Here is a 57,321-nt window from a genome sequence, read left to right on the forward strand (position 1 = left end):
CGCACGTCGCGCGACCGCCCGCTCGACGCCGTCGACGGCACCGCGCGGGAGCGGCCGACCCAGAACCAGGTTGCCGAGATCATCGCGGAGCTGTCCGAGCGGCACCTCGGCGTGCGGCTCGGCAGCGCCGATCTGCAGCACCTCGCGACGCTGGTGCTCACGCGCGTCGTCGCGCCCGACGGGCACGAGGACGCGGCGTCCGCAGCCGTGCCGTCCTCCCTCGATCCCGAGATCGAGGCCGTGGTGCGCGAGGTCGTGACGGCGGCCGCCGACGAGTTCCTCGTCGACATCGCGCACGACGACTTCGTGGCGCGGCTCGCGCTGCACGTGCAGAATCTGCTGCACCGCGCCCGCGAGCAGGCGTGGTCGCGCAATCCGCTGACACGGTCGCTGAAGTCGACGTACCCGATGATCTTCGAGGTCGCGGTGTTCGTCGCGAGCAGGCTGCAGCAGCGGCTCGGCATTCCGCTGCCCGACGACGAGATCGCCTACATCGCGATGCATGTCGGCGGCCGGCTCGAGCGCAGCCGCCGCGCGGACCAGCTCCTCACCGCGACGATCGTGTGCCCCGGCTACTACGACCTGCACGAGCTGCTGCGCTCGAGCGTCGACCGCTCGCTCGGGCAGGCGATCGAGGTCGTGGGCGTCGAGACCCGCGTCGATCCCGACTGGGCCTCGATCGACACCGCCCTCGTCCTGACGACGATCGACCCGCCCACGACGAACGACCGGATCGTGCGCATCCAGCCGTTCCTCACCGACGCCGACGTCGAGCGTGTGCAGGCCGCAGCCGGGAGGATCCGCCGCTCGCGCCGCCTCGCGCGGCTGCGCGCCGAGCTGGAGCGCTACTTCGAGCCGTCCGCGTTCGTCCGCGGCCTCGACGAAGCCGCGGACGAAGAGGGCGTGATCCGAGGGCTGGGTGCCCTGCTCCAGTCCCGCGGGGTCATCGATGCCGAGTACGTCGAGCGCACCATCGAGCGCGAGCGTCTCTCATCGACCGCGTTCACCGACGCGCTGGCGGTGCCGCACGCGCTCGAGATGACGGCATCCCGCACCGCCATCGCCATCGGCATCGCCGACCCGTCGATCCCGTGGGGCGACGGCCGTGTGCAGGTCGTGGCGCTGGTGGCGTTCTCCGAGACCGACCGCGAGGCCTTCCAGACGGTGTTCGAGCAGTTCGTCGAGGTGTTCAGCGAGCGCGACAGCGTGCAGCGCCTCGTCCGCCGGGGCACCGACTTCAACGCCTTCCTCGACGAGCTCGTCGCCGTCATCGACGGCTGAGCCGCAGCATCCGTCTCCGGGCCCCATCGTCTTTCACCGGTTTGGGGCGCGCATCCTCCGTTGGGGCGCGGGTTCTGCGCCCCAACGGAGAATTCACGCCCCAAGGCCCTCATCCGTGGGTCATCGTGAAGGCCGGATGCCGAACGCCTCGAGACGTGCACCGAGCTCGGACGCAGTCGCCAGGTGCGGCCAGCCCCATCGTGCGTATCGGCGCTGGGTTGTGCCACGGATCCAATCCTCGCGTTGCTTCTCCGCGTCGAGCGCCTGAGAGGAGGTCCGGCCGTCGAGCAGCTTTCCATCGACGTACTTGATTGCTCCGTCGAACTCGCCGAAGGCGGCGATCTCCTCGAGTCCGAAGTCCACGTAATAGGGTCTTCCGCGCGGTCCAGCAACGGCCACCTGAAGCTCGAGGATGCGGAACCCGACCTCTCGCAGCCGGATCCGGCTGATGCTCTCACCAGGCAGTTGCGCTCGACCGTCGGCGAAGTCCAGGACTCGTCGTGCGCGCGTCTGACCGTGCGCAGATCGCCTGACGATCTCGGCGACTCTGTCGCGAAAGGCGTGGGCTCCATCCGCGTCGTACTCGCCTGGTCCCGCCACGAACTGTTTGCGCAGTGCCGCATCGGCGATCGTCACCGCCTGCTCGAACGTCGCGGTGCGCGCGACATCCGCGACCGTGCGCGCGAGCGAGGTGATCCGCAGGCCGTCGACTTCCACGACGTCCTCGTCGGACAGTTCACCACGATGACGGACGACGCCGAAGGCGGCGCCCGGGCGCTCCGCCGCCGCCGTGGACAACACGGCGGTGCGGCACGGTGTGGCCCGGCTGGGGAGGAACCGGCCGCCGATCCAACTCGTCAGCGGGACTCGGTCATCCCGCACGGGGTTTGGGGCGCAGCTTCTCCGTTGGGGCGGAGGATCTGCGCCCCAACGGAGAGATCGCGCCCCAAACCCGGAAGTGGGCTGGCTGCGGCGGGCGGGGCCGGCAAACGACGAGGGCGAACGGATGCTGCGCCCGCGGCGTCAGCCGCGGGCGAGGCGCTCGGTGAGGTCGAGGCGCACCGCGGGCCACTCGGTCGGGAGGATCGAGAACACCACGGTGTCGCGGAGGGTGCCGTCGGGGCCGAGGCGGTGGTTGCGCAGCACGCCGTCCTGTTTGGCGCCGAGGCGCGCGATGGCGGCGCGGGACTGGCGGTTGTGCCAGTGCGTGCGGAACTCCACCGCGATGGCGTCGCACCGATCGAACGCGTGGGCGAGCAGCAGCAGCTTCGAGGCGGTGTTCACGGCCGTGCGCTGCGCCTCGATTCCGATCCACGTGTGCCCGATCTCGACGTGCCGGTTGGCCTGGTCGATGCTGCAGAACGTGGTCGTGCCGATCACCCGGCCGGTGTCCAGCCGGCGCACCGCCCACGGGTTCATGTGACCCTGGTCGCGCCAGGCGAGTCGCTGCGCGATGTCGGCGGCGATGCCCTCCGGGCGCGGCACCGATGTGTACCAGGCGTGCTCCAGGCCCACGGCCGCGGCGGCCAGGTCGGCCTCGTGCTCCCCGGAGAGGGGTTCCAGGCGCACGTGCGCGTTCTCGAGGGTGACCGGCGAGGTGAGGAGCATGCTTCGAGCGTAGGCCGCAGGTACTGCGAACCCTGCCGGATGCGCAACGTGCGAAGCATCCCTCTCGCGTTGACGTCCACATGCGCGCCCGCACGTCGTCATACTTCGCAATTGTTCGCCACGGCCGGCCCTCGCCTCCGGAGCCCCGCCTAGGCTCGAACGGTGCGTCCATTCCGGCGCATGCACAGCGAAGAGGACTCGAAACAGATGAAGACGAAGAGGCGAGTGATCGCCCCCATCGCACTGGCACTGGCGGCGACCATCGGTCTGGCCGCCTGCGCGCAGGGCGATGCCGCACCCGAGACGTCCGGTGCCGAGGCCACCGGCCAGCTCACCTACGCGATCGCGAGCGACCCGTCGTCGCTCAACCCGATCAACGTCAGCGACCGCTGGGGCCTGACCGTCACGAACATCGTCTACTCGCCGCTCGCGCGCGTCGAGGGCGACGGCACCGTCGTCAACGAGCTGGCCGAGTCCATCGAGCCTGCCGACGACGGACTCTCGGTCACCGTCACGCTGAAGGACGGCCTGACCTGGTCCGACGGCGAGCCCCTCACGGCCGACGACGTCGTCTTCACCTACACGAACAAGGCCGTCCGCGAGAACGGCAACGCCGACCTGCTGTATGTGGGCGACCAGCCCATCACCGCCGAGGCGACCGACGAGCGCACCGTGGTCTTCCGCCTGCCGAGCGTGAGCGCCGCAGCCCTCAGCAACATCGCGACCGAGACGTACATCATCCCCGAGCACGTGTACGGCGACGTCACCGACTTCTCGGTGAGCGAGCTCGACCCGCTCGCGGTCGGATCGGGCCCGTACACGCTCACCGAGTACGAGCGCGGCCAGTACCTCACGTTCGAGGCGAACGAGAACTACTACGGCGAGGCGCCGAAGATCCCCGAGCTGACGCTGCGCATCGTGGCGGACCCGAACACGACCAAGACGGCGCTGCAGACGGGCGAGGTCGACGCATCGTTCGCCACGCCCGACGCGATCGCCGAGCTCGAGGGCGCGGGCCTGAACGTCTACCCGTACGCCGAGGGCCGCGTGGCCTACCTGGGCCTCAACGCCGCGAAGCTCACCGACCCGAAGGTCCGCCAGGCGATCTTCTTCGCCCTGAGCCGTGACGACATCAACACCGCCGCGTTCCTCAGTGACGACTACTACGAGAACGCCTACACGATCCTTCCGCCGAGCAACGCGTTCGCGACCGAGGACGTCGAGAAGTACGAGCAGGACTCGGATGCCTCGGCAGCCCTCCTCGAGGAGGCCGGCGTCTCCGACCTCTCGTTCACGCTCGCGTACGCCGGGGCCGACCCCGCGCAGAAGACCGAGGCGACCCTCATCCAGCAGCAGCTGAAGGACGCCGGCATCACGGTGGAGCTCGCGGGCATCGAGCCCGCCGCGGTCTTCGAGGAGATCCAGAAGGGCGCCGAATCGCAGTACGACGCGTTCCTCGGCGGCTACATCATGGGTCAAGACCCCGACGCGTACAGCCTGCTGTACCGCACGGGCGCCTCGGCGAACTACTTCTCGTACTCCAACCCGGCCACGGACGCGCTGTTCGACCAGGGAGCAGTCGAGCTCGACCCCGAGGCCCGCAAGGCGATCTACGCCGACCTGCAGGCGCAGATCGCCGAGGACGCGGTGGTCTTCCCGCTCGCCGACAACCTCAAGATCCTCGCCGTGAACCCGCGGATCGGCGGCGTCGAGGACGCCAAGCTGGTCCCGATCTACACGTTCGAGAACTTCGGGCTCCTCACCGAGCAGTGAGTCGCTGACGTCACGGGTGCTCGCAACCGGGTGCCCGTGACGTCGTCGTGTGTCCGGCGGGCGCTGCGTCGCAGCATCCCGCCGGACACAGCCGTGAAAGGAGAACGATGGCGGTCTACATCCTCCGCCGCCTGCTGCAGGTCGTGCCGATGCTGCTGCTCGTGACGTTCGTCGTCTTCGCGCTGCTGCACGCGGCGCCGTACGACGTGGTCGACACCATCACGACCCCGCAGATGTCGGAAGAGACCAAGGCCGCCATGCGCGAGCGGTACGGGCTCGACCAGCCCATCGTCGTGCAGTACGGCCTGTGGCTCGCCAACGTGCTGCAGGGCGACTTCGGCTACTCGCTCGCGAGCCGCCACTCGATCGCCGAGGAGCTGGCCGCGCGCATCCCCAACACGATCATGCTCGTGGCTCCCGCGTACCTCGCGGCGCTGCTGCTCGCGGTGGTGCTCGGCCTCATCGCCGGTTCGCGCCGCGGCACCGTTGTCGACAAGGCCATCGACTCTCTTGCGGGCATCGGCATCGCGACGCCGTCGTTCTGGTTCGCTTTGCTCGTGATCTACGTCTTCGGCTACCAGCTGCGGTGGTTCCCGATCATCGGCATGCACTCCGTCGGCAAACAGGGCGACCCCGTCGACTTCCTGATGCACTTCGTCATGCCGTTCCTGGTGCTCGTGGTCGCGTTCTTCCCCGAGCTCGCGCGGTACGTGCGCTCGGCGACGATCAGCCAGTTCTCGCAGGACTACGTGCTCGTGCAGCGCGGGTTCGGCGCCTCGCGGCGCCAGGTGCTCACACGTCACGTCGGTCGCAACGTGATGCTGCCGATCATCACGCAGCTCGGTCTCGCCCTGCCGATCCTCGTCACGGGGGCCATCGTGACCGAGTCGATCTTCGGCTGGCCGGGGATCGGCCCCTACTTCCTCACGGCGACCCGCAGCCTCGACTACCCGGTCGTGCTCGCGGTGCTGCTGCTGTCGGCGGTGCTCGTCATCGTCGGCAACCTCATCGCCGACGTGCTGTACGTCGTCGTCGACCCGCGCATCCGGATCGGAGCGGGATCATGACCACGACCACCACCCCCAACGTCGCGGCGGTCGTCGACGCGACCACGCTCGTGCACCGCACGCGCTCCTTCCGCTCGGTCTCGGCTTTGCTCGCGATCGCGTTCCTTGCCGTCGTGGGCCTGATCGCGCTCCTCGCGCCGCTCCTGCCCCTCGACCCGTCGACCACCGACCTCGCGATCCGCTGGCAGCCGCCGAGCGCCGCGCACTGGTTCGGCACCGACGAGCTCGGCCGCGACTACTTCTCGCGGGTCGTCTACGGCGCCCGGATCTCGCTGACCGTGGGCATCCTCGCGATGGCTGCCGCGACCGCCATCGGTGTCATGGTGGGGCTCATCGCCGGGTACGCCGGCGGGCGCGTCGACGACGCCCTCATGCGCTTCGTCGACTTCCTCTCGTCCATCCCGTGGATGGTGCTCGTCATCGTCGCGAGCGTCTTCCTCAAGCCGGGCCTGTGGACGATCATCTTCGTGATCGGCGTCTTCTCGTGGATGGCGACGGCCCGCCTCGTGCGGGCCGAGACCCTCACGCTGCGTGAGCGGGCATTCGTCCGCTACGCGCAGTACATCGGCGTGCGTCGCGAGCTCGTGATGTGGCGGCACGTCGTGCCCGACGCGGCGCCGACGATCATCGTCGCCGCCACGGCGAGCATCTCGACCGCGATCCTCACCGAGTCGGCGCTCAGCTTCCTCGGGCTGGGGATCCAGCCGCCGATGGCGTCGTGGGGGAGCCTGCTCGAGAGCGCACAGGGAAGCCTCCAGACCGCGCCGTACCTCGCGCTCATCCCCGGTGTGCTGATCCTGCTCACCGTGCTGTCGTTCAACGTGCTGGGTGACGCGCTGCGTCAGTCGGTCAGCGAAGGAGGGGCGTCATGACGTCGACGAGCGACGTGCTGCTCAGCGTCGACGGGCTCGACGTCGACCTGCCCGGGCGCACCGGCGGGCGCGTGACCGTGCTCGACGACGTCTCGTTCGACGTCCCCCGCGGGCGCGTGGTGGGCATCGTCGGCGAATCGGGCTCGGGCAAGACGATGCTGCTGCGGGCGCTCATGGGGATCCTCCCCGACGGCGCGAACCGCGAGTGGCGCCGCGTGCTCCTCGACGGAGCGGACGTCACGTCCTCGCGCCGGCGCCTGCCCGCGGCCATGGTCTTCCAGGATCCGATGACCTCGTTCAACCCGCTCGTGCGGATCGGCGCGCACCTCACCGAGGTGGCGCAGCGGTTCCAGAAGGTGGGCAGGCGCCAGGCGACCGCCCTCGCGCGCGAGGCGCTCGCCGCGGTGCGCATCCCCGAGCCCGATCGCGTGCTGTCGCGGTACCCGCACGAGCTCTCGGGCGGCATGCGGCAGCGGGCGATGATCGCGATGGCTCTGCTCGCGCAGCCCGAGCTGCTCCTCGCCGACGAGCCGACGACGGCGCTCGATGCCACGATCCAGGCGCAGATCCTCGCGCTCCTGCGCACCCTCCAGGCCGAGCGGTCGCTCACGGTGCTCATCGTGACGCACGACCTCGGCGTGGTCGCCGCGGTCTGCGACGACGTGCTCGTGATGAAGGACGGCCGCATCGTCGAGTCGGGCGAGGTGGATCGCGTCTTCCGCGAGCCGCAGCATCCGTACACGAAGGAGCTGTTGGATGCTGCGCCCGACGCCCCCGCAGAACGCGGCGCGGCGGCGACCGGCGACGAGAGAGGAGCGGACGCATGAGCGACCTGACCCCGACCCGCACCGCTGACCTCGTCGACGTGCGCGGGCTCGTCAAGACATTCCCGCAGCGCAACGCGTGGGGCAGGACGATCGGCACGACACGCGCTGTCGACGGGATCGACCTGACCATCCGCCGCGGTGAGACGCTGGCGCTCGTGGGGGAGTCCGGCAGCGGCAAGTCCACGCTCGGGCGCTGCATCCTGCAGATGGACGAGCCCACGAGCGGCACCGTCACGTACGAGGGCGTCGACCTCACGGCGCTTCCCCGCGCGAAGCGCGCCCCGTACCACCGCTCGATGCAGGTGATCTTCCAGGACCCGTTCTCGTCGCTCAACCCGCACCGGACCGCACTCCAGAACGTGATGGAGCCGCTGACCGTGCTCGCCCCCGACGCCGATCCGCGGTCCCGCGCCATCGAGGCGCTCGCCGCCGTGGGGATCGACGGGGACGCCGTCAACCGCCGCCCGCGCGCGTTCTCGGGCGGTCAGCGCCAGCGCATCGTGATCGCCCGCGCGATCGCCGTGCGGCCGGGCTTCGTCGTCTGCGACGAGCCGCTGTCGGCGCTCGACATGTCGATCCAGGCGCAGGTGACCGACCTCCTGCTGCGGCTGCAGCGCGAGCTCGAGCTCACCTACCTGTTCATCTCGCACGACCTGTCGGTCGTGCGGGAGATCGCGACGCGCACCGCGGTCATGAACCGCGGGCGCATCGTCGAGCTCGGCCCGACCGCGGAGGTCTTCGCGTCACCGCAGCACCCGTACACGCGGCACCTGCTCGACGCGGCGCTGTCGACCGACCCGGCGCAGGCCCGCCGCCGCCTCGAGCGCATCTCCACGCGCCCCGAGCCCGTCGGCCTCGAGCCCGACGGCACCGCGCTCGCCGAGGTCACGCCCGGCCACTTCGTGCTCCGCTGAGCGAGGAGGGGACGGATGCGGCGGCCCGCAGCATCCGTCTTCTTCCGTCGTCGTTGCTACCCGATGTCACCCCGGGTTCGGGGCGCAGATTCTCCGTCGGGGCGCAGAACGTGCGCCCCGACGGAGGAAATGCGCCCCGAACGCGAGGAGACGCGGACCGAGGTCAGCCGCCGTACTCGGCGAGCAGAGCGCGGGCGCCGTCGGCGAGGGCGGCGATGCGTGCGGCCGCGTCCTCGCGGGACTCGCCACGCACGTCGAGGTAGAGCTTGAGCTTGGGCTCGGTGCCGCTCGGGCGCACGATGACGCGCGAGCCGTCGGCGAGCCACAGACGCAGCACGTCGCCGGGCGGCAGATCGTCGACGCCGTCGAGCAGGTCGTCGATGCGGTCGACCGCGACGTCGCCGACCGACGACGGGTGCCGTTCCCGCAGCGCCGCCATGATCCGGGCGATCTGCGACACGTCCTCGACCCGGATCGAGACCTGGTCGCTCGCGAACGAACCGAACTGCTCATCGAACTCGGCCAGCAGATCGGCCAGCGTCGCGCCGCGACCGCGGGCCTCGGCCACCATGCCCAGCATCGCGACGGCGGCCGAGACGCCGTCCTTGTCGCGCACGGTCCCGGGGTTCACCAGGTAGCCGAGCGCCTCCTCGAAGCCGAAGACGATGCCCGGCGCGCGGGAGATCCACTTGAACCCGGTGAGCGTCGCGTGGAAGTCGAGACCGTAGTGCTGGGCCACCGCCTCGAGGCCGGGCGACGACACCAGCGAGCATGCGAGCGAGGCACCGGTGCCGTCCGCTGAGGCAGGGGCGGCTCCGTCGGCGGTCGCGAGCCGGCCGGCGCGCCAGCCGAGCAGCAGGCCGATCTCGTTGCCCGTGAGGCGGCGCCAGCCGCCCTCGGCGGACTCGTCGGGAAGCGCGACGGCCAGACGGTCGGCGTCGGGGTCGTTCGCGATGACGAGCTCGGCGCCCGCCTCGCGCGCGGCCTCGAACGCGAGGTCCATCGCGCCGGGCTCCTCGGGATTGGGGAACGCGACGGTGGGGAAGGCGCCGTCGGGCTCGAGCTGGGCCGAGACCGGCACCGGGGCGGGGTAGCCTGCGGTCTCGAGGATGCGCGACAGCGTCTCCCAGCCGACGCCGTGCATCGCCGTGTACACCCAGGTGAGACCCTCGGCGCCCGCGGGGGCGGGTGCGACCGCGGCGGTCGCGGCGACGTACGCGTCGACGACGCTCTCGGTGGCCAGCTCGAACCCGAGCGACCGCGGGAGCGTGCTGATGTCGCCGGCCTCCGCCACGCGCGCGATGTGCGCGGCGATCTCGGCGTCGGCTGGCGACACGATCTGCGAGCCGTCGTCGTCGCCGCCCAGGTACACCTTGTAGCCGTTGTCGTCGGGCGGGTTGTGGCTCGCCGTGACCATGACGCCGGCCGCCGCACCGAAGTGGCGCACGGCGAACGCGAGCACCGGCGTCGGCAGCAGCCGCGGCAGGAGGATCGCGCGGAGCCCCGCTCCGGCGAAGATCTCGGCCGAGTCGCGCGCGAACACGTCGGAGTTGCGGCGCCCGTCGTAGCCGATCACGACGATCGGGGCGTCGTCGAGGATTCCGGGCACCTCCGGTCCCTCAGCCTCCAGCGCGTCGGCGGAGGGGGTCTCGGTGAGCTCGGGCGCGGACGGCGCCGCGAGGCGGTCCGGAACGGATGCTGCGGCGCCCGCGTCGTGCGCAGCGCCCCCGCCGTCCTCGACGCCGGGCTCGTCGCCGTCGACACTCGCTTCGGCGTCGTGACCCTGATCCTCGGCGCGGGCGTCGCCGGCGGCCTGAGCATCCGTCTCCACCGTGTCCTGGACATCCGAGCCGCTACCCCCGGCGGACGCCGCGTCGTCCGCCGGCTCATCGCCCGCAGGTGCGACCGCTGCGCCCTCGTCTGCTGCGCCGTCGTGGGCGGCGGCTGCAGCATCCGTGTCGTCCGCATGCGAGCCGGCCTCGATCCCGACCGGCGGGAGCCCCGCCTGCTCGCGCACGTACGCCGCGAGACCCGCGGCGGCCTGCGCGACGAGCACGCGGTTCATGCGGTTGCTGCCGGCGCCCAGGGCGCCGCGCAGTCCTGCGGTCCCGAAGGCGAGGCGCGCCGAGAAGCGGTCCTCGAGGTCTTCGACCGCGGCGGGGTTGCCCGACTCCGCGGCCTCGATCAGCGCGCGCAGCTCGGCGCGGGTCTCGCCGTCGGGGTCCTGTGCGAGCCACGCGTGCGCGCGCGCGAGGACGCCGGCGGCGGTGTCCGCCCCGCCGTTCACAGCGCCCCGATCACGCGCGCCAGCAGCGACGAGATGACGGGCTCGGCGTTGCGGCCGGCCTCGAGCACCTCCTGGTGGCTGAGCGGGTGCTTCTGGATGCCCGCGGCCATGTTCGTGATGAGCGAGAAGCCGAGGATCTCCATGCCGGCCTGACGTGCGGCGATCGCCTCGAGAGCGGTCGACATGCCGACGATGTGCCCGCCGAACGCCTTGACCATCTGCACTTCGGCCGGCGTCTCGTACTGCGGTCCGCGGAACTGCGTGTAGACGCCCTCGTCGAGGCTCGCGTCGATGGAGCGGGCGAGGTCGCGCAGTCGCAGCGAGTACAGGTCGGTGAGATCGATGAAGGTCGCGCCCTCGAGCGGGGTGTCGCCGGTCAGGTTGATGTGGTCGCTGATCAGCACCGGGCGCCCGGGGTGCCAGGTGTGCTTGATGCCGCCCGCACCGTTCGTGAGCACCATCGTGCGCGCACCGGCCGCGGCGGCGGTGCGCACACTGTGCACCACCCGGCGGACGCCGTGCCCCTCGTAGTAGTGGGTGCGGGCGCCGATCACGAGCACGCGGCGCCCCTTCGGCGTGACGACGCTGCGAAGGGTTCCGACATGGCCGGTGAGGGCCGGGGCGCTGAAGCCGGTCACCTCGGTGGCGGGGAACGTCGAGGTCGTCTCTCCGAGGAGCTCCGCGGCCTTGCCCCAGCCGCTGCCGAGCGTGAGCGCGATGTCGTGTCGCTCGACGCCGGTGATGCGGGCGATGTCCTCTGCGGCGGCGGCGGCCACCGCGAACGGGTCGGCCGTGGGGTCGTCGAGAGGGTTGCCGGTGGTGTCTGACATGGAACCACTTTAGGAACGGACGGCGACGAGGGCCAGCGAAGCCGTGTCCGGGCCGCACCCGGGAGTGTCGCGGTGTCGCCTCCGAGGCGCGCGGCAGGGGAGAATGGAATTCATGTCGATCAGCTTCGAGACCACCCAGACCGTCGCCATCCTCGGCGGCGGACCCGGAGGCTACGAAGCGGCGCTGGCCGCCGCCCAGCTCGGAGCCGAGGTGACGGTGGTCGAGCGCGCCGGCATCGGCGGATCGGCGGTCATCACCGACGTCGTCCCGTCGAAGTCGCTCATCGCGACCGCCGACGCGGCCGTCGCGATCGCCGGCGCCGGCGACCTCGGTGTGCAGCTGTTCGCGAAGGGCAAGGACGGCAAGCCGCTCAAGCCCGAGATCGCCATCAACCTCACCGCCGTCAACAAGCGCCTCCTGACGCTCGCCCGCCAGCAGTCCGACGACATGCGCGCGTCGCTCGCCGAGGCGGGCGTCCGCATCATCTCGGGCCACGGCCGCCTCGAGGGCGGCAACGCCGTCGTGGTGTCGACGGGCCCCGGCGGCACCGACTTCGACCGCATCGAGGCCGACACGCTCGTCGTCTCGGTGGGTGCGTCGCCCCGCGAGCTCGCCAGCGCGAAGCCCGACGGCGAGCGCATCCTCACGTGGACGCAGCTGTACAACATGACCGCGCTCCCCGAGCACCTCATCGTGGTCGGCTCCGGCGTCACGGGCGCCGAGTTCGCCGGCGCGTACATGAACCTCGGCGCGAAGGTCACCCTGGTGTCGAGCCGCGACCAGGTGCTCCCCGGTGAGGACAAGGATGCCGCGGCCGTGCTCGAGCGCGTCTTCAAGCGCGGCGGCATGAAGCTGCTGTCGAAGTCGCGGGCCGACAAGGTGGAGAACACCGGCGACGGCGTCGTCGTGACCCTCTCCGACGGCCGCACCGTCGAGGGCAGCCACTGCCTCATGGCCGTCGGCTCGATCCCGAACACCCAGGGCATCGGCCTCGAGCAGGCCGGCGTCCAGATGACCGAGTCCGGCCACATCCAGGTCAACCGCGTCGCGCGCACCTCGGTGCCGAACATCTACGCCGCGGGCGACTGCACCACGTTCGTGCCGCTCGCCTCCGTCGCCTCGATGCAGGGCCGCACCGCGGTCTTCCACGCGCTCGGCGACGTCGTGATCCCGCTCGAGCGACGCCGCATCACGTCGAACATCTTCACCGCCCCCGAGATCGCCACCGTCGGCTGGCAGGAGAACGACATCGAGGACGGCCACATCAACGGCGTCGTCCACAAGCTGCCCTTGGCGGCCAACCCGCGCGCCAAGATGATGGGCATCAAGGACGGCTTCGTCAAGATCATCGCCCGCGAGGGCAGCGGCACCGTCATCGGCGGCGTCATCGTCGGCCCCCGCGCCTCCGAGCTGATCTACCCGATCGCCATCGCCGTCGAGCGCCGCTTGACGGTCGACCAGGTCTCCCGTGTCTTCGCGGTCTACCCGTCGCTGTCGGGCAGCATCACGGATGCCGCGCGCGCGATGCACGTCGTCGACCACAACGTCTACGGCGGCTGACGCCCTCGTTCGGACCGTGTGCTCTCACCGAGCGCACCCGATGTTCGCGCGCATGTCGTGTGCGCTCGGCGAGATCACGTGATGTGAACGGGATGCCGCGGCCCGCAGCATCCGTCATCCGGCGTCACTGCGGCCTGGAGGGGCCGTGGGGGACCGTGATCCCGGGTCAGGCGAGGCCGGTGTTGCCGGCCCAGAGGTCCGCCGCGCGGTTCGCGGCGGCAGGGCCGAGGCATCCCTCACTCGCTGTCGCTCCCTTTCAACAGGTCAACCGGGGCTCGGAAGGATCCGGGAGGCGCTTCGTCTCCTGTGGGAGCCCGGTTGACCTGTGAAAGCGGGGGCGACGGATGCCTCGGCGCCCGCGTGCCGGACAAACCCGGGTCAGCCGAGGCCGGTGTTGCCGCGCCAGAGGTCGGCGGCGCGGTCCGCGGCGGCATCGACCAGCGCCCGCAGCTCCGGACGGTCGGGCATCGCGAAGGAGACGTAGGCGCCGCGTCCGCCCACGACCGGGCGGCCGTAGGCCTTCACCGCGACCGAGAGGTCGGGCAGCAGGCGGACGGTCAGCGTCTGCAGCTCGAACTCCTCGCCGCGGCGGAAGTCCCGCCAGCGGAGTTGCGGCGGGATCACGACGTTGATCGCGAGCGCCGACACCTCGGGAGCATCGCCGTTCGGAGCATTCATCCCGCCATACTGACACCCTCGCCGACGGCGCGGGGTCGAGGCATCCGTCCGCCGGTTGCGTGATGCGCGAGCACGGGTCGATCACGGCGACACGCCGGTGATGGATGCTGCGCCCGGAGTGTCGCGCGACGGACCCGTGTTTCGGCGCGCCCGACGACGCGAGAGGACGGGATCGGGATCAGGAGATGGTGAGCAGCTGGTGGCCCGCCGACACGGTCGTGCCGGGGTCGGCGTTGATGGCGCCGATGACGCCGTCCTTGTGGGCCTGGATGGGCTGCTCCATCTTCATCGCCTCGAGGACGATCACGAGATCGCCCTTGACGACCTGCTGGCCCTCCTCGACGGCGATCTTCACCACCGTGGCCTGCATCGGCGACTTCACCGCGTCGCCCGAGGCGCCCGCGACGACCGAGGGGGCGTGCGAGCGGCGCGACGGCGGCACGGCCGCCGGGCGTCCGGCGACGCCGACGGGCGCGACGACGCGGTCGGGCAGGCTCACCTCGAGGCGCCGGCCGGCGACCTCGACGACGACCGTGTGCCGCGCCTCGGCGGGAGTGGGCTCGCTGAGCTCGCCGTCCCACGGGGCGATGTCGTTGACGAATTCGGTCTCGATCCACCGCGTGAAGACGCCGAAGCGGCCGTCCTCCGCGGTGAACGCGGGGTCGCGCACGACGGCGCGGTGGAACGGGAGCACGGTCGGCAGGCCCGAGACCTCGAACTCGTCCAGCGCGCGCCGCGAGCGCTCGAGCGCCTCGGCGCGGTCGCGGCCCGTGACGATGATCTTCGCGAGCAGCGAGTCGAACGCACCCGACACGCTGTCGCCGGCGGTGACGCCGGAGTCGAGGCGGATGCCGGGGCCGCCGAACGTCTTGAACACGTGGATCGGTCCGGGCTGGGGGAGGAAGCCGCGGCCCGGGTCCTCGCCGTTGATGCGGAACTCGATCGAGTGGCCCTCGGGCTTCGGGTCGTCGTAGCCGAGCTCCTCGCCCTCGGCGAGGCGGAACTGCTCGCGCACGAGGTCGATGCCGGTGACCTCTTCCGAGACCGGGTGCTCGACCTGCAGGCGCGTGTTCACCTCGAGGAACGAGATCGTGCCGTCGGCGCCGATCAGGAACTCGCAGGTGCCCGCGCCGACGTAGCCGACCTCCTTGAGGATGGCCTTCGATGCGCTGTACAGGGTCTGGTTCTGCTGCTCGGTGAGGAAGGGCGCGGGCGCCTCCTCGACGAGCTTCTGGTGGCGGCGCTGCAGCGAGCAGTCACGGGTGGAGATGACGACGACGTTGCCGGCAGAGTCCGCGAGGCACTGCGTCTCGACGTGACGGGGCTTGTCGAGGTACTTCTCCACGAAGCACTCGCCGCGACCGAAGGCGGTGATCGCCTCGCGGGTCGCGGACTCGAACAGCTCGGGCACCTCATCGATCGTGCGGGCGACCTTGAGGCCGCGTCCGCCGCCGCCGTATGCCGCCTTGATCGCGATGGGCAGACCCACCTCTTCGGCGAACGCGACGACCTCGTCGGCGCCGGCCACGGGGCCGGGGGTGCCGGGTGCGAGCGGAGCGCCGACCTTCTCGGCGACCGCGCGGGCGGTCACCTTGTCGCCGAGGGCCTCGATCGCCTCGGGCGACGGGCCGATCCAGACGAGGCCGGCCGCGATGACGGCACGCGCGAAGTCGGCGTTCTCGGCGAGGAAGCCGTAGCCGGGGTGCACCGCATCGGCGCCGGAGCGGCGCGCGACGGAGAGGATCTTGTCGATCGACAGGTACGTCTCGGCGCTGGTCGCGCCCTCGAGCGCGTACGCCTCGTCCGCGAGGCGGGCGTGCATGGCGTCGCGGTCCTGATCGGCGTAGACGGCGACCGACGCCTTCCCGGCGTCGCGGGCGGCGCGGATGACGCGGACGGCGATCTCGCCGCGGTTGGCAACGAGAACCTTGGCGATCTGAGGCATGGATGCCAGCCTACCCACGGCATCCCCAGGGCTTTTGAGCGGTTCGTACAAGAACCGACCAGAAACGTGGGATTCCTACTACAACTGTTACGCCCTCACTGCGCCCCGTCTTCCACGAACGACTTCTCACCGATCTCGGACCGTTCGAGCGACGGATCCGACGTGTTCCACAGTGACGTCCACTCCACGCCCACCTCGCGCACGAGCTGCCGGAGCGTCGACACCGACATGCCGACGACCGTCGAGGGGTCGCCCTCGACCCGCTCGATGAACGCGCCGCCGAGGCTGTCGACCGTGAACGCGCCCGCCACGTGCAAGGGCTCGCCGGTCGCGACGTACGCGTCGATCTCGGCATCCGTCACGTCCGCGACGAAGGAGACGGATGCCGCAGCCGTCGCGTGCACCTCGCGCGGGGGCTCGCCCGGCTCGATGCGCACCACGGCGTGGCCCGAGTGCAGCACTCCGGTGCGCCCGCGCATCGCGCGCCAGCGGGCGGCTGCGTTCTCGGGCGTGTAGGGCTTGCCGAGCACCTCGCCGTCGAGCTCGAACATCGAGTCGCCGCCGATCACGATGCCGTCGAACTCCGGGATGTCGTCGCGCAGCCGCGCCGCGACCTCCGCCGCCTTGCGCCGCGCGAGCAGCAGGACGTGCTCATCGGGCGCGAGCGTGCGGGTCTCGGCCGCCTCGACCGCCGCGATGACGGCCTCCTCGTCCACGTCGGGGGCGACGGTGAGCGGACGGATGCCGAACTGCCCGAGCAGCATGAGCCGGGCGGGCGAGGTGGAGGCGAGGCAGACGCGCATCCCCTCACAGTACGGGGCGGGGACGTAGGCTCGTCGGGTGAGTGAAACCGGCGACATCCTCGATCTCGACATCACGGGCGTCGCCCACGGCGGCGTCTTCGTCGCCCGGCACGACGGCCGCGTCGTGTTCGTGCCCGACACGATCCCGGGTGAGCGCGTCCGCGTGCGGCTCACCGACACCGGGAAGAAGTCGTTCTGGCGCGGCGAGACGCTCGAGGTGCTCGAGGCGTCGCCGCACCGGCAGCTGCACGTCTGGCGCCAAGCCGACGTCGACATCCCACCGGAGCAGCGGCCCGGCGGCGCCGATTTCGGCCACATGGCGCTCGAGCACCAGCGCGCGCTCAAGCTCGAGGTGCTCCTCGACGCGCTGCAGCGGTTCGGCGGCATCACCGACCCGGTCGCCACGATGAGCGGCGTCGCGCCGGCTCCCGCCCTCGACGGCGCCGAAGCCGACGGCGAGTCGGTCGACGGCACCGGGTGGAGAACCCGGGTGAGCCTGCACGTGGACGCGGACGGCAACGTCGGCCAGTACGCCGCGCGCAGCCACCGTGTGGTCCCGCTCGAAGACCTGCCCCTCGCCACGCCGGCCGTCGAGCGCGCTGCGCTCGCGCTCGCCGCCAGCGAGCCCGGTCGTGTCGATCTCGTCCAGCCGGCGGACGGTCGCGTCCGCATGCTTCCACGGCCGGTGCGGACATCGGATGCTGCGGCCCGCCGCGGACGCGGCGCTCGGGCGGCGACCCCCAGGCACCGCAAGGCGCCCGCTCCCGAGGTCGTCCTCGAGAGCGTCGGCGGCCGCGACTTCCGCGTCGATGCCGGCGGTTTCTGGCAGGTCCACCGTCTGGCGGCGCACACCCTCACCACCACCGTCGCCGCAGCGCTCGGCGCGCTGCCCGGCGATGCCGTCGTCGACCCCGACGCCTGGCACCTGGACCTCTACGGCGGCGTCGGCCTCTTCGCCGCGACGCTCGGCGATCTGGGCGGATCCTCGACCCGCATGACGAGCGTCGAGTCCGACGCGCGCGCGACCGAGCATGCGGGGGAGAACCTCGCCGAGTGGGTCGGGGCTCGCGCCGAGACCGGGCGCGTCGACCGGTGGCTCGCGCGGCTCGCGGCCGAGGCATCCGTCCCCGAACGCGAGCGGCTGTCGCGTGGGGTCGTCCTGCTCGACCCGCCCCGCTCGGGAGCCGGCCGCGAGGTCGTCGATCACCTGACCTCGCTCGCGCCCGCGACCGTCGTCTACGTCGCGTGCGACCCCGTCGCGCTCGCCCGCGACATCGCGACCTTCCGTGCCGGCGGGTACGAGCTCGCAAGTGTCGATGGCCTGGACCTTTTTCCGAATTCGCATCACGTCGAAGCCGTGGCGGTTCTCACCCGCGCGTGACACTCGTCGCTAGGCTGGCGGAATGACGCGGGTGGCCTTCATCGACGATCACGAGTCGGTCCGGCTCGGCCTCGAGGCGGCGTGCGCCCGCGCCGAGACGATGACCGTCGCGTTCTCGGGCAGCACCGTCACGGAGTACGTCGATTGGCGTGCGTTCTCGCGTCAGGCGCCCGCAGACGTGGTGGTGCTCGATCTGACGCTCGGCGACGGCACCACCGTCACCGAGAACGTGCGACGACTCGTGCTCGACGGCTCGAGCGTCATCATCCACAGTGTCGCCGACCGGCCCGCGGCCGTGCGGGAGGCGCTCTCCGCCGGTGCCGCCGGCGTCGTCAGCAAGTCCTCGCCCATCGGCGACGTGATCGCGGCGGTGCGCACGGTCGCGCGCGGCGAGCCGCTCAACAACGTCGAGTGGGCCAGTGCCGTCGAGGGTGACCGTGCCTTCGCCGATGCGCAGCTCTCGGCGCGCGAGCGCGACGTGCTCCGTCTGTACGCCGCCGGGCTGCCGCTCAAGGTGGTGGCCGACCGCCTCGGGGTCGCGTACTCGACGGCGAAGGAGAACATCACGCGCATCCGCGTCAAGTACGTCGAGGTCGGCAGGCCTGCACCGACGAAGATCGATCTGCTGCATCGCGCCGTCGAGGACGGGATCCTGGTCGAGCCCTCGGCGGACCCGGGAGACGTCGCGCGTGGCCGCTGACGCACAGACCGGCGTGCTCGACACGGCGTGGGGGCAGATCCCGCACTCGCCGCAGACGACCGCCGGCATCGGGTCGTTCACCCGCTCCCGCGTCGAGCGCATCATCTCGCTCGTCGCCGGCGGCTTCGGCTCGCTGATCCTCGGACTCCAGTCGTTCCTGAGCGCTCTAGGACCCGCTCCCGAACGCCCGGGGTGGCACGTGCCGCTCATGGTCGTGGTGTTCGGCGCGCTCGGCGTGATGGTGCTCGCGTGCGTCGTCGGCCGGGGTGTGCGCCCCGCGGCGGGGGTCTTCGCGATCGTCTACGTCCTCGTGCTGCTCGCGTGGCCGATCGCCACGGCGGGCGTCGAACCGCCGACACCGGACGAGCCGTGGATCTGGTACCTGCTCAACCTCGCGACACTGGCGGCAGTGCTCGCGTTCCCCTTCCCGCTGCAGATCGCCTTCACGATCGCCCTGCCCCTGCTGTTCGGTGTCGTCCGGATGATCCAGGTCGGTCTCGAGCCCGTCTACTGGCCGGTCGTGATCCTCGACGTGAGCTTCGCGCTCATCCTGGGCGGCATCATCCTGACGTTGGGATGGCTGTTCCGATCGGTGGCCGTGAACGTCGACAAGACCCGGGCGCAGGCGGTCTCCTCGTACGCGAAGGCGGCCGCGGCCGACGCCGCCGAGCAGGAACGCGTCGCGGTGGCGGCGCTCATGCATGACAGCGTGCTGGCTGCGCTGATCGCCGCGGAGCGGGCGACGACGCCCCGGGAGCGCACGCTTGCGGCGACGATGGCGCGCGAAGCGCTCACCCGGCTGGCCAACACCGAGCAGGACGAGCACGAGGGGCCCGACGAGCCGTGGGCGCCGGCCGTGCTGTCCGAGGAGATCGCCGAGGCCGCCGACGAACTGGGCGTCAGCGTCGATGTGCAGCGGGAGATCGACCCGGACGCCCCCTCCATCCCCGGACGCGTGGCCCGCGCGATCGCGCTGGCCGCGACCCAGGCCATCGCCAACGCGGTCCAGCACGCCGGTGGCGCCGGGCTGGGCGTCGTGCTGCATGCCGCCTATGGGACGGTGCGTGTCGAGGTCCACGATGCGGGAGAGGGATTCGACCTGGATGCCGTGCCCGATGACCGCCTGGGCATCCGTGCGTCGATCGTCGCCCGAATGGCCGCGGTGGGCGGGCGGGCCGAACTGGAGTCAGGACCCCACGGCACCGTCGTGCGGCTCATCTGGCGGGAGCCGTCGGCATGATCAGCGTCAAGAACGTCCTCACGGTGCTCGGTGTGGCCTTCACCGCCTACTTCGCGGCGCGAGGTCTGCTGTGGACCGGGCGGCCGATCCCGCAGCCGCTCATCGTCGTCATCTCCGTCGGTATCTACCTCGCGGTGACCTGGCTGTGCATCTTCTGGCAGCCGTCATCGCAACGCTCGAGTCCGGGCGCTCGCGCGGCCCGCTCGGGCGACGGCGAGTCGCTCGAGAGCCTCGAAGCCCAGGCAGCGCCGCACCCCGCCGGAGAAGGCATCCGCGGCCCGCTGCCGTTGCCGGTGACAGCCCAGGTCCTCGCCCTCGCCTGCGCGGTGATCGTGCCGAACGCCATCCCCATCGCGGTCGGCGAGTCCGCCCGCACGGTCTCCTTCGCGACGTGGTACCTCGGGGGGATCGGCGCTCTCATGACCATCGTCATGGTGCGCCGTCGTCCCTGGACGGCGTGGGCGGGCATCATCCTCCTCACGATCGCGTCGTCCCTCTGGATGGGCCCGCTCAACGCGCTCGCCCTCGGGCTCGTCGGCTCCATCGTGTGGGTGACGTGCGCGCAGCTGCTGGTGTTCTCGATGGACCGTGCCGCGCGCGACACCTCGCGGCTCACGCGGCTCCAGCGCGCCGCGACGGGATGGCAGACCTCGCAGGTGGTCCGCCAGCGCGAGCGGCGCGTGCAGGTGCAGCGCGCGCTCGCCGTCGCCGGCCCCGTGCTCACACGTACCGTCGCTCATGCGGGCGTGCTCACCGAGGCCGATCGCCTCGAGGCGCGCATCGCCGAGGGTCGGCTGCGCGACGAGATGCGCGGCCCGCGCCTGCTCGACGACGAGGTGCGCGCGGAGCTCGAGCGGGCGCGGCGTCGCGGCGCCAACGTCACGGTGCTCGACGAGGGCGGGCTCGACGACGTCGATGACGAGACCCTGGGCATCATCCGCGCGCAGCTGGCCGAGACCCTGCGCTCGGCGAGCTCGGACCGCCTCTACATCCGCACGTCGCCCGACGAGCGCGTCGCGGTCACCGTGGTCGGCCGCTCGCCGTCGGTGGGCGGACCCAGCGACGAGGACTCCGTCGACCTGTGGCGCGAGATCCCGCACCCGGGCAGAGCCTGACCCTCACCTCTCGACAGAGAGGGATGCTGCCACCCGGCGCGTCCGCGGACGCCTGATCGGCGCCTCGTCCGTGGGCAGACTCGCTCCCCGCCGGAAAGGGGGAGGGGATTCCTGGCGGAGAGCGGGAGACGAAGGAGGCGAGGGGCGGCGAAGCCGCCCGCCCCTCGCCTGCGCGGAAGGTTACCCGAAAACCATCCGCATGGCCGGATCCGGGGCATCCGCTCAGCGGTGCCGGATCGACCGAACGCAGAAGCGTTCCAGCGAGTCAAGTATCTCGGGGTTGCAAGGGATGTGTCTGTAGGTATTTCGGGGGACAAGCCGGCCGAGCCATGGACCGGGTCCATAAACCTCCGCAGACGGCGTTCACCGCCAGACGCTCCCGAATCGCCCCCAGCCGAGGTCCCGATCGAGCGGCTGCCGCAGCGCACGCTGCGAGAGCTCCCAGCCGGTGCGGCTCGAGCGGTCGTCCGCGACGGCTTCGGCCGCTTCGCCGGTGTACGCCTCGCTTACGACGGCGATGAGCGCGGCGAGTTCCACCTCGGTGGGCGCGCCACGCAGGACCTCGATGGTCGGGCCCTGGGGCGCGGCATCCACGTCCTTGCCGCCGTCTGCCATGCTCACAGCGGGATGTTCCCGTGCTTCTTGGGCGGCAGGCTCGCGCGCTTGCCGCGGAGGGCGCGGAGGGCCTTGGCGATCGAGACGCGGGTCGCGGCCGGCTCGATGATGCCGTCGAGCTCGCCACGCTCGGCGGCGAGGAACGGCGAGGCCACGTTGTAGGTGTACTCGTTCGCGAGGCGCGTGCGGACGGCGGCGACGTCTTCGCCGTTCTCCTCCGCCTTCTTGATCTCGCCGCGATAGAGGATGTTGACGGCACCTTGGCCGCCCATGACGGCGATCTCGGCCGTGGGCCACGCGAGGTTCACGTCGGCGCCGAGCTGCTTCGAGCCCATCACGATGTAGGCGCCGCCGTAGGCCTTGCGCAGGATCACCGTCACCAGCGGCACGGTCGCCTCGGCGTAGGCGTAGAGGAGCTTGGCGCCGCGGCGGATGACGCCGGTCCACTCCTGGTCGGTGCCGGGGAGATAGCCGGGCACGTCGACGAGGGTCACGATCGGGATCGAGAACGCGTCGCAGAAGCGCACGAAGCGGCTCGCCTTCTCGCCGGCCTCGATGTTGAGGGTGCCGGCCATCTGCGAGGGCTGGTTGGCGATGATGCCCACCGAGCGGCCCTCGACGCGGCCGAAGCCGATGACGATGTTCGGCGCGAACAGCGGCTGCACCTCGAGGAAGTCCTCGGCGTCGACGATGCCGCGGATCACCTGGTGGATGTCGTACGGCTGGTTCGGCGAGTCGGGGATGACCGCGTTCAGCGCGCGGTCGGCATCCGTCGTCTCGAATTCGAAGCCCGTCTCGTAGACCGGCAGCTCCGCCATGTTGTTGTCGGGGAGGAATCCGAGCATCGACCGCACGTAGTCGATCGCGTCGTCCTCGTCCTCGGCGAGATAATGCGCGACGCCCGAGCGGGTGTTGTGCGTGTGCGCGCCGCCGAGCTCCTCCATGCCGACGTCCTCGCCGGTCACGGTCTTGATGACGTCGGGACCGGTGACGAACATCTGGCTGGTCTTGTCGACCATCACGACGAAGTCGGTGAGGGCGGGGGAGTAGACCGCGCCACCCGCGGCCGGGCCCATGATGATCGAGATCTGCGGGATGACGCCCGATGCGCGGGTGTTGAGGCGGAAGATCTCGCCGTACTTGCCGAGGGCGACCACGCCCTCCTGGATGCGGGCGCCGCCGGAGTCGAGGATGCCGACGATGGGGATGCCGCTGCGCAGCGCGAACTCCATGACCTTGATGATCTTCTCGCCGGCGACCTCGCCGAGCGACCCGCCGAAGGTCGAGAAGTCCTGCGAGTACACCGCGACGGTGCGGCCGTGGATCGTGCCGACGCCCGTGACGACCGAGTCGCCGTAGGGGCGCGAGCGGTCCATGCCGAAGGCGGTCGTGCGGTGGCGCACGTACTCGTCGAGCTCGACGAAGCTGCCGGTGTCGAGGAGCATCTCGATGCGCTCCCGCGCGGTGCCCTTGCCCTTCGCGTGCTGCTTCTCCTTCGCGACCTCCTCGGGATCGAGGACGGCCTCCTGGAAGCGTGCGCGGAGGTCGGCGATCTTGCCGGCGGTCGTCGACAGGTCGGGCTGATCTGGCGCTTGAGTCACGGATTCCACCCTATCGGCGGGCCGGGGCGATCTGTTGGAGGGTTCGCACAAGGGGTTGCGGCATCCGCTGTCCATCCCCGGAGCGAGGGGCGTAGCGTGAACGACATGACGTTCTCGTCCGAGGGATTCCCGCTCACCGCCGCCGTGAGTCCGCGCGTCCAGGTTGTCGAGACCACGGACTCGACCAATGCCGACGTCATCCGGCACGTCATCGACGCGCCGGATGAATGGCCGCACCTGTCGCTGCTGCTCACGAACGATCAGCGTGCCGGTCGCGGGCGCCTCGACCGCACGTGGGTCACCCCGCCCGGATCCGCGCTCGCGGTGTCGGCGGCCGTCGACGCCTCGGCCCTCCCGGTCGCGGCGCGCGGGTGGATCCCGCTCCTCGCGGGCGCGGCGATGACCCGCGCGATCGCCGCGCAGCTGGTCGGCTCGGTGCACAGCGCCACGCTCAAGTGGCCGAACGACGTGCTCCTCGACGGGTCGAAGATCTGCGGCATCCTCGCGGAGGTGGTGCCGGGGCATCCCGACGTCGTCGTGATCGGCTCCGGGGTGAACACCCGCATGGCCGCGGTCGACCTTCCCGTCGCGACCGCGACCTCCTTCGCCGCCGCAGCCGTGGAGTGTGACGACGATCGCCTGCTCGCCGATTACCTCAGCGCCCTCGACGAGCAGCTGAAGGCGCTCGGCGCGGCCGGCGGTGACGCCGCCGCATCGGGCGTGCTCGGGGAGGTCGAGTCGCTCTGCAGCACGCTCGGAAGCGACGTCGCGGTGTCGCTGCCGAACGGTGAGACGCTGTGGGGCCGTGCAGAGCGCATCGATCCGGACGGGCGCCTGGTGGTGGTGCAGGACGCCGAGTTCGAGAGCGTCGTCTCGGCCGGAGACGTGGTGCACGTGCGGAGCCGCCCCGAGTAGCCCGGTCGCTGAGCGAGCGTGCGAGTCGAAACGCCAGCACATGACGCAAAACGGCGGGTGCGCACCGGACTGTCAGCCCTGACCCGCACAATGGGGACATGACGCAGCCGACGAGCTACGGCGGCAGGCCGCTGACGCCCGCCCCCGGTGCTCCCACGCCGGAGTTGCTCGTCGCGCGCTTCCGCGCACACGCCCGGCGGCTCGCCTGGTCGGCGCTGGTCCTGATCGCCGTGGCCGGTGCCTGCGGCTACTTCTACGGCAACCTGCCCGCGCCTTTCGAGAACTGGATGCTGCTGGCCGGCGCTGCGCTCGTGCTTCTGCTGCTCGTCGTGCTGCCGTATCTGTCGTGGCTCGGCCACGTCTACACGGTCACCACGCGGCGCGTGATGGAGCGCCGCGGGGTCTTCGCGGTCAAGCGGCGTGAGCTGGCGCACGTCCGCGGTTACACCCTCAAGGTGCACCGCGGCCTGCTGCAGCGCATGTGGGGCGCCGGCACGATCACGCTGACGAACGGTGTCGACGAGCCGCTCCGGCTCGCGAACATCCCGAGCGCCGAGCTCGTGCACGAGGCGCTCGTCGACCAGGTCGAGGTGAACCAGATCCTCGCGCATCGCGATGCCCAGCCGCTTCCTCCCGGGCCGCAGCCCACCGTTCCCCCGAGGCCTCCTCTGCCGCAGGCCTGACGCGGCGCGTTCCTCGTCGCGCGGGTGCGGGATGATGGACGGAGGCTGATGAGAGGGAATGGCATGGCGCTGCGAGTCGGAGTCGTCGGGGGTGGGCAGCTGGCCCGCATGATGATCGCGCCGGCGGTCGAGCTCGGAGTCGAGATCCGGGTGCTCGCCGAAGACGAGGGGATGTCGGCATCGCTCGCCGCCACCGCCGTCGGCGACTACCGCGATGCCGCCACCGTGCTCGCCTTCGCCCGCGAGGTCGATGTCGTCACCTTCGACCACGAGCACGTGCCGCAGGACGTGCTGGCGACCCTCGTCGGCGAGGGGATCTCCGTGCACCCCGGCCCCGCTGCGCTGAAGTTCGCGCAGGACAAGCTCGTCATGCGCGCGCGCCTGCAGGAGCTCGGGATGCCGCAGCCCGACTGGGCGGCCGTCACGAACGCCGACGAGCTGCAGGCCTTCATCGATGACCACGGCGGCCGCGCCGTCGTCAAGACCCCGCGCGGCGGCTACGACGGCAAGGGCGTGCGGGTCGTGTCGGCCTGCACCGAGGCCGACGACTGGTTCGCGACGCTCGCCGAGGACGCCCACGGCGGTGCGCTCCTCGTCGAGGAGCTCGTCGACTTCACGCGCGAACTCGCGCAGCAGGTCGCACGTCGGCCCTCGGGTGCGGTCCGCGCCTACCCGGTCGTCGAGACCGTGCAGCGGGACGGCGTGTGCGCCGAGGTGATCGCGCCCGCCCCGCACTCCAGCGACCGCTTGCAGCAGGTCGCTGCCGCAATCGGCGTCTCGATCGCCGAGGGACTGGGCGTGACCGGGATGCTGGCGGTGGAGCTCTTCGAGACGACCGACGAGCGTCTCCTCGTGAACGAGCTCGCCATGCGCCCGCACAACAGCGGCCACTGGAGCCAGGACGGCGCCGTGACGAGCCAGTTCGAGCAGCACCTCCGCGCCGTGCTCGACCTGCCGCTCGGCGACACCGAGCCGCTCGCGGGGTGGGCCGTCATGGTCAACATCCTGGGCGGTCCCGCGGAGGAGTCCCTCGATGCGCGCTTCGCTGCGGCGATGGACCAGCACCCCCAGGCGAAGGTCCACACCTACGGCAAGGCGCCGCGCCCCGGCCGCAAGGTCGGGCACGTCAACGTCGTCGGCGACGAACTCGATGACGTGGCGTACCAGGCTCGGGCCGCAGCATCCTTCTTCCTGGACTGAGGCCCCCGGAAGCGCGCCGTTGCGGGGAGTTTCCAGCCAACGCCCCTAGCCTTGACGAGTGACTGCGCCCCTTCATTCCTCCGAGGCGCCGCTCGTCGGCGTCGTCATGGGCTCCGACTCCGACTGGCGGGTCATGAGCGACGCCTCTCAGGCGCTCACCGACTTCGGCATTCCGCACGAGGTCGAGGTCGTCTCGGCGCACCGCACGGTCGACAAGCTCGTGCGGTACGGGCGTGAGGCGCGGGCGCGGGGGCTGAGGGTCATCATCGCCGGCGCCGGAGGCGCTGCGCACCTCCCCGGCATGCTGGCATCCCTCACCGCCCTCCCGGTGGTCGGCGTGCCGGTGCAGCTCGCGACCCTCGACGGCATGGACTCGCTCCTGAGCATCGTGCAGATGCCGGCCGGCATCCCGGTCGCCACCGTCTCCATCAACGGCGCGAAGAACGCCGGGCTTCTCGCCGCCCGCATCCTCGGAGCCTCCGATCCCGAGGTGGCCGATCGCGTCGAGGCGTACGCCCGCGATCTCCAAGCGCAGGTCGAGCAGAAGAACCGGCGGCTCAAGGAGTCGCTGTGACCGTCATGAGCGCACCTCGCACCACTGCCCGCCCGGTTCGTCCGGGTGTGGTGGAGGAGCGCCCGATGAGGAATCCGGATGCCTCGTCCCGCGCCGTGATGACCCGCCGAGGGTGGTGGCTGGTCGGGCTGAACTTCCTCATTCCCGGTTCCGCGCAGGTGCTCGCGGGCAGCCGCAAGCTGGGCCGTTTCGGGATCGCCGCGACCCTGGTGATGTGGGTGCTGCTGGTCGTCGCGCTGCTGTTCGCGCTCCTCGCCCCGACCGCCGGGCTGAGCATCGTGACGAGCGCGTGGCTTCCCGACTGGCTCGGGCTGCTGCGCCCGCTGCCGCTGCTGATCGTGCAGGGGCTGCTGATCGCGTACGCCGTGCTGTGGGTCGTGCTGACGATCGACACGCTGCGCCTGGTGCGCCTGGTCAAGACGGGGGGCATCGCACGGTTCGCCATCGCGCTCGTGGCCGTCGGACTTCTCGTGGTCGCGAGCGGAACCGCGGTGTACGCGTCGAACGCGGTCGGCACCGTGCGCTCGACGATCAGCAACATCTTCGGAGCGAGCGGGCCGACCGTGCCCCCGTCAGACGGCTACTACAACATCCTGCTGCTCGGCGCCGACAGCGGCGAGGGCCGTGACTCGATGAGGTTCGACAGCATCTCGGTGGTCTCGGTGAACGCCGCGACCGGCGCGACCACGATCACCGGCATCCCTCGCGATATGCCCAACTTCCCGTTCGCCGAGGGCCCGATGCAGGACGAGTACCCCAACGGCTTCGAAGGGCACGGCGACCCCGCCTGCGGCTGGGGGAGCGGGATCAACCAGCTGACGAATGCCGTCGAGCAGTGTCGCGAAGACCGCGGGACGGGGCTGTACCCGGATGCTGAGGCCCAGGGTTCGACGCCGGCGATCGAGGCCACGAAGGACGCAGCGGCGGGAATCCTCGGCATCGAGATCCCTTACTACGTCTTCGTCGACATGCACGGGTTCGCGTCGCTCGTCGACGCTCTCGGCGGGGTCGACATCAACGTCGTCGAGCGGCTGCCCAAGGGAGGCCCACCCGAGGGCGTCGATCCGCGCGACGTCGACGCGTGGGCGATCGGCTGGATCGAGGCAGGCCAGCAGCACATGGACGGCGACACCGCGCAGTGGTACGCCCGTTCGCGCTACACGACCAGCGACTTCGATCGCATGCGGCGCCAGCGCGAGCTGCAGGAGGCGATCCTCGCCCAGTTCACGCCTCAGGTCGTGCTGACGCGCTTCCAGGACGTCGCGGCCGCCGGCGCCGACATCGTGGAGACGGACCTGCCGCAGTCGCTCATCCCTGCGCTCGTCGACCTCGCGGTCAAGGCGAAGGAGGAGCCGGTTCAGACGCTTGAGCTGACGCCTGCCGAAGGCATCGACGAGTTCGCGCCTGACTACGCGTACATCGCTGACCTCGTGCAGACTACGCTCCACCCGCCGACCCCGACTCCATCGGGGGAGTGATCGTGGTCGCAACACTCCGCGTCATGCTGGATCAGCTGGTTGCGTCCTCCGAGCCGGCGTTGGCGGAGGCGTCGCGCGAGCTTGCGCGGGCGCTGGTGCTGGCGGCGCCGTCGGGGTGCGAGGTGGAGGCGATCGCGCCAGCCGGTGGGGTGGATGGAGCTTTGGACGCGGTGCCGGGTCTGGCGGGCGTGCGTCGCACGGCATTGCCTCGGCGCGAGCTTGCGGCTGCACTGCAGTTGGGCGTCGGAACGGGCATCGGCGGTGGGATGATCCATTCGCCGACGCTGTTCGCGCCGCTCGTGCGCCACGATCGCGTGCACGACCACGATCAGACCGTCGTGACGGTGTGGGATCTGCGGCCGTGGGAGGCACCTTCGGAGCTCCCCCGGGCGGCGGTGACCTGGCACAAGGCGATGCTGAAGCGCGCGGTGAAGCACGCCGATGCCGTGGTCGTGCCGACCCACTCGCTCGCGGTGCGGCTCGTGGAGATCGTGCCGGGGTTGCGGGACCGGGTGCGGGTGATCGCCGGGGCTTCACCGCTCGGGTTCGCCGTTCCGACGGATGAGGTGGGTCGTCGCCGCGCGCTGGGGCTGCCCGAGGGCTACGTGCTGCTCGCGGGTGGTCCGCTGGCTTCGGAAGGGCTGGATGCCGGACTCGCGGCGGTGGCAGCATCCGGTGTCGATCTGCCGGTCGTGGTGATCGACGTCGAGGAGGGGCATGAGCCTGCGGTGGCGGACCTCCCCTCTGCCGCCGGGCTTCCGGAACGGGCCCTGCATGTGCGCGGGGCTCTGGATGCTGGCGATCGGGCGGCGGCATTCGGCGGGGCGGTCGCGTTCGTCGCGCCGTCACGGCGTGCGGCGTTCCCGTGGCGTGTTGTCGACGCGCTGACCCTCGGGGTGCCGGTGATCGCGGCTTCGTCAGCGGTGCACGACGAGGTCGTGTTCGACGGGGGAGAGCTGGTCTCGGGAACGGATGCCGCGAACCTGGCCGAAGCGCTCGGAGCGGCCCTGGCCTCTGGCCTGGGGTCGACCGCCGCGGCGGAGCGGCTGGCGGTGCTCGCGGGGGATCGTGGGCGCGCCTTCTCGTGGCGCGAGGCCGCCGACAAGGTGTGGATGCTGCACGCCGAGCTCTAGCGGAGCGGGATCAGGCGCGCATGAGGGCGACCGCGTCCTTGCTGGGCCCGTCGAACTCCACTCGACCGTTTCGCAGTAGGATTCCGCGTTCGCAGAGTTCGGAGACCATGTTGAGATCGTGGCTGACGACGACCAGAGTCTTACCGGCTGCGTGGAGCTCGCGAATGCGCGCGAGGCACTTCTGCTGGAATGGTTCGTCGCCGACTGACAGGATCTCGTCGATGAGCAGGATGTCGACCTCGGTGTGGATGGCCACCGAGAACGCCAGGCGCAGGAACATGCCCGACGAGTAATGCTTGACCTCGGTGTCGATGAACTGCGCGATCTCGCTGAACGCCACGATGTCGTCGAAACGGGCTTCGGTCTCCTTTTTGCTCATGCCAAGGATCGCCGCGTTGAGATAGATGTTCTCGCGGCCCGACAGATCCGGGTGGAAGCCTGCGCCCACCTCGATGAGTCCCGCGACCCGACCGCGCGTGAGCACCTGGCCGCTATCAGGACGCAGCACGCCCGAGATCATCTTGAGGGTGGTGGACTTTCCGGAGCCGTTGAAACCCAGCAACGCCACGGCTTCGCCCTCGCCGATGTCGAACGACACGCCGTCCAGCGCATGGAATCGAGTGGAGAGCGGCCTGCGTCGCAGCGCCGCCACGAACGTCTCCTTGATCGAGTGCGTGTGGCGGAGCGTGAAGTCCTTATGAATATCCTCGACGACAATGCGCGACGTGGTGCGGACGGGATCAAAGGTCTTGAGCAAAGCGACCCTCCAGGCGGCGGAAGACGAGCTGGCCGACGACCAATACCGCGACGGCGACGGCGAACGCGATGCCGCTGAACAGCCAGAGGCTCGGGAGAGGTTCGGCGCCGGTCGGATTGAGCGGGAACCAGAGTCCGTAGTGGAAGAGTTCGACCGCAGGAGTCAGCGGGTTGAGTCGGTACAGGGTGAAGAGCCAGTCCGGGACTGCATCGGCGACCATCTGCCATTGGTACATGACGGGCGATGCCCATATCGACATCATGACGATGATCTCGACGAAGCTCTGCGCGTCGCGGAACGTCACATTGATCGCGCCGAACAAGAGCCCGACACCGGTCGAGAGTATGGCGATGATCACAAGCGCTACCAGGAGGGCCGCGATCTGCAGCGCTGTCGGCGCCCAACCGAAGAAGAGCGCGATCGCGACGATGACGATGATCTGCGGAACGGTGTTGACGGCCGCAACCAGCACGCTGGCGATCGGGAACATCTCGCGTGGCAGATAGATCTTCTTGATGAGAGGAGCGTTCTCGACGAGGGAGCGCGTGCCGTTGGAGAACGCCTCGTTGAAGAACGTCACAATAGTGATGCCGGCGAGCAGATAGATCGGGTAGTACTCGATGCTCCTGTTGAGGCCGAGGAACACGCCCAGCGCGATGAAGAACACCACGAACTGGACGAGCGGTTTCACATACGACCAAGCCCAGCCGAAGATCGATCCCCGGTAGCGGATCCCGACTTCCTTCCTCACGATGAGGGACAGGAGGTAGCGTCGCCGGAAGACCTCCAACAGTCCGGTCTCGGACCCGGGGCGGACGAACAAATCCGTCGGCGCTGAGTTGGCCATGCGTGCTGTGGTCCTTCGTGCTTTCGGCACAACGCGTGCCTCGACGATTGTACAGAGCGTCCTCCGCTCACCTGCTCCGAGACCCCGGGTCCTCGCGACGCACGGCGCCAATTCGGGGCAATCTCCCAGGTCCGGGGCACACTTGGTGGGTGCGTCAAATCTTAAGAACTCGCGGGTACGCGATAGTCTGCGTTGCTGCGTTGATGATCGCCCTGGTTGCGCCTCCGGCGATCGCGGCGCCGAGCGTCCCGAGTACATCCACGGCGGCCGGTGCCGCATCAGGCGCGGTGGACACCGCCGGCGCAATGGAAGTGGAAACCGAGATCCGAGCCGCGGCTGACCTTTCCAAGTTCCAGGCGGGGCACATCATCAGCGACGCAGTGTTCTTCGACGCCAACGCGATGTCCGAGGGACAGATCCAGTGGCTCCTCGAATCGCTCGTGCCGCGCTGCGAACCCGGATACACGTGTCTGAGGGATTGGTACGACACATCCCGCTCGGTGCCCGCGGATGCCATGTGCGCCGCGTATCCGGGCGGCGTCCGTGAGAGGGCGTCGACGATCATCTTCAAGGTCGCGAAGGCATGCGGCATCAATCCTCAGGTGATCCTTGCCACGCTCCAGAAGGAGCAGGGGCTGGTCAATCACGTGTGGCCGAGCGACTGGCGTTACACGATCGCGATGGGCCAGGGGTGCCCAGACACCGCGGCGTGCGACACGCGATATTACGGGTTCTTCAACCAGGTCTACGGGGCGGCTTGGCAGTGGAAGCGGTACGCCAATCCTGCTGGGACGAGTCAGTACTTCACATGGTATGCGCCGGGCAAGACCTGGAACGTGCGCTACCACCCCGACGCAAGCTGCGGTTCATCGCCTGTCTACATTCAGAACCAGGCTACCTCCAACATGTACTACTACACGCCGTACCAGCCAAACGCTGCGTCGATACGAGCAGGCTCGGGTAGTGGCGACGCGTGCTCGTCATACGGAAATAGGAACTTCTTCCGTTACTTCAGTGACTGGTTCGGTGATCCGGCGATCGATGTGTACGGGGCCATCTTCGACGTCTGGCGGGCTAACGGCGGGGCCGGCGGGCTTCTCAGCAGAGCGATGACGCCGGAGACGTGCGACTGGAGTACCGCGACGACCAACTGCAGTCAGACGTTTGCCAACGGAACCATCGTGTGGAGCCCGTCCGGAGGGGCACACTACATCGCGGGTGCCATCAACGCAGAGTGGACCGGCATCCGTTCGACGATCGGTGTTCCGCTGACCGACGAGACGTGTCAGTGGACGGAGCCCGTCAACTGCATACAGAGATTCGCAAACGGGACCATCGTGTGGACGCCCCAACGTGGCATCACCTATACGCTCGGCGCGATCAATGCGACCTGGCAACAGGCTCAGGGCGTGCTCGGCCTCCCAACAGGACCCGAGAACTGCACCTGGACCGGAGAGGTCAGCTGCATCCAGGAGTTCGAGCGCGGTGGAATCGTGTGGGGCCCGAACTCCGGTGCTCAGTATGTCGGCGCGGGACTCTTCGCCTACTGGAAGGAATCCGCCAGGGGCGTCGTGGGCCTGCCGACCGGCACCGAGTTGTGTGTGTGGACGGGCGACGCGAACTGCGTCCAGGAGTTCCAGCGGGGAGCCTTGGTGTGGAGTGCCGTCGGGGGCCTGCGGTACATGGGCGCCGGCATCCATGCCTACTGGAAGGAATCCGCGCGCAGCGTCGTCGGACTGCCGATCGGCAATGAATCTTGTGTGTGGACGGGCGACGCGAACTGCGTCCAGGAGTTCCAGCGGGGATCCCTGGTGTGGAGTGCCGTCGGGGGCCTGCGGTACATGGGTGCCGGCATCCATGCCTACTGGAAGGAATCCGCGCGCAGCGTCGTCGGACTGCCGACGAGCAACGAGACCTGCGTATGGGGTTCCACGGCAAACTGTGTTCAGCAGTTCCAGCGGGGCGCCGTCGTGTGGAGCAGCAAGTTCGGGCTGCGCTATGTCGCTGGCGCGATCCATGCGGCGTGGATGTCGGCCGCGCCGCCGATCGGCGTGCCTGCAGCAGACGAGCAGTGCATCTGGACCGGAGACGTGCGCTGCGTCCAGCGATTCGAGAGCGGTACCATCACGTGGCGACCGGCCACGGGGCCGGTCATCGCTCGGCCCTGACGAACGTCCCGTGCCTGATCGACGCATAGATCAGGCACGGGACGTTCGTCTCCTATTGCCGAGGCAGTATCTGGCTACGGCGGGGCGATTCCTCCACGCCGAAGGTCTGCTCCCACGCATGAGGTGACGTGACGTCGGTCAGAGCGCCTCGGTAGTCCTTGGCGAGGTCGTCCCACCGTTGGACCAGCTCAAGGTGAAGGCGACGACTCCGGCGGAGGAGCCGGCGGAACTCGCCTCGGTCCCGCTTGTAGACACTGGCGCCGGTTCCGTCCGCGGTCGAGACGAGTGCCGCATCGAGCCCCGCGATCCGCCACCAGCGCACCTGATCGGAGGCGACGCGCGCCTCAGGGCGATCCCATCCGCCTGAGGACTTGACGTAGTTGCGCGCTGCCGAGACAGCAGCCCGCGTGATCCAGTTCAGTCTCGTCGCGGGTGCACTGGCGACAGTGCCCTTACGCGTCGGCTTCCGCCGAGCCACCGCGGGATACTCTCCGATGTCGCGGATAACCTGACCGTCGGGGTAGCTCCCATGGAGCTTTCTCATCTCCGCGGCACGCTGCTCGAGGGTCCGGTGCAGGTGGTCGGGACCGCTGAGGATGTCCTCGAGGGCCTGGACGCGCATCGCCACCGGCGAATACTGCATGGTCAGCAGGTGCTTCAGGTCGGAGAGGAAGCTCTCGCGGGGTAGGGCTCCCCCGGACCGATACGGTGAGTAGAGCAAACCGACGAGCCAGCGATTGCGCTGGTGATAGTACGCCTGCCAGTCCAGGCGGTCGTCCTTCTCGGTCCACGGCATGTGCCACACCGCGGCACCGGGCAGCGAGACTGTGGGTACACCGTGCTTGGCGGCGCGCAGGCCGTACTCGGCGTCGTCCCACTTGATGAACACGGGGAGAGACAGGCCGATGCGCTCGATGGTTGAACGCGGGATGAGGCACATCCACCAGCCGTTGTAGGCGACGTCGACCCGCCGATGGAGGGCCGCGTCAGAACGTAGCGCCTTCACATTGAAGTCGAATGACTCCAGGGCCTCTTCGACGGGGTGCCACATCGTACGGTAAAGGTTCACGGACTCGCCGTAGCTGTGCAGGACCGAGCGCTCGTAGAGGTTGAGCATGTGGCCGCCGACGATCGTGTCCGTGCGGCAGAAGTCGGCGAACGCGACCGCGCGGATAATGCCTTCCGTCTCAACGACGACGTCGTCGTCTAGCAGCATGACGTAGTCGGCTGCGGTGTTCCGCGTACCCTCGTACATTCCGCGCGCGAACCCGCCGGAGCCGCCGAGGTTGGCCTGACGCATGATCCGGAACTTGTCGCCGAGCGCGGCGGCTGCCTCCTCGTATCCGGCCGCTTCGCTGACGAGATCCGAACCTTGGTCGACGATCATCATCGTGTCCAGGACATCGAGGAGCTCGGGGGAGTCGGCGAAGAGCCGCATCTGAGCGACACAGTCGTCGGGGCGGTTGTAGGTCGTGATCGAGACGGAGGCCCTTCCCTTCCGGCGCGCGAGACTCTCATCGACGGTCCACACCGCCGACACCAGCTCTACGGGAGAGCCGCCGGTCTCGAGGTCGAACCAGAGCCAGCCGCCGTCGCCGAACGACTTGAGGGAGACGTCGAACTCCGCGACGCCGTCAACCTCCGGCTTGTTGGCGACGCGGCGGAACGATCCGCGCACCGTCGAGCGGAAAACGTTGATGTTCGCCGTTCCTCGCACCTCGATCGTGAGCCGTACAGACTCCACCGCGGTCCACTGCCGCCAGTACGCGGCAGGGAAGGCGTTGAAGTACGTCGCGAACGACACCGTCGATCGCGAGCCGACCGTGATGGAGTGGCGCTCGAGATTGGATATCGACTTTCGTGCCGTCGCGAGCATCGTCGGGCCGTGGGTCTGCTCGTCGTTCGACTTCCGGCCGATGCGTTCGCGGTCGTCTCGAGCGGCCTCGTGCTTGGCCTGCGGATTGGACACCGAGGTGCGGGTGTCGATGTACAGCGGCAGAGCCATCGGATCGGCGTCCGCGGGGAACGTCATTCGGTGGACGACTCGGCGACCAGCAAGGCCGGAGGAACTAGACATGCACAACCTTCATCACTTGCGGGGATCGACCCCGGGGTGGAACCGCGCCGGAGGCGCTTGACATCTTACGGGCGTCGCCTGAGCACCCGATGACCGTCGCCGGCTATGAGCCGTCGCAGCCGACGATCTCGTAGAGGCGGGCGTCGCCGACTTCCTTGACCAGCACCACCGCGTCCGACCGATCGAGGTCTTCGAAACCCGGGTAGCGGTAGTTCTCGCCGTTGATCTGCTGATCGCCGAAATCGAGGATGTAGCCCACGCCCAGACGTTCGAGCGCGGCGCAGACGGCGCTGCCGGGCTCGGCGTCGTTCGCCTTCTCATCGACGAGCACGATGTCCTTGGTCATCTCGATGATCACGCCAGGATGCAGGACCTCGACGCCTGCGATGGCGTACGCCATCGCAGTGCCGGTTCCGGGGTTGCCGGCGATCACCGCGTCCTCGGGCACGAGCGCCGGGAGTTCTTCGAGGAGGGCGCGCTCATCCGGGGTAAGCAGCGGGGATGCCTCGGTGGGGACATACATGAGGCGTGCCTTCTCGACGGCGGCGGGCACCGCGATGAGCTGCGTCGTGACGACCAGGGCGACCGCCGCGCCGACGGCCAGGAGGATTCTCGGGGTGGTGCCGGGCTCGCCGAACTGCTTCGGCGCGCGCCGGACGATCCAGCGCCACAAGGCCTCGATCGCAACCGCGGCCAGGGGAATGGCGACGAGCGGGATGATCGCGGCGAGACGGGGCGAGTTCGCGTACCACGGGCCGACCAGATCCTTGCGCAGCCAGAGCCACTGCATCGACGACGCCGTCACGAACAGCGCGATGAGGATGCCCAGGAATCCGACGGTGAGGCGGCTCTTGACATCGCCGCGCCGCCACGCGATGACGACGCCGGCCAGCATGGCCGCCGCCAGGACGAGCGGGATCTGCGCGCGCTCCATCGAGAGGGTCAACGCCTCACCGAGGGCCTGGCTCGGCGTCTGCGAAGGCGGCCAGATGTCCTCGGGGATGTTCGGGCGAAGGGAGCGCCACAATTGAAGCGCGATCAGACCGGCGATCGCGAGCCCGGCGGACGCCAGCCAGATCGCACGGCGTCCCGGTCCGCGACGCAGGAATATCACGTACGCGACGACCGCCGCGACGGAGACGAGGACCAGCCATGCCATGAACGCGGCGGGGTGCACCAGCAGGAGCCCCGGGATGGTGGCCACAAGGATGACGACCCACGGGGCGATCCCCGTCGTCGGCCCCTTGTCCACCAGGCCGAGCATGGCGAGGGCCGCCACCAAGGTGGCCGGCAGCGCGCACAGCCCGAGGAAGTAGGGGTACAGGACGCCGTAATCGATCATCAGGATCGGGAAGGCCGGCGCGGCGGCCGACAGGATGCCGACGGCCATGACATAGGCGCGGGAGGCTCCGAACAGGAACGTTCCGAGCAGCATCAGCCCCGCGGGCCAGATGAGCGCACCAGCCGCGATCATCACGGCATTCGATGCGAGTCCGACCGTTGTACCGGTCACTTCGGCGACGAGTGCGACCGTTGCGTGCCACACCGCCGGGTAGAACGTGATGCCCGAGGACTGGGTGCGGGTGAGTTGCGACACGTGAAGCGGCGAGGCGTTCTGCGTATCGATGATGAACTGCGCGGCGTTCAAGTGGAAGATGTTGTCGAACGTCTGGGAGATGTTCTCGGGGTCGACCACGATCAGCGCGAACTGAACCGCGATGAGCACGCCCCCGAGCGCCAGCGCGCCCACCATCAAGCCGCGCGACGTCGTGCGGGTGCGGGGAGAGGTCGCGAACCACGAGCGCAGCGTCAGCCGGAGGACGAGGGCGACGACGCAGGAGGCGGCCGTGACCAGGAGCGTTCCGACGAGATTCCATGGCAGTCCCAGGACGGGTGCGATCAGCGACGCGGCGGCGATGATGGTCACCGACACGGGTCCCGCGAACGCCCAGGAGTGAAGACCACGCAAGCCCAGCGTGCGAACCGCGGCGTAGCCGGGGACGATCAGAATCGCCGCCGCGACGATCACGGGCACGATCGCCGACGCCCATGCGTTCACGCAGCACCCCCCGCGTGGACATGGCAGAGCGACCGGGGTGCAATATTCATGTGGAGGATCCTCGAGGGCGCTGGCAAAGTCGGGTGCGATCGTAGCAGTCGGATATCAGCACGCCCCGGAAGTCGGTTCGAGATGCCAGGCTGCTCGCGTATGCTTGTCAGCGCTGTGCCCTCGGCCCGCGCCCCGCCGGGTACGCTTCCGACGCACCGCTTTCACCCTTAACATGACCGCACCTCTCGCCCTCGCCACGACGCCGCAGCGGCAACCCAGCCGGACCCGTCGGTTCCGTCCCGACATCCAGGCCCTTCGCGCTCTGGCGATCGCGCTCGTCGTCATCAATCACCTCTGGCCGAATCGGCTTCCGGGCGGCTACGTCGGCGTGGACGTGTTCTTCGTGATCTCGGGGTTCCTCATCACCGGGCACCTTTACGGCGAGTTGGCGGCGACCGGCAGCGTGCGCCTCGGTGCCTTCTACGCCCGCCGGATCCGGCGTCTCCTGCCGGCGGCGCTGCTGGTGCTCGTCGTCTCCGCGGCACTGGTGGCGCAGTTCCTGCCTTACCCCCAATGGGGGCGGAATGCGGCCGAGCTGACGGCCAGCGCGGCCTACGTCGAGAACTGGCTACTCGCCACGCTCTCCGTGAACTACTCGGCGCTGAACGACGCCGCGAGCGTTGCACAGCACTACTGGTCGCTCTCGGTCGAGGAGCAGTTCTACCTGCTGTGGCCAGTGCTCCTTACGGGTGGGCTGTGGCTCTTTGCCCGGGTTCGCGGCGACTCGAATGCGCCACGGCGACGCGCGGTCTCGGTGCTGGCGCTGGTCACGCTTCTGTCGTTCGCCGCCAGCGTGGCGTACACGTTCGGCGCCCCCCAGCAGGCGTACTTCGCGACCTTCACGCGGGCATGGGAGTTCGGGATCGGCGGCCTCATCGCCCTGGTCGCGCATCGCATGATCCCGGGGCGGCTCGTCTCGGGGGCGCTCAGCATCGCCGGTCTGGCTGCGATTTTGGTTGCCGCGCTCTCCTTCGGGCCCGACACACCGTTCCCCGGCGCCGCCGCGCTCCTTCCGGTGCTCGGAACGGCCGCGATCATTCTCTGCGGCACCCGGATCTCGCACACGTGGCACGCCCCGCTGACGTCCAGTCGACCGGTGCAGTGGATCGGAGACATCTCCTACTCGCTGTATCTCTGGCACTGGCCGTTGATAGTCATCGCGCCCTTCGCGCTGCGGACCGAGCTCGGGACCGCAGCGAAGGTCGGCATCTTGGTCGTGGCAGTCGCCCTCGCCGCCGCGACCAAGAAGCTGGTAGAGGACCCCGCGCGCTCGGCGCCGGTGTGGTCGGGCTCGGTCGGTCGATCCGTCATCGGGATGGGCGCGGGCATGCTCGTCGTCTTCCTCGTAGCGGGCGCGCTGTGGGCAGGCTCCGCTGTCCGCACTGCGGCGGACTCGCAGTTCGGTCCGCTGCCGACCGGCCCGTGCGCGGGTCCGGCTGCGATGCAGGACCCCGGTGCGTGTCCGGACGCGTTCGGTCTGACCGTGTCGCCCATCATGACCGTGCGCAACTCGCCGTTCATGTCGCCGGATGAATGCAAGGAGGCTGAAGAGCTCGCAATCGGCGACCGCTCGACGACGCGCGTGTGCGACTTCGCCGGTGGGGACCCCGACGCGAAGCGCGTCTGGCTCGTCGGCGACTCGCACGCCGAGCAATGGCAGGGCGCGGTCTTCCAGATCGCCCGCGACCAGGGCTGGAACGTCACCGTCAGCCTGTTCGGCGGATGCCCGGCGGCGGACGTCGCGTTCGTCGGCTTCCGCGGCGTCGCGGCGCCCGTCGAGGCGGCGGACTGCCGAGCCTGGAGTCGCGAGCTGAGCCGCACGATCGTGGAGGCGCAGCCCGACCTCGTCCTGACCTCGATGGCCGCACGGCTCCAGCTCGTCGACGACGAGTCGGGCCGCCCCGCCGTGGACCAGTTCGTGGAAGGGCTGACGCGCGACTGGCAGCGATGGGCGGACGCCGGGGCGCAGGTCATGGCGATCGCCGACGCCCCGCTCAACAGCGAGGTGCGCAGTGCGGAATGCGTCGCGCTCGCCGCCGAGAACCCGATCGACTGTGCGCGACCGCGGTCCGACGCCCAGCCCCCCGACCCGCTCGTGCTCGCGGCCGCGCAGCTGAACCGCCCCGACGTGCAGGTAGTGGACTTCACCGACAGCTTCTGCGACGAATCCCTCTGCTACGCGGTCGTCGGTGGCGAGCCGGTGTACTACGACGCAGACCATCTCAACCTTCGGTACGTCCGCATGCTCACACCCCAGCTGGAACGCGTCGTCTCCGAGGAATTGGCGGCGGCTGAGGGGTGAGCCCCGGCCGCAAACGAACGAAAGCATCGAAACCATGGACATTCTCATCGTCGGATCCGGCTTCTTCGGCCTGACCATCGCCGAGCGGGCCGCTGCTGCGGGGCGCAAGGTGGTAGTGATCGACCGCCGGCCGCACATCGGCGGCAACGCTTACAGCGAGGACGAGCCGACGACCGGAATCGAGGTCCACCGCTACGGCGCGCACCTCTTCCACACGTCCAACCCCACGGTGTGGGAGTACGTCAACCGATTCACGAAGTTCACCGACTACGTGCACCGCGTATACACGAACCACAAGAACGTCGTCTATCCGCTGCCCATCAACCTCGGCACCATCAACCAGTTCTTCCAGGCGGCGTACACGCCGGATCAGGCTCGCGCGCTGGTGCACGAATTGGCCGGCGAGTTCGACGCGAAGGAGGCCGCGAATCTCGAGGAAAAGGGCATCGCGCTGATCGGCCGCCCGCTCTACGAGGCCTTCATCCGCGACTACACGGGCAAGCAGTGGCAGACGGACCCCAAGGAACTCCCCGCCGAGGTGATCAGCCGACTGCCGGTGCGCTACAACTACGACAACCGTTACTTCAATGACACGTGGGAGGGGCTTCCCGTCGATGGCTACACCGCGTGGCTCGAGCGGATGGCGGACCACCCGAACATCGAGGTGAAGCTGGGCACGGACTACTTCGACGATTCGCAGCCGCTCAACAAGAAAGCGACCGTCGGTCAGCTGCCCATCGTCTACACCGGTCCAGTCGACCGCTACTTCGACTACTCCGAGGGCGCGCTCAGCTGGCGCACGATCGACCTCGAGCAGGAGGTGCTCGAGGTGGGCGACTTCCAGGGCACCTCAGTGATGAACTACGCGGACGCCGACGTGCCGTACACGCGGATCCACGAGTTCAAGCACTTCCACCCGGAGCGCGCGGACCGCTACCCGACGGACAAGACCGTCATCATGCGCGAGTTCTCCCGGTTCGCATCCCGCGACGACGAGCCGTATTACCCCGTGAACACGCCGGAGGACCGTGACGGTCTGCTCGCGTACCGCGAGCTGGCCAAGGGCGAGCAGGATGTGCTGTTCGGGGGCCGCCTCGGTACCTACCAGTACCTGGATATGCACATGGCGATCGGTTCGGCGCTGTCGATGTGGAACAACCAGCTCGCGTGAGCGTCGGCGGCTTCCCCGTGGGTGCTCAGGAGGCGCTGGCTAGAATCGACAGCATGTCGTCTGCTGAATCCCGTGTGCTCATCGTGCTCCCGGCGTTCAACGAGGAAGAGGCGATCGGCGATGTCGTGCGGGAAGTGCGCACGACGCTGCCCCAGGTCCGCTGCGTCGTGGTCAACGACGGATCCAAAGACCGCACAGTGGAAGTGGCGCGGGCGGCGGGTGCCGACGTTCTGAGCCTTCCTTTCAATCTCGGCGTCGGCGGCGCCATGCGCCTTGGCTACAAGTTCGCCGTCGAGAACGGCTATGACGTCGTCATCCAGATCGATGCGGACGGCCAACACGATCCGGCCGCCGTTCCCGAGCTGCTCGCCAAGCTCGACGAGTTCGACATCGTGATCGGAGCGCGCTTCGCGGGCGTCGGCGAGTACCGGGCGCACGGGGTGCGCCGTCTGGCGATGCGCGTGATCGCAGGCGTGCTGAGTCGCACCGCGAAGACCACGCTCACCGACACGACGTCGGGCTTCAAGGCCGCCGGACCACGTGCGGTTGCCCTCTTCGCCGAGAACTACCCCGCCGAGTACCTCGGCGACACGATCGAGGCACTGGTCATCGCGGCTCGCGCAGGTTGCCGCATCACGCAGGTTCCGGTGGCGATGCGGCCGCGGGCGGGCGGCCGCCCGTCCCACAACCCCTTCAAGGCCGCCGTGTATCTCGGACGCGCTTTCTTCGCGCTCGGGTTCGCGTACCTCCGACCGGCCCCGGCCGACTTCAGCAAGCAGGTGACGGCATGACGGCGACGAGTTACCTCCTCGGCATCGCAGCGGCCCTCGTCACGCTGATCGTCGTGCTCGAGCTCCTGCGACGCAGGCGGCTGCGCGAGCGACACGCCGTGTGGTGGCTGCTGGCGGCGATTCTCGCCCTCGTCGTCGGCATCTTCCCTGATCTGCTCGGGTGGGCGGCGGGGATCGTCGGAGTGGTCCTCCCGACGAACCTGGTCTTCTTCGTGAGCATCGCGATCCTCGTCCTCGTCTCCATCCAGCACAGCGCAGAGCTCACGGACCTCGAGGCTGAGACGCGCGTGCTCGCGGAACGCACCGCCCTGTTGGAGCTCCGCGTGCTCGAGCTCGAGAGCGCCGGCGTGCGTGAGGAGCCGACCGTCGATCAGGAGACAGTCGAAGACTGATGGAACCCTTGGACACCGAGGGGCCGAAGCCGATGCTCAGCGTCGTCATCCCCTCGTACAACTCTGCGCCGTGGCTCCCCTCGACCCTCGCGGTGCTCGCCGACGCGATCGTGGCCTCCGGCGCCCGGACCGAGGTGATCGTGGTCGACGACGGCTCGACGGACGGAACCCCGGATGTCGTCGCTCAGGCGGGTGCGTCGTTCCCCGGATCGGTCCAGGTCGTCAGCCAGGACAATCGCGGCCGCTTCCTCGCGCGCTGGGAAGGCATCCGGCGCGCGGCCGCAGACCTCGTCCTCCTGCTGGACTCACGGGTGCTGATTCACCCGGACTCCCTGAGCCATGTGCTCGGACGCATCGCTGATGACCCGACGCTCGTTGCGTGGAACGCCGCGGTCGTGACGGACCCGCATGCACCACTGGTCGGGCTGTTCTGGGAGGTGCCGACGCACGTCTTCTGGGGGAGGTACCTGCGGCACCCGCGGGTCTTCGACCTCACTGACCAGAACTTCGACCAGGCGCCCAAGGGCACCACGATGTTCCTGGCGCGCAAGGACGTCCTGGTGGACGCGTTCCAGTTCGCATGGCCCGAGGGCGACACGAAGCTCGTCTCCGACGACACCAAGGTGCTCCGCCGCATCGCCTCGACTCGATCCATCCGACTCGATCCCGCCTTCAGCGCCACCTATCGGCCGCGCACCACCACCCGTGGCTTCGTCACCCACACGCTGGACCGAGGAACGCTGTTCGTCGACAGCTATGCAGGCACAACGGTGGCGCGATCGATCATCCTCATCCTGCTCGCGGTGCTTCCGCTGCTCCTGCTCGCGACGCTGGTCGCATTGTTCGCCTCCGGATGGGCGGCTGCCGCCTGGGGGCTCTGCCTGGCTGCGCTGCTGCTCGCACTGCTGCCGGCGGTGCTCGCCGCCGTCAACCGGTGCCGCGGAAGGGCGATACTCGCCTATGTCTGCTGTTTGCCGCTGTTCGTCATCCCCTTCTGGCTCGGCCTCGTGCGGGGCATCTTCATCCACCGGAAGTCGTTCACCGGCTCCCGCAAGTCCAGTCAGGCCGTCGCGCCGAGAACGGAGGGACGATGATCGTCTTCATTTACGGAACCACCGCGGAAGCGATCAAGATCGCTCCCGTCGCTCGTCGTCTCGAAGCCGAGGGCGTGCCCTATCAGCACTGGATCACCCAGCAGCACACGGAGGCGCTGCGGAAGGCCATTCCCGAGCTCGGCCTGACGCCCCCCGATCGCGTCATCGCGAACGGCTGGCGCGGCAAACCCCTCAAATCGCCGGTTCAGATGGTCGGATGGGCGTTCGACGTCGTCATGTGGGCTGCCCGCAATCTGCGTTCCATCCGCCGCCAGCTGCCGCCGGGCTCGGTCGTCGTGGTGCACGGCGACACGATGACGACGGTCCTCGGCACCTTCATCGGACGCCGCCTCCGCGTGCCCGTCGCCCATGTCGAGGCCGGACTGCGATCGGGTAACTGGCGGCACCCGTTCCCCGAGGAGCTGGACCGTCGCATCGTCGGCCGATTCGCTGACATCCACTACGTGCCCTCGCAGGAGGCGGCCGACAACCTCTCCGGCCGCCCGAACGTGGTGGTGACGCACGGCAACACCGCGAAGGACGCTGTGCGCGACGCCGCGGCGGCCGTCGATGCCCTGCCCAGCGAGGATAAGTTCGGGCTGGTGCTGCTGCATCGCTACGAGTTCATCTCCAACCCGGCTCTCGTCCGCGAGACCCTCAAGACCCTGGACGCGAACACGCCGATCCCGCTGCGGCTCATCGTGGACCAGTACTCGCGGGGCGCGATCGAGCAGAGCATCCAGGAGCTCGGCCTCACCAACTTCTCCATCATGACCAAGCTCGAGCACGGGCAGTTCGTCGCGCTGATGAAATCGGCGCGGTTCATCGTCACTGATTCCGGCGGCATCCAGCAGGAGACGGCCGCGCTCGGCGTGCCGACGCTGATCCACCGCGTCGTCACCGAAGGACGGGAAGGTTTCGGCACGAGCGCCGTCCTCTCCGGCTGGGACCAGCGCGTCGTGGCCGACTTCCTCCGCTCGTACGAGAGCTACCGTCACACCGACGTCGAGGCGGGGGCATCCCCATCCGACATCATCGTCGCCGATCTTCGCGCGCGCGGTCTCGCGGTGCCCGTCGAGGACGGCTCACGGCGACGCAGCGCCGACTGACACAAGGCCGCGATGACGCAAAGCGTGCGATGCAGGTCCGACACCGCGTCGCGCCAGCATGGTAGCGCTCAGCGCGCGTCGAGGGTGATCCAGTCAGGACCGAGCAGGTCCGCCTTGGCGGTGCCCGTCTGGGTCCAGGGTCGCGGGGCCACCACGGGAACAGCGTCGCCGACGCGGCGGCGCATGAGCTCGGCAGCCCACCAGCTGAAGCTGGAATTGCTCATGATCATCGCGCGACCTGCGGACATGGCCTTGAGCGTCGCCCAGGTGCCGAGCACGCCATCGTCCTCGACGAACTCGAAGTCGCCCTCCACGCCCCGAAGCTCATCCTTCACGAGGTCGACGGAGTCTGAGAACACCCGCACAGGGTGATGGAGCCCAATCGACCGGAGGTGACGCACGCCCCTGACCGCATAGTCGACCGACGCGATGAACTGACGGTCGGCCGAGACGGCGAGATAATCTCCGCGGCGCAGATGAAGGGTGATCGCCGGTGCGGCGAGCATGGACTCGATGCGTGCCGTCTCCTCCGCGGTCTCCTCGGTCTTCAGCATTGCCGAGGCGAGCTCGTCACGGATCGTGGGGAAGTACCGCGGCGACTGGAAGTAGCCGACGAGCGTCGTTCCGGGGCGGATGCCGTTGATCGCCGGCGAGTAGGCGTCGCCGTCGCGTTCGAGGTAGACGCGCCCCCACGGGCGCCGCGGAAGCGGGAGGACGCGCTCGCGGTTGATGCGGACGGAGCGCCACGGACTTTCGGTGGGCGAGAGGACATGGCCCGGATTCGGCACGGCATCGAGTCCGTACGCGAAAGTGCCGCCGACGGTGAAGTGGGACCTGTCGAGATACAGCGGCACGTTCAGGCGGCGAGACTGCTCCCACGCGGCCGCAAGGATAAAGAGCTGGTTTCCGAGCCCGCCCATCACGTAGGCGCACACTCCGTCGCGAACTGTCATGAGGTCATCCCTTCTGCTGCGGCCAGACGCCGCGATCGGATTCCGTCCAGGAGCAGGAAAGCGCCGAGCGTGACGACCCCGATTCCGGCGAACCAGCCGAGCATGGCGGTGATGTCCGGGACGACGAGTTGGAACGCGACCCACTGCACGAGGACGGCGCCGATCAGGACGGCCGCAGCTCCTCTCGATGTGGTCGAGGTCATCTTGATGAGCATTCCCTGCGCCGCCATCCATGGCGTATACGCCAGGGCGACGGGCACGAGCAGGGCGGACGCGCCGGCGTAGGCCGTGCCGTAGAGCAGGTGGATGATCCACGGCCCGGCGATCAGGAACAACAGCACCATGGCCAGGCTCGTCGCGATCGAAAGGCCGAGCGTGGCCAGGACCCCGATCCGTGCGAGCCGGGGATTGTCGCGAGCGCGAACAAACCGCGGAAGGAGGTAGAGCGACAGTGTCGATGGGACGAGGAAGCCCGCCTTCACCAGCACGGCGACGGCCGCGTAGGAGCCGGCGACGGACTCCTCGGCTCCCGCTCTCAGGAAGATCACGTCCGACGCGGTGAGCCAGGCAAACGCGACCGTCAACAGGACGATCGTCAGACCGTCGACGGTGAAGGCGCCGCCCGAAGGGCGCGCGACCCGCCGCGCCGACCAGACCGCGCCGACGACCGACAGGCCGGTGGCGACGACCACCGAACCGATGACACCGCCGATTCCGAACCCGAGCGCGATCGCCAGGACAAGCAGGAGGATGCGGCTGACCAGGGAGATCGTCGACCACCACACCGCTCGTGCGACATCGCCGGAACCCTGGAGCAGCCCCAGGGCGTCGGCGAATATGAAGCTGAGCGGGATGCACGCTGCGGCCGCGAGGACGACCACCGCAGTCGTGTCGAGCGCACCGGCGATCAGAGGCGAGAGCGCCGCTAGGGCGGCGCCACCGACCCCGCCCATGATGATCGCCTCCCACGGCACCTTGCGTCCGCGGGACGGCCGATCGGGATCGGCAGGCTGCGCCGGCGCGTCGGCGAGCGCGGCCGCGGTCTGCACCGTGACGATGTTCTGCAGCGAGGAACTGCCCACAGCAGCGACGCTGATGATGTTGAGGAAGGCGGCGAGCAGGCCGAACTCTGCGGGTGCCAGGTATCGGGCACTGACGATCTGGAAGACGAACGCGGCGATGACCCCGAGCACGCTGGCCATCGCCACCGCGGAGAGGCCGCGGGCGTGGGAGCGGATGTGTCCACGCAGCTCGCGGTTGGCGCGGCTCATGTGCCCTCGTTTCGTATGGGGTTTGCGCGTCGACACGCGCCGCGGGCGAGTGGTGCCGACGGGGGATCGCGACCCGATCGTCCCCCCGTCCGGGACGCACGAAGTGGGGGCCCGACATGCCAGACTATCAACCCGCCTGCGTCCACCGCGCGCGGCAGGGGCGACATGCATCAACTACACTCGGACGCGGCTCGACTCTCGATGCGAGGTGTTCTGTCGCGCCAGGATCGAGTAGGGAAGCTGATGCGTGTACTTCTGACCGGCGGCAACGGCATGCTCGCCAGAGCGATCGGGCAGGCGTGGGAAGCGAGCGGTCGAAACGACGAGCTCGTTCCGGTCACTCGCGCTGATGCCGATCTGCGCGACCAGACGGCGGTCCGCGAGCTCATCGCCGACCGGCAACCCGATCTCGTCATCCACGCTGCCGCGAAAGTCGGAGGCATCGCCGCGAACGTCGCCGACCCGGCGGGCTTCTTGATGGATAACCTCCGGATCGATACGAACCTGCTGTCGGCCTCGCTGGACGCCGGCGTCACGCGATTCCTCTACTTCGGCAGCTCATGCATGTATCCGAAGGACTACCGCCAGCCGCTCGTCGAGACAGACGTGCTCGCCGCCCCCTTGGAACCGACCAACGAGGGCTACGCACTTTCGAAGATCGCCTCGGCGAGATTCTGCGAGTACGTCGCGCAGCAGTTCGGGCACGACTACCGCGTGATCATCCCCTCGAACCTCTACGGCCCGAACGACGACTTCTCCCTCGACCGCGGTCACCTCGTCGCCGCGACGATCGCGAAGGCGCATCGCGCCAAGGAGGAGAGCGCCGCAGCGATCGACGTGTGGGGCGACGGGACCGCGCGCCGCGAGTTCACCTATGTCGGCGACCTCGCCGACTGGATCGTCGGGCACCTCGACAGCATGCACGAGTGGCCGACGCTCATGAACGTCGGTCAGGGCGACGACCACAGCGTTCTCGACTACTACGAAGCGGCGCTCGCCGCGGTCGGCTACAAGTGCGACCTCGTCACCGATCCCTCCAAGCCTGCCGGCATGAGGCAGAAGCTCATGGATTCATCGCTCGCCGCAGATTTCGGCTGGGCCGCGTCGACGACGCTTCGCGAAGGCATGCGACGGTCCTACGAGGCCTACCTGCGAACGCTGGAGACTGCAAAGGAAGGTTCACTGACGTGAGTATCCGTTACCCGCTGGCCACGACCACGTGGGACGACGCCGAGTACGGGGCGCTGCAGGACGTCATCGCGAGCGGTCGCTTCACGATGGGACCGCAGGTGCGGGCCTTCGAGGAGGAGTTCGCCGCCGCGCTCGGGGCGAAGCACGCCGTCATGGTCAATTCCGGCAGCAGCGCGAACCTCATCGCGCTCGCGGCGGCGGTCGTCAACCCCGGCGTGGACCTGAACCCGGGCGACGAGATCATCGTCCCCGCGGTCTCCTGGGCGACGACGTACTATCCCGTGCATCAGCTCGGGCTCACGCTGCGATTCGTCGACGTCGACCTCGACACGCTGAACATGGATCCTGAGCTGGTCGCTGCGGCGATCACTCCCACGACGAAGGCGATTCTCGCCGTCAACCTGCTGGGCAATCCCGCGGACCTGGTGAGACTGTCCGACCTCGCCTCCGACAACGGACTGATCCTGTTGGAGGACAACTGCGAGTCCCTCGGAGCGACGCTCGACGGGCGCAGCGCCGGCACCTTCGGCCTCGCCGGCACCTACAGCTCGTTCTTCTCGCACCACATCTCCACCATGGAGGGCGGGCTCGTCACGACCGACGACGAGTACACCTACCAGGCGGCGGTCTCGCTCCGGGCACACGGATGGACGCGAGAACTGCCTGCGGAGAACCTCATCCACCCCAAGACCGGGGATCTCTTCGACGACCTCTTCCGGTTCGTCCTCCCCGGATACAACGTGCGACCGCTGGAGATGTCCGGCGCCCTGGGCCGGCACCAGCTCGCGAAGCTGCCGGAGCTCGTCGCCGGTCGGCGTGCCAACGCCGCGCGGTTCGCCGAGATCTTCGGTGGCCGCTCCGACGTCCGGATCCAGCGCGAGAACGGCGCGAGCAGCTGGTTCGGCTTCTCGTTCATCCTCGAAGGACGCCTTTCGGGTCGTCGCGCAGATGTCGTGAAGGCCCTCGGCGAAGCGGGCATCGAGTCGCGTCCGATCGTCGCCGGCAACTTCGCCCGCAACCCCGTGATGAGTCACCTGCGGGCAGAGGTGCCCGAGTCGCTTCCCGCGGCCGACCGCATCCATGTCGACGGGCTCTTCGTCGGCAACCATCACTACCCGATCCCGGGCGAGCTCGAACTGCTCGCCACCGCGATCGACGGCGTCTGACGCCGAGAGACAGATAGGGCATACCTCCGCATGACCGATACGGCTCCCCGACGCGCGCTCATCACCGGGATCACCGGCCAGGACGGCAGCTACCTTGCCGAGCTCCTCCTCTCGAAGGGCTACGAGGTGCACGGCCTCATCCGCCGGGCCTCGACTTTCAACACCGTTCGCATCGACCACCTGTTCGAAGACCCGCACAGTCCCGGTCACCGCCTCACCCTGCACTATGGCGACCTCACCGACGGGTCTCGGCTGGTGACGCTGCTGAGTGCGATTCAGCCGCACGAGGTGTACAACCTCGCAGCGCAGTCGCACGTGCGGGTGAGCTTCGACGAGCCGGAGTACACCGCCGACACCACCGGACTCGGCAGCGTCCGTCTGCTCGAAGCCGTCCGCGTCGCCGGCATCGACTGCCGCTTCTATCAGGCGAGCAGCTCCGAGATGTTCGGCGCGACGCCGCCGCCGCAGAACGAGTCCACGCCGTTCTACCCCCGATCGCCCTACGGTGCTGCGAAGGTGTACTCCTACTGGATCACGAAGAACTACCGCGAGGCGTTCGACCTGTTCGCGGTCAACGGCATCCTCTTCAACCACGAGTCGCCGCGTCGGGGTGAGACGTTCGTCACTCGCAAGATCACCCGGGCCGTCGCGCGGATCGCTGCAGGCGAGCAGAGTGAGCTCTTCATGGGGAACCTCGATTCCGTGCGCGACTGGGGCTATGCGCCCGAGTACGTCGAGGCCATGTGGCGGATGCTGCAGCACGACACACCGCAGGACTACGTGGTGGCCACCAACACGGCCTACACCGTGCGCGACTTCCTGCAGTTCTCGTTCTCTCGCGTCGGTCTGGATTGGGAGAAGTACGTCCGATTCGACGAGCGCTACCTGCGTCCGACCGAGGTCGACGCGCTCATCGGCGACTACGGACTGGCCGAAAGGGACCTGGGCTGGCGTCCGGAGGTCACCGCCCCTCGTCTGGCGGAGATCATGGTCGATCACGACCTGGCCGCGCTGGCGAGTGGCCGCGGCCACGCGCTGGACACCGTGGAATGGCGCGCGTGAACGCGGATCCGAACGCGCGCGCGGCGGGTGATGCGCACGCCGCCTACCGGGTGGCGGAGTCCGCCGACGTCGCCGCCGACGCCGTGATCGGCGACGGATCCTCCATCTGGCACCTCGCGCAGCTTCGCGAGGGCGCGCACCTCGGGCGCAACTGCATCATCGGCAGGGGCGCGTACGTCGGCACGGGCGTGCGTATGGGCGACAACTGCAAGGTTCAGAACTACGCGCTGGTCTACGAGCCGGCGACCCTCGGTGACGGCGTGTTCATCGGCCCGGCGGTCGTGCTCACCAACGACACCCACCCTCGCGCGATCGGACCCGACGGAACCCTCAAGGGAGCCGACGACTGGGAGGCCGTGGGTGTGACGATCGAGACGGGTGCCTCCATCGGCGCGCGCGCCGTCTGCGTCGCACCGGTCACGATCGGCCGCTGGGCCACCGTGGCGGCCGGAGCCGTCGTGGTGCGCGACGTCCCGGCGTTCGCACTGGTCGCCGGCGTGCCCGCCCGGCGGATCGGCTGGGTCGGCGAAGCCGGTGTGCCGCTCACCGAGGACGCACCCGGCCGATGGACCTGCCCCCGCACCGGCCGCCACTACACCGAGACCGAGGGCGTGCTCTCATTGGAGGACGAGTGACTGACTTCATCCCCGCAGCAAGACCGATCATCGGCGAGGAGGAGCGCGCAGCCGTCGATCGCGTCCTCCTGAGCGGCATGGTTGCTCAAGGCCCGGAGGTGGCCTCCTTCGAGTCGGAGTTCTCCGCCCACTTCGTCGACGGTCGTCCGACCGTCGCCGTGAACTCGGGCACCGCCGGCCTCCACCTCGGCCTGCTGGCGGCCGGCGTCGGACCCGGCGACGAGGTGATCGTTCCCTCGTTCACTTTCGCTGCGACGGCGAACTCCGTGGCGCTCACGGGAGCCACACCCGTCTTCGCGGACATCGAGCCCGAGACGTTCACGCTCGACCCCGCCGCCGTGGAGGCTGCGATCACATACCGCACCCGGGGCATCCTCCCGGTGCATCTGTATGGCCACCCGGCGCGCATGGACGAGCTCTCGGCTCTTGCGACGCGCCGCGGTGTCGAACTCTACGAGGACGCGGCGCAGGCGCACGGCGCCGCCATCGGGCAGCGTCCGGTCGGAACCTTCGGCGCGATGGCGATGTTCTCGCTCTACCCCACGAAGAACATGACGAGCGGTGAGGGCGGGATGGTCGTCCTGGCCGATGCCGAGACTGCGCGGCGTGTGCGCCTGCTGCGCAATCAGGGCATGGAGCGGCAGTACGAGAACGAGGTGATCGGTTTCAACGCGCGGATGACCGACATCCACGCGGCGATCGGCCGCGTCCAGCTGACCAAGGTCGACGCGTGGACGGCCGCGCGGCGCGCGAACGCCGCCTTCCTCGACGCGCACCTGCGCGGAGTCGTCGTGCCACACGTAGCCGCAGACGCCACTCACGTCTATCACCAGTACACGATCCGGGTACCCGAGGATCGCGACGGCCTGGTGCGCGCGCTCAAGGAGGAGTACAGCGTCGGCAGTGGCGTCTACTACCCCATTCCCAACCATCGGCTGCCGTCGCTGGCGCCCTTCGCCCCGGGCCTCGAACTGCCGGAGACGGAGCGGGCGGCGCACGAGGTGCTCTCGCTGCCGGTTCACCCTTCCCTTACGCAGGATGACCTCGACCGGATCGTCCACGCGGTCAACACACTGGCAGCGGCGGGAAGCTGATGGCCAACCTGCGTGCCGGCCTCATCGGCGTCGGGATGATGGGCCGCCACCACGCCCGCATCCTGCGCGATCTCAACGGGGTCGATCTCGTCGCCGTCGCGGATCCGGGCGGCGACCCGCATCGTGTCGCCGGCGGTCTGCCGATCCTCGCGGACACGGAAGCCCTGATCCGCGAGCGGATCGACATCGCGGTCGTCGCGATCCCGACGCGGTTCCACGCCGCTGCCGCGTTCGCCCTCGCCGACGCGGGTGTGCACGCCCTGGTCGAGAAGCCGATCGCCGACGACAGTGGTCTGGGCCGCGAGATGAGCGCCCGCTTCCGCGCCGCCGGACTGGTGGGGGCGGTAGGACACGTGGAGCGCTTCAACCCGGCCCTGCAGCAGCTGCGCCTCCGCCTGGACGCCGGCGAGATCGGCGCCGTCTATCAGATCGCGACCCGACGGCAGAGTACCTTCCCCGCGCGGATCGGCGACGTCGGCGTCGCGAAGGACCTCGGCACCCACGATGTCGACCTGACCTCGTGGGTCGCGCGATCGGAGTACCGGAGCGTCTCGGCTCACACTGCCTTCAAGAGCGGTCGATCGTTCGAAGACATGATCGCCGTGACGGGTCGGCTCGACAACGGGGTCATCGTCAATCACCTGGTGAACTGGCTGAGTCCGATGAAGGAACGCCTCACCGTGGTCACGGGGGAGCGTGGAACCTACATCGCCGACACGGCCGCGGGTGACCTGACCCTCCACGCCAATGGCACCGCCGCGCTCGAGTGGGAGTCCGCGTCCGTCTTCAGGGGGGTCTCCGAGGGCGACGTGACCCGGTTCGCCTTCCCCAAGAAGGAGCCTCTGCGTGCCGAGCTCGAAGCGTTCGTCGCTGCCGTCCACGGAGCCGACACGGAACTGTCGACGATGGACGAGGCGGTGCATGTGCTGGAGGTAGTTGAAGCGATGCTCGCATCGGCGCGCGAGAACGGTGCACAGGTCCTACTTCATCCCACGACCGGCTGACGCGGGGGCTGCCGCAACGCGGAGCCGCGGCGACCGCGACGCTCACAGTGATCTCGATCACTGGGGCGGCGGCGCCGACGCTGAATTCGAACGCGGGCGAAGCCGAGTGCCCCGCAGACGTGGTTCCAGTAAAACGCGTGCAGGCTCCGATGAAGATGCGTAGCGGATGAACGACAGGGCCGGATCGGTGAGGATCCAGCCGACAATGCAGTCCGTGACGGCGATCACCATCGCCGACTACGGCCATCGGCGGGATCATCAGCACTTGCACCGGCTGGGTCGGAGAGAGAAGGTGCGTTCCCGCCGGAACGACCAGAGCACGCCGACCGGGAAGCTCGTGCCGCCGAACACCGTGGTGTCTCGCGGGATGCCGTTGAGAGCGTCAGACGCGTGCAGCTTGGCGAGATGGGCGAGTCGCCTTGCTCCACGACGTCCGGGATCGGTCACGCATGTCGTTGCGGCGAAGGCGATCGCAATCGAGATCGAGATCGAGATCGAGATCGAGACTGGTCCGTCGCTGTAGTACGAGGCGACTTGGATAGACACGCGAACGCTATGGGTGTCGACGACGCTCGAAAAGCAGGCCATTGCGACGTCTTGTATTCCAGCGGTCATCGCAACGAGGGGGGATTTTGGGAGGTTAGCAGGGCCGCGAAGAGCTCCGCTGGGGTTTGATCGCCGAGGGGCATTCGAGGTCGGCGGTTGAGTTCGTCTTCGACCCGCGCGAGGTCGCGTCGGCTGTGTACGGCAAGGTTGGTCGACTTCGGGAAGTACTGCCGGAGGAGCCCGTTCGTGTTCTCGTTCGACCCTCGCTGCCACGGACTGGCCGAGTCGCAGAAGTAGATCTTCGTCCCTTTCGCCTCGGTGATCTCGAGGTGCCGGGCCATCTCGGTGCCCTGATCCCACGTCACGGTCTGCCGCAGTGATGGAGGCAGCTCGTTGAGGGTGCTGACGAGTGCGCCGAGCAGCTCGGTCGAGTTGTGCGCCGGAAGGTGCAGAAGCTTCACGTACCGGGTCTGCCGTTCGACGAGGGTGCCGATCGCGGAGCGGTTGTGAGGACCAACGATGAGGTCCCCCTCCCAATGCCCGGCGACTGGTCTGTCGGTCGGCTCGAAACCGCGATCGTGGACGGAGAGCATGGGCTGAGCGAATCGCCGCCGTGTGCGGACCTGGCGGCTTTGACCACGACGATGATCGCGTCCGGTTCGCAGCGGTGATGGCGCCGGCTTGCGGATGATGCCGGACGCGGGCCGGTAGACAGCCTGATAGATCGTCTCCGTTGCCACCCTCTGCGTCGGATCGTCCGGATGTGCGCGCCGCAGCGCCCTGGCAATCTGCTGCGGGCTCCACCGCTCCCTCAGCCTGTCGAGCACGAACGAGCGCAGCCCGGGATCGGAACTCAGCTTGAGGGACCGAGTACGGCGTCGTCGGGTTGCGGCAGCGGAGTGCGCGTGGAACGGGCGATACTGCCCGGACGGATGCAAGTTGCGGCGCAGCTCACGACTGATCGTCGACGGCGCCCGCCCCATCGCCTGCCCGATCGCGGTCGGCCCCAAGCCTCGGCTTGCGAGATCGGCTATCTGGACCCGCTCGTCCTCGGACAGGAACCTTGGCGAGATCGTGCGGACGGCGAGCGGCTCGAGCGGTGGCACGAACTTGACGGTGCCATCCTTCTGACGAACCATCGACCCGTTCTTCCAGTTGTTGCCGGACGACCGGCCGATCCCGAGCTCTCTGCACGCGCCACGCACTGACCAGCCCTGCGCAAGCAACTCCAAGAACTGCCGACGCTTGTCCGTCATTGGCCGACGGCCCGGCCCTTTCGGAACACGACGAGTAGACATACGAGAACACCTTTCGAGTGGTCCTCGTTGCGACGGTCACTGGAAACCACCCCGTCGCTATGGCCTCGTTTTCAACCGTCGCCGACAATGGGGTCGTCAACGGGGCGAGAGCCTAGATTTCATCCGAACGGCGCACCTGACCGAACACGACTCCTCCTCGACATGGCTTCCGCCTGAGCGGGCGCGGACACGGCGCCTGTTCCCGATGGGGGTTGTTCTGGTTCAGATGTTCCTATGGAAGCCGCCTAAGATCGTCATCGTGACCACAGCCGCCGTCGGCGCCCCCGGATCGCCGCGGCGCTACCTCCACTCGCTGTGGCTGCTGTCGGCGCGCGATCTCAAGGTGCGCTACGCCACCAGCGCCCTCGGGTATCTGTGGTCGATCCTCGATCCGCTCGTGATGAGCGCGATCTACTGGTTCGTGTTCACGCAGGTGTTCCAGCGCACGGTCGGGCACGAGCCCTACATCGTCTTCCTCATCACCGCGCTGCTGCCGTGGGTGTGGTTCAACTCATCGGTATCGGACTTCACGCGCGCGTTCAACAAGGACGCGCGCCTCGTCAGGTCCACAGCGATCCCGCGCTCCATTTGGGTGAACCGCATCGTGCTCAGCAAGGGCATCGAGTTCCTGTGCTCGCTGCCCGTGCTCGCGCTCTTCATCGTCTTCTCCGCGTTCTCCGAGCACCCCGCTCAGCTCAGCTGGGGCCTGCTCTGGATTCCCGTTGCGATCGCCCTGCAGGCCGTGCTGCTCGTCGGGCTCGGGCTTCTCGTCGCTCCGCTCTGCGTGATGTGGACGGACCTCGAGCGCACCACGAAGCTCATCCTGCGCGCCTTGTTCTACGCGTCACCGGTGATCTACGGCGTCGAGGACCTCCCGGGCGCCTTCGAGACGCTCGCGGCGTTCAATCCGCTGTCGGGTATTCTCGCCCTTTACCGGGTCGGATTCTTCGCCGATGAGTGGGATCCGTGGGTGATCGGCATAGGCGCGGTCATGTCGTTCCTCTTCCTCGCCCTCGGAGTCCTCGTCTTCCGGCGGCTCGAACGCCCCGTGCTCAAGGAGTTGTGATGACGGCATCCGGTCTCGCGATCGAGGTGCAAGGCCTCGGTGTGCGCTTCCGCCGCAACCGGCGGGGGCGGCGGAGCATCAAGGACCTTTTCTCCGACTCGACGCGCCGTTCGAAGCCGGGGGAGTTCTGGGCTCTCCGCGACGTCAGCTTCGACGTGAGGCCAGGTGAATCGATCGGCGTGGTCGGCCGCAACGGCCAGGGCAAGTCCACGCTTCTCAAGCTCGTCGCCGGTGTGCTTCTCGCGGACGAGGGCACTGTCTCGGTCAACGGCGGGGTGGCACCGCTCATCGAGATCACCGGCGGTTTCGTCGGCGACCTCACGGTCCGAGAGAACGTACGACTGACATCAGGGCTGCACGGGATGTCGAAGGCCGAAGTCGCCCGCCGCTTCGATGGCATCATCGACTTCGCCGAGCTCGAGGACTTCGTCGACACACCGTACAAGCACCTCAGCAACGGCATGAAGGTGCGCCTGGCGTTCGCCGTCGTGTCACAGCTCGAGGAGCCCATCCTCCTCGTCGACGAGGTGCTCGCGGTCGGTGACAAGGCGTTCCGTGAGAAGTGCTACAAGCGCATCGACGAGCTCCTCGCCGATGGGCGCACGCTCTTCTTCGTCTCCCATAGCGAGCGCGACCTGCGCCGCTTCTGCACGCGCGGTCTCTACCTCGACAAGCACCGTCTGGCGATGGATGCCCCGATCAACGAGGTGCTCGACCGCTACAACTCCGACTACCCGACGGGCGTCTGAATGCGTTTCGTCTCGCTCGTTCCTCGCTCGCTCAACGACCGGTAGTCGTGGCGGCCTCGAGCGGCGGCATCGGCTGCCAAGAGGCATCCTTCGCGATCTTGCGTCCGTCACGAAGACCGCGGAACAGATTCGACGTGCCGCGGAGCGTGCGCTCCACGAACACCAGACGGATGAGCTCCTTGCCGAACGTCAGGCTGGTGCCGAGGCCGAACAGGAACGGGTTGTAGACGTCGAGCGAGCGATAGTACTTCTTGATGTACGCGCGGTTGCGCATGATGTAGTACCGGTACGCGTTGCTCGACGCGTTCATGTGGCGGATGCCCATGTCCCACTGCTTGATCTCGCGCGTGCGGCGCAGCACGAACTCGTCGACGATCACCGACTGGGTCTTGCGAGACGCCAGCCAGCCGTACATCTGGTCGTCCCAGTAGATGAAGAACCGCGGGTCGGGCAGGCCGATCTGTTGCACGATGTCGCGGTGGATGAACATTCCCTCGAAACACCCGGAGTTCATGGGCTTGTAACCAGACTCGTCGAACTCGGCGGGAGCGAAGGGGATCGGGATGCCGAGGGGCTCTGCGACGCGGTACTGCCAGTAGAACGCGCTGCCGTCGTAGTCGTAGCGGCGGCCCTGGATGCTCTTGAAGCGGGGAGCCCACTTGCCCATCTTGGCGAGGCCGTCGGGAAGGACCTCGACGTCGTCGTCCATCAGCCAGATCCACTCGGAGCCCAGCTCGTACGCGACGCGCATGCCCTCGCTGAAGCCACCCGATCCACCGGTGTTGGTGTCCAGGCGCCGGTACACGAGCGTCGAGGGCTCGAGACTCTCCCGGAACGACTCCACCACGTCGGTCGTGTCGTCGGTCGACGCGTTGTCGATGACGACGATATGTCCGGGCTTCGGGTCCATCGTGGTGAGGCTCGTCAGCAGACGCGACAGGAGGCCAGACCGGTTGTAGGTCACGACGGCGATGGTCGCGGAGGCGGGGTCGAACTGCGCGGCGGACGGAACGTGGGTCACGGGGAGGATCTCCGAAAAAAGGGTGGCTGGCGCCGGGACGTCGGGCCGGAGAGAAGCCTACCCTGCCACCTCTAGCGCTCCCTAGACGTGTGCGAAACAGGGCCGCAACCGATCTATGGAACGATGGCCGGGTGAAGGGAATCATTCTGGCTGGGGGCTCCGGCACGCGACTGCACCCGATCACCCTTGGGGTGTCGAAGCAGCTGATCCCGGTCTACGACAAGCCGATGGTCTACTACCCGTTGTCGACGCTCATGCTGGCGGGCATCCGCGACATCCTCATTATCACGACGCCCCACGACGCCGCGCATTTCGCCCGACTGCTCGGTGACGGGTCCCAATTCGGGATCTCGCTCACCTTCGCGC

General features: G+C 68.9%; 51 protein-coding genes (2 of these 51 only partly in view). 34 read left to right on the plus strand and 17 right to left on the minus strand.

Features of this window, described 5'->3' with window-relative positions; translation table 11 throughout:
- Positions 1-1,281, plus strand: the 3' portion of a protein-coding gene (locus AC3A46_RS07995) for a BglG family transcription antiterminator (RefSeq protein ID WP_487664671.1). Its footprint begins 654 nt before the window's first position; only the last 1,281 of its 1,935 coding nucleotides appear in the window; its start codon lies off the left edge, out of view; the stop codon is at positions 1,279-1,281.
- 120 nt (positions 1,282-1,401) lie between these two features.
- On the opposite strand, the gene AC3A46_RS08000 is transcribed toward AC3A46_RS07995, so the two are convergent.
- Positions 1,402-1,917 carry a hypothetical protein gene (locus tag AC3A46_RS08000; protein WP_487664672.1) on the minus strand — a complete coding sequence of 172 codons (516 nt, stop codon included), beginning with the start codon at positions 1,915-1,917 and terminating at the stop codon, positions 1,402-1,404.
- Positions 1,918-2,304: 387 nt separating this feature from the next.
- On the minus strand, positions 2,305-2,889 hold the full coding sequence (locus tag AC3A46_RS08005; protein ID WP_487664673.1) for a GNAT family N-acetyltransferase: 585 nt from the start codon (positions 2,887-2,889) through the stop codon (positions 2,305-2,307).
- 207 nt (positions 2,890-3,096) lie between these two features.
- Between AC3A46_RS08005 and AC3A46_RS08010 the strand changes: the two genes are divergently transcribed.
- The 5 genes from AC3A46_RS08010 to AC3A46_RS08030 all read left to right on the plus strand — a co-directional run bounded on the left by AC3A46_RS08010 (position 3,097) and on the right by AC3A46_RS08030 (position 8,342).
- On the plus strand, positions 3,097-4,662 hold the full coding sequence (locus AC3A46_RS08010) for an ABC transporter substrate-binding protein (protein ID WP_487664674.1): 1,566 nt from the start codon (positions 3,097-3,099) through the stop codon (positions 4,660-4,662).
- A 107-nt stretch (positions 4,663-4,769) separates the two neighbouring features.
- Positions 4,770-5,729 carry an ABC transporter permease gene (locus AC3A46_RS08015; protein ID WP_056370605.1) on the plus strand — a complete coding sequence of 320 codons (960 nt, stop codon included), beginning with the start codon at positions 4,770-4,772 and terminating at the stop codon, positions 5,727-5,729.
- Positions 5,726-6,601, plus strand: coding sequence for an ABC transporter permease (locus AC3A46_RS08020; RefSeq protein WP_487664675.1), 876 nt, complete (start codon positions 5,726-5,728; stop codon positions 6,599-6,601). Before AC3A46_RS08015 ends, AC3A46_RS08020 begins: the two co-directional genes overlap by 4 nt.
- Complete coding sequence (locus AC3A46_RS08025; protein WP_487664676.1) at positions 6,598-7,428, plus strand: ABC transporter ATP-binding protein; 831 nt, start codon at positions 6,598-6,600, stop codon at positions 7,426-7,428. The genes AC3A46_RS08020 and AC3A46_RS08025 overlap by 4 nt, the downstream gene beginning before the upstream one ends.
- Positions 7,425-8,342 carry an ATP-binding cassette domain-containing protein gene (locus tag AC3A46_RS08030; RefSeq protein WP_487664677.1) on the plus strand — a complete coding sequence of 306 codons (918 nt, stop codon included), beginning with the start codon at positions 7,425-7,427 and terminating at the stop codon, positions 8,340-8,342. Before AC3A46_RS08025 ends, AC3A46_RS08030 begins: the two co-directional genes overlap by 4 nt.
- Before the next feature lie 163 nt (positions 8,343-8,505).
- On the opposite strand, the gene AC3A46_RS08035 is transcribed toward AC3A46_RS08030, so the two are convergent.
- Both AC3A46_RS08035 and AC3A46_RS08040 read right to left on the minus strand, forming a co-directional pair.
- Positions 8,506-10,629 carry a phospho-sugar mutase gene (locus AC3A46_RS08035; RefSeq protein ID WP_487664678.1) on the minus strand — a complete coding sequence of 708 codons (2,124 nt, stop codon included), beginning with the start codon at positions 10,627-10,629 and terminating at the stop codon, positions 8,506-8,508.
- On the minus strand, positions 10,626-11,459 hold the full coding sequence (locus AC3A46_RS08040) for a purine-nucleoside phosphorylase (protein ID WP_487664679.1): 834 nt from the start codon (positions 11,457-11,459) through the stop codon (positions 10,626-10,628). Before AC3A46_RS08040 ends, AC3A46_RS08035 begins: the two co-directional genes overlap by 4 nt.
- A 103-nt stretch (positions 11,460-11,562) precedes the next feature.
- Here AC3A46_RS08040 and AC3A46_RS08045 point away from each other — a divergent pair, with 103 nt between their 5' ends.
- Complete coding sequence (locus AC3A46_RS08045; protein WP_487664680.1) at positions 11,563-13,020, plus strand: NAD(P)H-quinone dehydrogenase; 1,458 nt, start codon at positions 11,563-11,565, stop codon at positions 13,018-13,020.
- Positions 13,021-13,398: 378 nt separating this feature from the next.
- Here AC3A46_RS08045 and AC3A46_RS08050 read toward each other — a convergent pair whose 3' ends face one another.
- From AC3A46_RS08050 to AC3A46_RS08060, 3 genes are all read right to left on the minus strand, one after another.
- The gene (locus AC3A46_RS08050) at positions 13,399-13,698 is read right to left on the minus strand and encodes a hypothetical protein (RefSeq protein ID WP_487664681.1); all 300 of its coding nucleotides are present in this window, start codon (positions 13,696-13,698) and stop codon (positions 13,399-13,401) included.
- Between the two features lie 178 nt (positions 13,699-13,876).
- The gene (locus AC3A46_RS08055; RefSeq protein ID WP_487664682.1) at positions 13,877-15,643 is read right to left on the minus strand and encodes an acetyl/propionyl/methylcrotonyl-CoA carboxylase subunit alpha; all 1,767 of its coding nucleotides are present in this window, start codon (positions 15,641-15,643) and stop codon (positions 13,877-13,879) included.
- A gap of 95 nt (positions 15,644-15,738) precedes the next feature.
- Complete coding sequence (locus AC3A46_RS08060) at positions 15,739-16,446, minus strand: Maf family protein (RefSeq protein ID WP_487664683.1); 708 nt, start codon at positions 16,444-16,446, stop codon at positions 15,739-15,741.
- Between the two features lie 37 nt (positions 16,447-16,483).
- Here AC3A46_RS08060 and AC3A46_RS08065 point away from each other — a divergent pair, with 37 nt between their 5' ends.
- From AC3A46_RS08065 to AC3A46_RS08080, 4 genes are read left to right on the plus strand one after another with little or no spacing between them, the layout of a single operon-like run.
- Positions 16,484-17,827, plus strand: a complete 1,344-nt coding sequence (locus AC3A46_RS08065; RefSeq protein WP_487664684.1) for a class I SAM-dependent RNA methyltransferase — start codon at positions 16,484-16,486, stop codon at positions 17,825-17,827.
- A 22-nt stretch (positions 17,828-17,849) separates the two neighbouring features.
- Entirely contained in the window at positions 17,850-18,527 is a 678-nt protein-coding gene (locus tag AC3A46_RS08070) for a response regulator transcription factor (protein ID WP_487664685.1), read from the plus strand.
- A complete protein-coding gene (locus AC3A46_RS08075) occupies positions 18,517-19,767 on the plus strand; it encodes a sensor histidine kinase (protein ID WP_487664686.1) in 1,251 nt (416 codons plus the stop codon). The genes AC3A46_RS08070 and AC3A46_RS08075 overlap by 11 nt, the downstream gene beginning before the upstream one ends.
- Positions 19,764-20,882 (plus strand): hypothetical protein, encoded by a 1,119-nt coding sequence (locus AC3A46_RS08080; protein ID WP_487664687.1) that lies wholly within the window; start codon positions 19,764-19,766, stop codon positions 20,880-20,882. The genes AC3A46_RS08075 and AC3A46_RS08080 overlap by 4 nt, the downstream gene beginning before the upstream one ends.
- A 363-nt stretch (positions 20,883-21,245) precedes the next feature.
- On the opposite strand, the gene AC3A46_RS08085 is transcribed toward AC3A46_RS08080, so the two are convergent.
- On the minus strand, positions 21,246-21,497 hold the full coding sequence (locus AC3A46_RS08085) for an acyl-CoA carboxylase subunit epsilon (RefSeq protein WP_487664733.1): 252 nt from the start codon (positions 21,495-21,497) through the stop codon (positions 21,246-21,248).
- Positions 21,498-21,499: 2 nt separating this feature from the next.
- Positions 21,500-23,107, minus strand: a complete 1,608-nt coding sequence (locus tag AC3A46_RS08090) for an acyl-CoA carboxylase subunit beta (RefSeq protein ID WP_056370581.1) — start codon at positions 23,105-23,107, stop codon at positions 21,500-21,502.
- Positions 23,108-23,203: 96 nt separating this feature from the next.
- Between AC3A46_RS08090 and AC3A46_RS08095 the strand changes: the two genes are divergently transcribed.
- The 6 genes from AC3A46_RS08095 (at position 23,204) to AC3A46_RS08120 (ending at position 29,081) form a co-directional block, all read left to right on the plus strand.
- The gene (locus AC3A46_RS08095) at positions 23,204-24,013 is read left to right on the plus strand and encodes a biotin--[acetyl-CoA-carboxylase] ligase (protein ID WP_487664688.1); all 810 of its coding nucleotides are present in this window, start codon (positions 23,204-23,206) and stop codon (positions 24,011-24,013) included.
- A 98-nt stretch (positions 24,014-24,111) separates the two neighbouring features.
- Positions 24,112-24,696, plus strand: a complete 585-nt coding sequence (locus AC3A46_RS08100; protein ID WP_487664689.1) for a PH domain-containing protein — start codon at positions 24,112-24,114, stop codon at positions 24,694-24,696.
- A 63-nt stretch (positions 24,697-24,759) separates the two neighbouring features.
- Complete coding sequence (locus AC3A46_RS08105) at positions 24,760-25,896, plus strand: 5-(carboxyamino)imidazole ribonucleotide synthase (protein ID WP_487664690.1); 1,137 nt, start codon at positions 24,760-24,762, stop codon at positions 25,894-25,896.
- A 106-nt stretch (positions 25,897-26,002) separates the two neighbouring features.
- The gene (gene purE, locus AC3A46_RS08110; protein WP_116196781.1) at positions 26,003-26,470 is read left to right on the plus strand and encodes a 5-(carboxyamino)imidazole ribonucleotide mutase; all 468 of its coding nucleotides are present in this window, start codon (positions 26,003-26,005) and stop codon (positions 26,468-26,470) included.
- Positions 26,467-27,948 (plus strand): LCP family protein, encoded by a 1,482-nt coding sequence (locus AC3A46_RS08115; protein ID WP_487664691.1) that lies wholly within the window; start codon positions 26,467-26,469, stop codon positions 27,946-27,948. Before purE ends, AC3A46_RS08115 begins: the two co-directional genes overlap by 4 nt.
- Positions 27,949-27,950: 2 nt before the next feature.
- On the plus strand, positions 27,951-29,081 hold the full coding sequence (locus AC3A46_RS08120) for a glycosyltransferase (protein ID WP_487664692.1): 1,131 nt from the start codon (positions 27,951-27,953) through the stop codon (positions 29,079-29,081).
- A 10-nt stretch (positions 29,082-29,091) separates the two neighbouring features.
- Here AC3A46_RS08120 and AC3A46_RS08125 read toward each other — a convergent pair whose 3' ends face one another.
- Together AC3A46_RS08125 and AC3A46_RS08130 are read right to left on the minus strand one after the other, a co-directional pair.
- Positions 29,092-29,838, minus strand: a complete 747-nt coding sequence (locus tag AC3A46_RS08125) for an ABC transporter ATP-binding protein (protein ID WP_487664693.1) — start codon at positions 29,836-29,838, stop codon at positions 29,092-29,094.
- Positions 29,822-30,685, minus strand: coding sequence for an ABC transporter permease (locus AC3A46_RS08130; RefSeq protein WP_487664694.1), 864 nt, complete (start codon positions 30,683-30,685; stop codon positions 29,822-29,824). The genes AC3A46_RS08125 and AC3A46_RS08130 overlap by 17 nt, the downstream gene beginning before the upstream one ends.
- A 203-nt stretch (positions 30,686-30,888) precedes the next feature.
- Here AC3A46_RS08130 and AC3A46_RS08135 point away from each other — a divergent pair, with 203 nt between their 5' ends.
- Positions 30,889-32,853: an LGFP repeat-containing protein gene (locus AC3A46_RS08135; RefSeq protein WP_487664695.1), complete on the plus strand. Its 1,965-nt coding sequence runs from the start codon at positions 30,889-30,891 to the stop codon at positions 32,851-32,853.
- A gap of 52 nt (positions 32,854-32,905) precedes the next feature.
- On the opposite strand, the gene AC3A46_RS08140 is transcribed toward AC3A46_RS08135, so the two are convergent.
- Positions 32,906-34,885, minus strand: a complete 1,980-nt coding sequence (locus tag AC3A46_RS08140; RefSeq protein ID WP_487664696.1) for a glycosyltransferase — start codon at positions 34,883-34,885, stop codon at positions 32,906-32,908.
- Between the two features lie 148 nt (positions 34,886-35,033).
- Entirely contained in the window at positions 35,034-36,989 is a 1,956-nt protein-coding gene (locus tag AC3A46_RS08145) for a DUF6541 family protein (protein ID WP_487664697.1), read from the minus strand.
- Positions 36,990-37,212: 223 nt separating this feature from the next.
- Between AC3A46_RS08145 and AC3A46_RS08150 the strand changes: the two genes are divergently transcribed.
- From AC3A46_RS08150 to AC3A46_RS08175, 6 genes are read left to right on the plus strand one after another with little or no spacing between them, the layout of a single operon-like run.
- Entirely contained in the window at positions 37,213-39,342 is a 2,130-nt protein-coding gene (locus AC3A46_RS08150) for an acyltransferase family protein (RefSeq protein ID WP_487664698.1), read from the plus strand.
- Positions 39,343-39,376: 34 nt separating this feature from the next.
- Positions 39,377-40,513: a UDP-galactopyranose mutase gene (gene glf / locus AC3A46_RS08155; RefSeq protein ID WP_487664699.1), complete on the plus strand. Its 1,137-nt coding sequence runs from the start codon at positions 39,377-39,379 to the stop codon at positions 40,511-40,513.
- A 53-nt stretch (positions 40,514-40,566) separates the two neighbouring features.
- Positions 40,567-41,304, plus strand: coding sequence for a glycosyltransferase family 2 protein (locus tag AC3A46_RS08160; RefSeq protein ID WP_487664700.1), 738 nt, complete (start codon positions 40,567-40,569; stop codon positions 41,302-41,304).
- A complete protein-coding gene (locus AC3A46_RS08165) occupies positions 41,301-41,696 on the plus strand; it encodes a DUF2304 domain-containing protein (RefSeq protein ID WP_487664701.1) in 396 nt (131 codons plus the stop codon). Before AC3A46_RS08160 ends, AC3A46_RS08165 begins: the two co-directional genes overlap by 4 nt.
- Positions 41,696-42,790: a glycosyltransferase family 2 protein gene (locus AC3A46_RS08170; protein ID WP_487664702.1), complete on the plus strand. Its 1,095-nt coding sequence runs from the start codon at positions 41,696-41,698 to the stop codon at positions 42,788-42,790. Before AC3A46_RS08165 ends, AC3A46_RS08170 begins: the two co-directional genes overlap by 1 nt.
- Positions 42,787-43,899 carry a UDP-N-acetylglucosamine 2-epimerase gene (locus AC3A46_RS08175; RefSeq protein ID WP_487664703.1) on the plus strand — a complete coding sequence of 371 codons (1,113 nt, stop codon included), beginning with the start codon at positions 42,787-42,789 and terminating at the stop codon, positions 43,897-43,899. The genes AC3A46_RS08170 and AC3A46_RS08175 overlap by 4 nt, the downstream gene beginning before the upstream one ends.
- A gap of 68 nt (positions 43,900-43,967) precedes the next feature.
- Here AC3A46_RS08175 and AC3A46_RS08180 read toward each other — a convergent pair whose 3' ends face one another.
- Together AC3A46_RS08180 and AC3A46_RS08185 are read right to left on the minus strand one after the other, a co-directional pair.
- Complete coding sequence (locus AC3A46_RS08180) at positions 43,968-44,852, minus strand: alpha-1,2-fucosyltransferase (RefSeq protein ID WP_487664704.1); 885 nt, start codon at positions 44,850-44,852, stop codon at positions 43,968-43,970.
- Positions 44,849-46,123: an oligosaccharide flippase family protein gene (locus AC3A46_RS08185; RefSeq protein ID WP_487664705.1), complete on the minus strand. Its 1,275-nt coding sequence runs from the start codon at positions 46,121-46,123 to the stop codon at positions 44,849-44,851. Before AC3A46_RS08185 ends, AC3A46_RS08180 begins: the two co-directional genes overlap by 4 nt.
- 243 nt (positions 46,124-46,366) lie before the next feature.
- On the opposite strand from AC3A46_RS08185, the gene AC3A46_RS08190 reads away from it, so the two are divergent.
- The 7 genes from AC3A46_RS08190 to AC3A46_RS08220 all read left to right on the plus strand — a co-directional run bounded on the left by AC3A46_RS08190 (position 46,367) and on the right by AC3A46_RS08220 (position 52,798).
- Positions 46,367-47,314: a GDP-L-fucose synthase family protein gene (locus AC3A46_RS08190; RefSeq protein WP_487664706.1), complete on the plus strand. Its 948-nt coding sequence runs from the start codon at positions 46,367-46,369 to the stop codon at positions 47,312-47,314.
- Entirely contained in the window at positions 47,311-48,480 is a 1,170-nt protein-coding gene (locus AC3A46_RS08195; RefSeq protein ID WP_487664707.1) for a DegT/DnrJ/EryC1/StrS family aminotransferase, read from the plus strand. The genes AC3A46_RS08190 and AC3A46_RS08195 overlap by 4 nt, the downstream gene beginning before the upstream one ends.
- Before the next feature lie 30 nt (positions 48,481-48,510).
- The gene (gene gmd, locus AC3A46_RS08200; RefSeq protein WP_045301047.1) at positions 48,511-49,542 is read left to right on the plus strand and encodes a GDP-mannose 4,6-dehydratase; all 1,032 of its coding nucleotides are present in this window, start codon (positions 48,511-48,513) and stop codon (positions 49,540-49,542) included.
- Entirely contained in the window at positions 49,539-50,177 is a 639-nt protein-coding gene (locus AC3A46_RS08205; protein ID WP_487664708.1) for an acyltransferase, read from the plus strand. The genes gmd and AC3A46_RS08205 overlap by 4 nt, the downstream gene beginning before the upstream one ends.
- Positions 50,174-51,271, plus strand: a complete 1,098-nt coding sequence (locus AC3A46_RS08210; RefSeq protein ID WP_487664709.1) for a DegT/DnrJ/EryC1/StrS family aminotransferase — start codon at positions 50,174-50,176, stop codon at positions 51,269-51,271. The genes AC3A46_RS08205 and AC3A46_RS08210 overlap by 4 nt, the downstream gene beginning before the upstream one ends.
- Positions 51,271-52,275, plus strand: coding sequence for a Gfo/Idh/MocA family oxidoreductase (locus AC3A46_RS08215; RefSeq protein ID WP_487664710.1), 1,005 nt, complete (start codon positions 51,271-51,273; stop codon positions 52,273-52,275). The genes AC3A46_RS08210 and AC3A46_RS08215 overlap by 1 nt, the downstream gene beginning before the upstream one ends.
- 214 nt (positions 52,276-52,489) lie before the next feature.
- Complete coding sequence (locus AC3A46_RS08220; protein ID WP_487664711.1) at positions 52,490-52,798, plus strand: hypothetical protein; 309 nt, start codon at positions 52,490-52,492, stop codon at positions 52,796-52,798.
- Positions 52,799-52,886: 88 nt separating this feature from the next.
- Here the strand turns inward: AC3A46_RS08220 and AC3A46_RS08225 are convergent, their stop codons facing one another.
- Positions 52,887-54,119, minus strand: a complete 1,233-nt coding sequence (locus tag AC3A46_RS08225; RefSeq protein WP_487664712.1) for an IS30 family transposase — start codon at positions 54,117-54,119, stop codon at positions 52,887-52,889.
- A 259-nt stretch (positions 54,120-54,378) separates the two neighbouring features.
- Between AC3A46_RS08225 and AC3A46_RS08230 the strand changes: the two genes are divergently transcribed.
- Both AC3A46_RS08230 and AC3A46_RS08235 read left to right on the plus strand, forming a co-directional pair.
- Complete coding sequence (locus AC3A46_RS08230; protein ID WP_487664713.1) at positions 54,379-55,185, plus strand: ABC transporter permease; 807 nt, start codon at positions 54,379-54,381, stop codon at positions 55,183-55,185.
- A complete protein-coding gene (locus AC3A46_RS08235; protein WP_487664714.1) occupies positions 55,185-55,934 on the plus strand; it encodes an ABC transporter ATP-binding protein in 750 nt (249 codons plus the stop codon). The genes AC3A46_RS08230 and AC3A46_RS08235 overlap by 1 nt, the downstream gene beginning before the upstream one ends.
- Before the next feature lie 31 nt (positions 55,935-55,965).
- On the opposite strand, the gene AC3A46_RS08240 is transcribed toward AC3A46_RS08235, so the two are convergent.
- Positions 55,966-56,955 carry a glycosyltransferase gene (locus AC3A46_RS08240; protein ID WP_487664715.1) on the minus strand — a complete coding sequence of 330 codons (990 nt, stop codon included), beginning with the start codon at positions 56,953-56,955 and terminating at the stop codon, positions 55,966-55,968.
- Between the two features lie 131 nt (positions 56,956-57,086).
- On the opposite strand from AC3A46_RS08240, the gene rfbA reads away from it, so the two are divergent.
- Positions 57,087-57,321, plus strand: partial view of a glucose-1-phosphate thymidylyltransferase RfbA gene (rfbA, locus tag AC3A46_RS08245; protein WP_487664716.1) — the beginning only. Its footprint extends 635 nt past the window's final position; only the first 235 of its 870 coding nucleotides appear in the window; it begins with the start codon at positions 57,087-57,089; its stop codon lies beyond the right edge, outside the window.

Source organism: Microbacterium sp. Soil_C_42 (assembly GCF_057656735.1).

Bases quoted from the DNA above. Each gene is read 5' to 3' on its own strand.
- AC3A46_RS08005 (WP_487664673.1), bottom strand. From the start codon at position 2,889: ATGCTCCTCACCTCGCCGGTCACCCTCGAGAACGCGCACGTGCGCCTG.
- AC3A46_RS08010 (WP_487664674.1), top strand. From the start codon at position 3,097: ATGAAGACGAAGAGGCGAGTGATCGCCCCCATCGCACTGGCACTGGCG.
- AC3A46_RS08015 (WP_056370605.1), top strand. From the start codon at position 4,770: ATGGCGGTCTACATCCTCCGCCGCCTGCTGCAGGTCGTGCCGATGCTG.
- AC3A46_RS08020 (WP_487664675.1), top strand. From the start codon at position 5,726: ATGACCACGACCACCACCCCCAACGTCGCGGCGGTCGTCGACGCGACC.
- AC3A46_RS08025 (WP_487664676.1), top strand. From the start codon at position 6,598: ATGACGTCGACGAGCGACGTGCTGCTCAGCGTCGACGGGCTCGACGTC.
- AC3A46_RS08030 (WP_487664677.1), top strand. From the start codon at position 7,425: ATGAGCGACCTGACCCCGACCCGCACCGCTGACCTCGTCGACGTGCGC.
- AC3A46_RS08040 (WP_487664679.1), bottom strand. From the start codon at position 11,459: ATGTCAGACACCACCGGCAACCCTCTCGACGACCCCACGGCCGACCCG.
- AC3A46_RS08045 (WP_487664680.1), top strand. From the start codon at position 11,563: ATGGAATTCATGTCGATCAGCTTCGAGACCACCCAGACCGTCGCCATC.
- AC3A46_RS08050 (WP_487664681.1), bottom strand. From the start codon at position 13,698: ATGAATGCTCCGAACGGCGATGCTCCCGAGGTGTCGGCGCTCGCGATC.
- AC3A46_RS08055 (WP_487664682.1), bottom strand. From the start codon at position 15,643: ATGCCTCAGATCGCCAAGGTTCTCGTTGCCAACCGCGGCGAGATCGCC.
- AC3A46_RS08060 (WP_487664683.1), bottom strand. From the start codon at position 16,446: ATGCGCGTCTGCCTCGCCTCCACCTCGCCCGCCCGGCTCATGCTGCTC.
- AC3A46_RS08070 (WP_487664685.1), top strand. From the start codon at position 17,850: ATGACGCGGGTGGCCTTCATCGACGATCACGAGTCGGTCCGGCTCGGC.
- AC3A46_RS08080 (WP_487664687.1), top strand. From the start codon at position 19,764: ATGATCAGCGTCAAGAACGTCCTCACGGTGCTCGGTGTGGCCTTCACC.
- AC3A46_RS08085 (WP_487664733.1), bottom strand. From the start codon at position 21,497: ATGGCAGACGGCGGCAAGGACGTGGATGCCGCGCCCCAGGGCCCGACC.
- AC3A46_RS08095 (WP_487664688.1), top strand. From the start codon at position 23,204: ATGACGTTCTCGTCCGAGGGATTCCCGCTCACCGCCGCCGTGAGTCCG.
- AC3A46_RS08100 (WP_487664689.1), top strand. From the start codon at position 24,112: ATGACGCAGCCGACGAGCTACGGCGGCAGGCCGCTGACGCCCGCCCCC.
- AC3A46_RS08105 (WP_487664690.1), top strand. From the start codon at position 24,760: ATGGCGCTGCGAGTCGGAGTCGTCGGGGGTGGGCAGCTGGCCCGCATG.
- purE (WP_116196781.1), top strand. From the start codon at position 26,003: ATGGGCTCCGACTCCGACTGGCGGGTCATGAGCGACGCCTCTCAGGCG.
- AC3A46_RS08130 (WP_487664694.1), bottom strand. From the start codon at position 30,685: ATGGCCAACTCAGCGCCGACGGATTTGTTCGTCCGCCCCGGGTCCGAG.
- AC3A46_RS08135 (WP_487664695.1), top strand. From the start codon at position 30,889: ATGATCGCCCTGGTTGCGCCTCCGGCGATCGCGGCGCCGAGCGTCCCG.
- AC3A46_RS08140 (WP_487664696.1), bottom strand. From the start codon at position 34,885: ATGACGTTCCCCGCGGACGCCGATCCGATGGCTCTGCCGCTGTACATC.
- AC3A46_RS08150 (WP_487664698.1), top strand. From the start codon at position 37,213: ATGACCGCACCTCTCGCCCTCGCCACGACGCCGCAGCGGCAACCCAGC.
- glf (WP_487664699.1), top strand. From the start codon at position 39,377: ATGGACATTCTCATCGTCGGATCCGGCTTCTTCGGCCTGACCATCGCC.
- AC3A46_RS08160 (WP_487664700.1), top strand. From the start codon at position 40,567: ATGTCGTCTGCTGAATCCCGTGTGCTCATCGTGCTCCCGGCGTTCAAC.
- AC3A46_RS08165 (WP_487664701.1), top strand. From the start codon at position 41,301: ATGACGGCGACGAGTTACCTCCTCGGCATCGCAGCGGCCCTCGTCACG.
- AC3A46_RS08170 (WP_487664702.1), top strand. From the start codon at position 41,696: ATGGAACCCTTGGACACCGAGGGGCCGAAGCCGATGCTCAGCGTCGTC.
- AC3A46_RS08175 (WP_487664703.1), top strand. From the start codon at position 42,787: ATGATCGTCTTCATTTACGGAACCACCGCGGAAGCGATCAAGATCGCT.
- AC3A46_RS08180 (WP_487664704.1), bottom strand. From the start codon at position 44,852: ATGACAGTTCGCGACGGAGTGTGCGCCTACGTGATGGGCGGGCTCGGA.
- AC3A46_RS08185 (WP_487664705.1), bottom strand. From the start codon at position 46,123: ATGAGCCGCGCCAACCGCGAGCTGCGTGGACACATCCGCTCCCACGCC.
- AC3A46_RS08190 (WP_487664706.1), top strand. From the start codon at position 46,367: ATGCGTGTACTTCTGACCGGCGGCAACGGCATGCTCGCCAGAGCGATC.
- gmd (WP_045301047.1), top strand. From the start codon at position 48,511: ATGACCGATACGGCTCCCCGACGCGCGCTCATCACCGGGATCACCGGC.
- AC3A46_RS08215 (WP_487664710.1), top strand. From the start codon at position 51,271: ATGGCCAACCTGCGTGCCGGCCTCATCGGCGTCGGGATGATGGGCCGC.
- AC3A46_RS08225 (WP_487664712.1), bottom strand. From the start codon at position 54,119: ATGTCTACTCGTCGTGTTCCGAAAGGGCCGGGCCGTCGGCCAATGACG.
- AC3A46_RS08235 (WP_487664714.1), top strand. From the start codon at position 55,185: ATGACGGCATCCGGTCTCGCGATCGAGGTGCAAGGCCTCGGTGTGCGC.